Source organism: Azospirillum sp. (assembly GCF_050789165.1).
This window is the reverse complement of record NZ_JBOZRT010000021.1, coordinates 55,722-111,235: the sequence shown is the minus strand read 5'-3', so window position 1 is coordinate 111,235 and position 55,514 is coordinate 55,722. Positions and strand designations below refer to the sequence as shown.

The 55,514-nt window shown below is 70.4% G+C and carries 51 protein-coding genes (2 of these 51 cut by a window edge); 34 read left to right on the top strand and 17 right to left on the bottom strand.

What is annotated here, in order from left to right; translation table 11 throughout:
- Together ACRWK7_RS04330 and ACRWK7_RS04325 are read left to right on the top strand one after the other, a co-directional pair.
- Positions 1-203, top strand: the final stretch of a protein-coding gene (locus ACRWK7_RS04330) for a hypothetical protein (RefSeq protein WP_431854959.1). Its footprint begins 550 nt before the window's first position; 203 of the gene's 753 nt are visible here — the last part of the coding sequence; the start codon falls outside the window, past its left edge; its stop codon occupies positions 201-203.
- 8 nt (positions 204-211) lie between these two features.
- Entirely contained in the window at positions 212-1,378 is a 1,167-nt protein-coding gene (locus ACRWK7_RS04325; protein ID WP_431854958.1) for a porin, read from the top strand.
- A gap of 104 nt (positions 1,379-1,482) precedes the next feature.
- Here the strand turns inward: ACRWK7_RS04325 and ACRWK7_RS04320 are convergent, their stop codons facing one another.
- Both ACRWK7_RS04320 and ACRWK7_RS04315 read right to left on the bottom strand, forming a co-directional pair.
- On the bottom strand, positions 1,483-2,274 hold the full coding sequence (locus ACRWK7_RS04320) for a crotonase/enoyl-CoA hydratase family protein (protein ID WP_431854956.1): 792 nt from the start codon (positions 2,272-2,274) through the stop codon (positions 1,483-1,485).
- 21 nt (positions 2,275-2,295) lie between these two features.
- Positions 2,296-3,798 carry an aldehyde dehydrogenase family protein gene (locus ACRWK7_RS04315; RefSeq protein ID WP_431854955.1) on the bottom strand — a complete coding sequence of 501 codons (1,503 nt, stop codon included), beginning with the start codon at positions 3,796-3,798 and terminating at the stop codon, positions 2,296-2,298.
- Between the two features lie 228 nt (positions 3,799-4,026).
- Between ACRWK7_RS04315 and ACRWK7_RS04310 the strand changes: the two genes are divergently transcribed.
- A complete protein-coding gene (locus ACRWK7_RS04310; RefSeq protein ID WP_431854954.1) occupies positions 4,027-4,491 on the top strand; it encodes a hypothetical protein in 465 nt (154 codons plus the stop codon).
- A gap of 50 nt (positions 4,492-4,541) precedes the next feature.
- Here ACRWK7_RS04310 and ACRWK7_RS04305 read toward each other — a convergent pair whose 3' ends face one another.
- The 3 genes from ACRWK7_RS04305 to ACRWK7_RS04295 all read right to left on the bottom strand — a co-directional run bounded on the left by ACRWK7_RS04305 (position 4,542) and on the right by ACRWK7_RS04295 (position 6,589).
- Positions 4,542-5,837, bottom strand: a complete 1,296-nt coding sequence (locus ACRWK7_RS04305) for an NAD(P)/FAD-dependent oxidoreductase (protein WP_431854953.1) — start codon at positions 5,835-5,837, stop codon at positions 4,542-4,544.
- A 207-nt stretch (positions 5,838-6,044) separates the two neighbouring features.
- A complete protein-coding gene (locus ACRWK7_RS04300) occupies positions 6,045-6,248 on the bottom strand; it encodes a YgaP family membrane protein (RefSeq protein ID WP_431854952.1) in 204 nt (67 codons plus the stop codon).
- Positions 6,245-6,589: an ArsR/SmtB family transcription factor gene (locus tag ACRWK7_RS04295; RefSeq protein ID WP_431854951.1), complete on the bottom strand. Its 345-nt coding sequence runs from the start codon at positions 6,587-6,589 to the stop codon at positions 6,245-6,247. The genes ACRWK7_RS04300 and ACRWK7_RS04295 overlap by 4 nt, the downstream gene beginning before the upstream one ends.
- A gap of 72 nt (positions 6,590-6,661) precedes the next feature.
- Between ACRWK7_RS04295 and ACRWK7_RS04290 the strand changes: the two genes are divergently transcribed.
- From ACRWK7_RS04290 to ACRWK7_RS04280, 3 genes are read left to right on the top strand one after another with little or no spacing between them, the layout of a single operon-like run.
- Positions 6,662-7,732 carry an efflux RND transporter periplasmic adaptor subunit gene (locus ACRWK7_RS04290; protein WP_431854950.1) on the top strand — a complete coding sequence of 357 codons (1,071 nt, stop codon included), beginning with the start codon at positions 6,662-6,664 and terminating at the stop codon, positions 7,730-7,732.
- The gene (locus tag ACRWK7_RS04285; RefSeq protein ID WP_431854949.1) at positions 7,732-11,013 is read left to right on the top strand and encodes an efflux RND transporter permease subunit; all 3,282 of its coding nucleotides are present in this window, start codon (positions 7,732-7,734) and stop codon (positions 11,011-11,013) included. Before ACRWK7_RS04290 ends, ACRWK7_RS04285 begins: the two co-directional genes overlap by 1 nt.
- Positions 11,014-11,023: 10 nt before the next feature.
- Positions 11,024-11,395 carry a rhodanese-like domain-containing protein gene (locus ACRWK7_RS04280; protein ID WP_431854948.1) on the top strand — a complete coding sequence of 124 codons (372 nt, stop codon included), beginning with the start codon at positions 11,024-11,026 and terminating at the stop codon, positions 11,393-11,395.
- A 47-nt stretch (positions 11,396-11,442) separates the two neighbouring features.
- On the opposite strand, the gene ACRWK7_RS04275 is transcribed toward ACRWK7_RS04280, so the two are convergent.
- Positions 11,443-12,240 carry a substrate-binding domain-containing protein gene (locus ACRWK7_RS04275; protein WP_431854947.1) on the bottom strand — a complete coding sequence of 266 codons (798 nt, stop codon included), beginning with the start codon at positions 12,238-12,240 and terminating at the stop codon, positions 11,443-11,445.
- Positions 12,241-12,476: 236 nt separating this feature from the next.
- Between ACRWK7_RS04275 and ACRWK7_RS04270 the strand changes: the two genes are divergently transcribed.
- A complete protein-coding gene (locus ACRWK7_RS04270) occupies positions 12,477-12,866 on the top strand; it encodes a hypothetical protein (RefSeq protein ID WP_431854946.1) in 390 nt (129 codons plus the stop codon).
- Between the two features lie 68 nt (positions 12,867-12,934).
- Here ACRWK7_RS04270 and btsR read toward each other — a convergent pair whose 3' ends face one another.
- The 7 genes from btsR to ACRWK7_RS04235 form a co-directional block, all read right to left on the bottom strand.
- The gene (gene btsR, locus ACRWK7_RS04265; protein ID WP_431854945.1) at positions 12,935-13,654 is read right to left on the bottom strand and encodes a two-component system response regulator BtsR; all 720 of its coding nucleotides are present in this window, start codon (positions 13,652-13,654) and stop codon (positions 12,935-12,937) included.
- Positions 13,651-15,345 (bottom strand): LytS/YhcK type 5TM receptor domain-containing protein, encoded by a 1,695-nt coding sequence (locus tag ACRWK7_RS04260; protein WP_431854944.1) that lies wholly within the window; start codon positions 15,343-15,345, stop codon positions 13,651-13,653. Before ACRWK7_RS04260 ends, btsR begins: the two co-directional genes overlap by 4 nt.
- Positions 15,346-15,469: 124 nt before the next feature.
- Positions 15,470-16,876, bottom strand: a complete 1,407-nt coding sequence (locus ACRWK7_RS04255; protein WP_431854943.1) for an L-serine ammonia-lyase — start codon at positions 16,874-16,876, stop codon at positions 15,470-15,472.
- Between the two features lie 82 nt (positions 16,877-16,958).
- Positions 16,959-18,233: a serine/threonine transporter gene (locus tag ACRWK7_RS04250; RefSeq protein WP_431854942.1), complete on the bottom strand. Its 1,275-nt coding sequence runs from the start codon at positions 18,231-18,233 to the stop codon at positions 16,959-16,961.
- A 275-nt stretch (positions 18,234-18,508) separates the two neighbouring features.
- On the bottom strand, positions 18,509-18,886 hold the full coding sequence (locus ACRWK7_RS04245; RefSeq protein WP_431854941.1) for a sensory rhodopsin transducer: 378 nt from the start codon (positions 18,884-18,886) through the stop codon (positions 18,509-18,511).
- A gap of 20 nt (positions 18,887-18,906) precedes the next feature.
- Positions 18,907-21,822, bottom strand: coding sequence for an FAD-binding and (Fe-S)-binding domain-containing protein (locus ACRWK7_RS04240; protein WP_431854940.1), 2,916 nt, complete (start codon positions 21,820-21,822; stop codon positions 18,907-18,909).
- Positions 21,819-22,913: an enolase C-terminal domain-like protein gene (locus tag ACRWK7_RS04235; RefSeq protein WP_431854939.1), complete on the bottom strand. Its 1,095-nt coding sequence runs from the start codon at positions 22,911-22,913 to the stop codon at positions 21,819-21,821. Before ACRWK7_RS04235 ends, ACRWK7_RS04240 begins: the two co-directional genes overlap by 4 nt.
- Before the next feature lie 155 nt (positions 22,914-23,068).
- On the opposite strand from ACRWK7_RS04235, the gene ACRWK7_RS04230 reads away from it, so the two are divergent.
- The 15 genes from ACRWK7_RS04230 (at position 23,069) to ACRWK7_RS04160 (ending at position 37,727) form a co-directional block, all read left to right on the top strand.
- Positions 23,069-24,871, top strand: coding sequence for a thiamine pyrophosphate-requiring protein (locus ACRWK7_RS04230; RefSeq protein WP_431854938.1), 1,803 nt, complete (start codon positions 23,069-23,071; stop codon positions 24,869-24,871).
- A 194-nt stretch (positions 24,872-25,065) separates the two neighbouring features.
- Entirely contained in the window at positions 25,066-25,608 is a 543-nt protein-coding gene (locus tag ACRWK7_RS04225; protein ID WP_431854937.1) for a peptidoglycan-binding domain-containing protein, read from the top strand.
- A 162-nt stretch (positions 25,609-25,770) separates the two neighbouring features.
- On the top strand, positions 25,771-26,427 hold the full coding sequence (locus ACRWK7_RS04220) for a cytochrome c3 family protein (protein ID WP_431854936.1): 657 nt from the start codon (positions 25,771-25,773) through the stop codon (positions 26,425-26,427).
- A gap of 7 nt (positions 26,428-26,434) precedes the next feature.
- Entirely contained in the window at positions 26,435-29,353 is a 2,919-nt protein-coding gene (locus ACRWK7_RS04215; protein ID WP_431854935.1) for a 4Fe-4S dicluster domain-containing protein, read from the top strand.
- A 3-nt stretch (positions 29,354-29,356) separates the two neighbouring features.
- Positions 29,357-30,700 (top strand): NrfD/PsrC family molybdoenzyme membrane anchor subunit, encoded by a 1,344-nt coding sequence (nrfD, locus tag ACRWK7_RS04210; protein WP_431854934.1) that lies wholly within the window; start codon positions 29,357-29,359, stop codon positions 30,698-30,700.
- Positions 30,701-31,240: a DUF3341 domain-containing protein gene (locus ACRWK7_RS04205; protein WP_431854933.1), complete on the top strand. Its 540-nt coding sequence runs from the start codon at positions 30,701-30,703 to the stop codon at positions 31,238-31,240. It begins immediately after the preceding gene.
- Positions 31,237-31,764 (top strand): c-type cytochrome, encoded by a 528-nt coding sequence (locus tag ACRWK7_RS04200; RefSeq protein ID WP_431854932.1) that lies wholly within the window; start codon positions 31,237-31,239, stop codon positions 31,762-31,764. The genes ACRWK7_RS04205 and ACRWK7_RS04200 overlap by 4 nt, the downstream gene beginning before the upstream one ends.
- Entirely contained in the window at positions 31,761-32,723 is a 963-nt protein-coding gene (locus ACRWK7_RS04195; protein ID WP_431854931.1) for a hypothetical protein, read from the top strand. Before ACRWK7_RS04200 ends, ACRWK7_RS04195 begins: the two co-directional genes overlap by 4 nt.
- Positions 32,716-33,093 (top strand): hypothetical protein, encoded by a 378-nt coding sequence (locus ACRWK7_RS04190; RefSeq protein ID WP_431854930.1) that lies wholly within the window; start codon positions 32,716-32,718, stop codon positions 33,091-33,093. The genes ACRWK7_RS04195 and ACRWK7_RS04190 overlap by 8 nt, the downstream gene beginning before the upstream one ends.
- Entirely contained in the window at positions 33,093-33,839 is a 747-nt protein-coding gene (locus ACRWK7_RS04185; RefSeq protein WP_431854928.1) for an SCO family protein, read from the top strand. Before ACRWK7_RS04190 ends, ACRWK7_RS04185 begins: the two co-directional genes overlap by 1 nt.
- Positions 33,836-34,783 carry a cytochrome c oxidase subunit II gene (coxB, locus tag ACRWK7_RS04180; protein ID WP_431854927.1) on the top strand — a complete coding sequence of 316 codons (948 nt, stop codon included), beginning with the start codon at positions 33,836-33,838 and terminating at the stop codon, positions 34,781-34,783. The genes ACRWK7_RS04185 and coxB overlap by 4 nt, the downstream gene beginning before the upstream one ends.
- Positions 34,780-36,429, top strand: a complete 1,650-nt coding sequence (ctaD, locus tag ACRWK7_RS04175) for a cytochrome c oxidase subunit I (protein WP_431854926.1) — start codon at positions 34,780-34,782, stop codon at positions 36,427-36,429. The genes coxB and ctaD overlap by 4 nt, the downstream gene beginning before the upstream one ends.
- Entirely contained in the window at positions 36,426-37,046 is a 621-nt protein-coding gene (locus ACRWK7_RS04170) for a cytochrome c oxidase subunit 3 (RefSeq protein WP_431854925.1), read from the top strand. Before ctaD ends, ACRWK7_RS04170 begins: the two co-directional genes overlap by 4 nt.
- Positions 37,047-37,050: 4 nt before the next feature.
- On the top strand, positions 37,051-37,320 hold the full coding sequence (locus tag ACRWK7_RS04165; RefSeq protein WP_431854924.1) for a cytochrome C oxidase subunit IV family protein: 270 nt from the start codon (positions 37,051-37,053) through the stop codon (positions 37,318-37,320).
- Positions 37,321-37,331: 11 nt separating this feature from the next.
- Positions 37,332-37,727: a hypothetical protein gene (locus ACRWK7_RS04160; protein ID WP_431854923.1), complete on the top strand. Its 396-nt coding sequence runs from the start codon at positions 37,332-37,334 to the stop codon at positions 37,725-37,727.
- 92 nt (positions 37,728-37,819) lie between these two features.
- On the opposite strand, the gene ACRWK7_RS04155 is transcribed toward ACRWK7_RS04160, so the two are convergent.
- On the bottom strand, positions 37,820-39,328 hold the full coding sequence (locus tag ACRWK7_RS04155) for a DegQ family serine endoprotease (protein WP_431854922.1): 1,509 nt from the start codon (positions 39,326-39,328) through the stop codon (positions 37,820-37,822).
- A 146-nt stretch (positions 39,329-39,474) separates the two neighbouring features.
- Between ACRWK7_RS04155 and petA the strand changes: the two genes are divergently transcribed.
- The 5 genes from petA to ACRWK7_RS04130 all read left to right on the top strand — a co-directional run bounded on the left by petA (position 39,475) and on the right by ACRWK7_RS04130 (position 43,162).
- Positions 39,475-40,032, top strand: coding sequence for a ubiquinol-cytochrome c reductase iron-sulfur subunit (petA, locus tag ACRWK7_RS04150; protein ID WP_431854921.1), 558 nt, complete (start codon positions 39,475-39,477; stop codon positions 40,030-40,032).
- Between the two features lie 95 nt (positions 40,033-40,127).
- A complete protein-coding gene (locus tag ACRWK7_RS04145) occupies positions 40,128-40,388 on the top strand; it encodes a hypothetical protein (protein WP_431854920.1) in 261 nt (86 codons plus the stop codon).
- A gap of 51 nt (positions 40,389-40,439) precedes the next feature.
- Positions 40,440-41,222 carry a Crp/Fnr family transcriptional regulator gene (locus tag ACRWK7_RS04140; protein ID WP_431854919.1) on the top strand — a complete coding sequence of 261 codons (783 nt, stop codon included), beginning with the start codon at positions 40,440-40,442 and terminating at the stop codon, positions 41,220-41,222.
- Between the two features lie 132 nt (positions 41,223-41,354).
- Complete coding sequence (locus ACRWK7_RS04135) at positions 41,355-42,248, top strand: RNA polymerase sigma factor (RefSeq protein ID WP_431854918.1); 894 nt, start codon at positions 41,355-41,357, stop codon at positions 42,246-42,248.
- A 110-nt stretch (positions 42,249-42,358) separates the two neighbouring features.
- The gene (locus ACRWK7_RS04130; protein WP_431854917.1) at positions 42,359-43,162 is read left to right on the top strand and encodes an alpha/beta fold hydrolase; all 804 of its coding nucleotides are present in this window, start codon (positions 42,359-42,361) and stop codon (positions 43,160-43,162) included.
- Positions 43,163-43,220: 58 nt separating this feature from the next.
- Here the strand turns inward: ACRWK7_RS04130 and ACRWK7_RS04125 are convergent, their stop codons facing one another.
- Complete coding sequence (locus tag ACRWK7_RS04125) at positions 43,221-44,927, bottom strand: VTT domain-containing protein (protein ID WP_431854916.1); 1,707 nt, start codon at positions 44,925-44,927, stop codon at positions 43,221-43,223.
- Between the two features lie 327 nt (positions 44,928-45,254).
- On the opposite strand from ACRWK7_RS04125, the gene ACRWK7_RS04120 reads away from it, so the two are divergent.
- The 4 genes from ACRWK7_RS04120 to ACRWK7_RS04105 all read left to right on the top strand — a co-directional run bounded on the left by ACRWK7_RS04120 (position 45,255) and on the right by ACRWK7_RS04105 (position 49,989).
- Complete coding sequence (locus ACRWK7_RS04120) at positions 45,255-46,709, top strand: L-lactate permease (RefSeq protein ID WP_431854915.1); 1,455 nt, start codon at positions 45,255-45,257, stop codon at positions 46,707-46,709.
- 145 nt (positions 46,710-46,854) lie between these two features.
- Positions 46,855-47,538: a GntR family transcriptional regulator gene (locus tag ACRWK7_RS04115; RefSeq protein ID WP_431854914.1), complete on the top strand. Its 684-nt coding sequence runs from the start codon at positions 46,855-46,857 to the stop codon at positions 47,536-47,538.
- Positions 47,539-47,628: 90 nt separating this feature from the next.
- Positions 47,629-48,666, top strand: coding sequence for a phosphotransferase (locus ACRWK7_RS04110; protein WP_431854913.1), 1,038 nt, complete (start codon positions 47,629-47,631; stop codon positions 48,664-48,666).
- Between the two features lie 6 nt (positions 48,667-48,672).
- Entirely contained in the window at positions 48,673-49,989 is a 1,317-nt protein-coding gene (locus tag ACRWK7_RS04105) for an aspartate aminotransferase family protein (RefSeq protein ID WP_431854912.1), read from the top strand.
- Positions 49,990-50,292: 303 nt separating this feature from the next.
- Here the strand turns inward: ACRWK7_RS04105 and ACRWK7_RS04100 are convergent, their stop codons facing one another.
- Positions 50,293-51,549, bottom strand: a complete 1,257-nt coding sequence (locus tag ACRWK7_RS04100) for an acyl-CoA reductase (protein WP_431854911.1) — start codon at positions 51,547-51,549, stop codon at positions 50,293-50,295.
- A complete protein-coding gene (locus ACRWK7_RS04095) occupies positions 51,530-52,606 on the bottom strand; it encodes a hypothetical protein (protein ID WP_431854910.1) in 1,077 nt (358 codons plus the stop codon). Before ACRWK7_RS04095 ends, ACRWK7_RS04100 begins: the two co-directional genes overlap by 20 nt.
- Positions 52,607-52,780: 174 nt before the next feature.
- Here ACRWK7_RS04095 and ACRWK7_RS04090 point away from each other — a divergent pair, with 174 nt between their 5' ends.
- The 3 genes in view from ACRWK7_RS04090 to ACRWK7_RS04080 are tightly spaced (each overlapping or abutting the next) and all read left to right on the top strand, a layout consistent with a single transcriptional unit that may run on beyond the window.
- Positions 52,781-53,539 (top strand): SDR family NAD(P)-dependent oxidoreductase, encoded by a 759-nt coding sequence (locus tag ACRWK7_RS04090; RefSeq protein ID WP_431854909.1) that lies wholly within the window; start codon positions 52,781-52,783, stop codon positions 53,537-53,539.
- Positions 53,536-54,969, top strand: coding sequence for an AMP-binding protein (locus ACRWK7_RS04085; protein ID WP_431854908.1), 1,434 nt, complete (start codon positions 53,536-53,538; stop codon positions 54,967-54,969). Before ACRWK7_RS04090 ends, ACRWK7_RS04085 begins: the two co-directional genes overlap by 4 nt.
- On the top strand, positions 54,969-55,514 hold the 5' portion of the coding sequence (locus ACRWK7_RS04080; protein ID WP_431854907.1) for an acetyltransferase. It continues 93 nt past the right edge of the window; 546 of the gene's 639 nt are visible here — the first part of the coding sequence; the start codon lies at positions 54,969-54,971; the stop codon falls past the right edge of the window. The genes ACRWK7_RS04085 and ACRWK7_RS04080 overlap by 1 nt, the downstream gene beginning before the upstream one ends.

Below are 55,514 nucleotides of genomic sequence, written 5' to 3'. Positions count from 1 at the left end.
GTTACGGCCTGACCGAGGCGGCCCGCGCCATCAGCGAGGCCAAGCTGGACAGCCCCGGCGTCTCCTTGTTCCGCGCCGTCAACCCGCGCTGGGCCGACAGCGTGGAAGTCCTCTGCCAGGCCCGGCTGTCAGACGACAACCTGACCGATTTCGCCCGCCGCTGGTTTCCCCCCTCCCCCGTCTCCACCCCTGTTTCTGGATGAGCCTCTTCATGCGTCTTGCCTCCACCCTCCGCATCGCGGCGGCCGTCGCCGCCTGCGCCACGCCGGCCGCCGCCGAGTCCAACGTCGACCTCATCTTCGGCGGCGACGCCTATTTCCAGGGCGCCCACGTCAAGCAGCGCCAGGACGCCGGGCTGCGCTCGACCGAGTTCGCCAACCGCCTGCGCGTGACGATGACGCCGACCGCCAAGGCGGACAACGGGCTGGAGTACGGCGCCCGCCTGCGCATGGTCACCGACACCGGCGACCCGTCCATCTCGAGCCGCAACATGTTCAACGACCGGGCCTTCCTCTTTGCGAACGGCGCCTTCGGCACGGTGCAGGCCGGCACCATCAACGGGCTGTCCGACGAGTACGGCATCATTGGCCCCAACGTGGAGGGCGTCGCCGGCAGCCCGGACAGCAACGGGCTGCTGTTCCTGAACGGGTCGTCCACGCTCGGCGCGCTGCCGCTGACCGCGACCAGCCTGCGCACGCTGCTGGCCTACGACGTCGGCACCAAGCTGATCTACATTACCCCGTCCTTCGGCGGCCTCCAGGGGGCGGTGTCCTACACGCCGCGCACCAACGATTCCAACAACTCGGTCAACCGCCGCAAGACCGACCCGCTCGGCGTCGCGCCCACCTTCCACGACGTCGTCGAGGCCGGCGCGGTGTACCAGGACACGTTCGGAGAGGTCGGGCTGAGCGCCAGCGCCTTCTACCAGACCGGCCGCGCCAACCGGCAGGCCGACGGCGTCCTGATGCAGTCCTTCGAGGACCTGCGGTCGTTCCACGTCGGCGCCAACCTGAGCTACGGCGACGTCAAGATCGGCGCCAGCTTCGCCAACAGCGGCAAGAGCGGCTACGCCACCGACGCCACGGAGAAGCGCACGCAGACCACGCTCATCTTCGGGGCGCAGTACACGATGGGGCCATTCCTCCTCGCCGCCAACTACGTGCGCGCGCAGGGCAACGACTCGGCGACGATGTCGACGCCGTCCAAGGCCGACATCTGGCAGGGCGGCATCACCTGGACGGTCGCTCCCGGCATGACCACCGGGCTGGAGTACGACTATGTCCGCTCCACCCTGTCCTCCGGTCCGCTGACGGCCGGCGGCGCCAACCTGAACGACCGCTCGCACATCCTGATGCTGGACACGCGACTGGCGTTTTAGGGCAGATCGCGGACGGACCCAGGGTCCGGGAGCGAATGCCGGTTCACGCTGAACCGGCATTCGCTCTGTGGGCGTGGCCGGCTCCCTTCCCGGCGGCGCGCCGGTCAGCGGCCGGCAAAGGCGGCCGGGCGCTTCTCGATGAAGGCGGTGATGCCCTCGCGGATGTCCTGTGTGGCGGCCATGCGGGCGAACTGGCCGGCCTCCACCGCCAGCCCCTCGTCGATGGACAGGTTCAGGCCGCGCGTGGTGGCCGCCAGGCAGGCGGCGACCGCCAGCGGCGATTTGTCGACGATGCGTGCCGCCAGGGCGTGCGCCGCGTCCATCAGATCCTCGTGCGGAACGACCAGGTTGACGAGGCCGGCCGCCTGCGCGTCGTGCGCCCTGATCGGGTCGCCGGTCAGCAGCATGGCCAGCGCCCGCTTGCGGCCGATCAGGCGGGGCAGCCGCTGCGTGCCGCCATAGGGCGGCGGGAAGCCCAGCTTGATCTCCGACTTGGCGAACTGCGCGCGATCGCTGGCGACGGCGAGCGGCACCGCCTCCGTCACCTCGCAGCCGCCGCCGAAGGCGATGCCGTTCACCGCAGCGATGATCGGCTTGGAAAAGCTCTCCAGGCGGCTGGTCAGCCGCTGGCCGCGCCGTACGAACTCCCGCAGCGCCGTCTCGGGGCCGGCGAAGACCGGGCCGGAGAACTCGACGATGTCCGCGCCGGCGGAGAAGGCGCGTTCCCCCGCCCCGGTGAGGATGACGGCGCGCACCGACCCGTCCGCTTCGATGGCGTCGAGGCGCTCGTGCAGGCGGGCAATGGTGGCGAAGTCGATGGCGTTCAGCTTGTGCGGCCGGTTCAGCGTCAGCGTGGCGATAGCGCCCTCGACGCTCAGAAGCACGATGTCGTTCATGGGGTGATCCCTCCTTTGTCGTCAGACGGTCTGGGTCCAGACCGTCTTCAGTCCCGTGTACTTGTCGAGCGCGTGCAGCGACCGGTCGCGGCCGAAGCCGGACTGGCGGAAGCCGCCGAACGGCGTCGTCATGGCGTGCCGGTCGTAGGTGTTGATCCACACCGTGCCGGCGCGCAGCGCCGCCGCCAGCCGGTTCGCGCGGGCCGGGTCCGCCGTCCACACGCCGGCGGCCATGGCGTAGACGCTGCCGTTGGCAAGCCGCACCGCCTCCGCCTCGTCCTGGAAGGAAGCCACCGCCAGGACGGGGCCGAATACCTCCTCGCGCCAGATCCCCATGCCCGGCGTGACGCCGTCCAAGATGGTCGGCGCTACGAAGTTGCCGGCGCCGTTCAGCCGCACGCGCACGCCGCCGGCGATCAACTCGGCCCCTTCGCCCATGGCCTCCTCCACCGCCGCCAGGATGCCGTCGCCGTGGGCGGCGTCCACCACCGCGCCGTAGCGCGTGCCGGGGTCGAGCGGGTCGCCGGGCTGGAGGCGCTCGGCGTGGGCGACCAGCCGCCGCAGCAGTTCCTCCCGGATGTCCGCGTGCACCAGCAGCCGGGAGCCGGCGTTGCACACCTGCCCCTGGTTGTAGAAGATGCCGCCGGCGATGCCGCGCACGGCCTGATCCGGGTCGCAGTCGGGGAACACGATCTGGGCCGACTTGCCGCCGCATTCCGGCCACACCGCCTTCAGGTTCGATGCCGCGGAGTAGGCCAGGAAGCGCTTGCCGACGACGGTCGAGCCGGTGAAGGCAACGCAGTCCACGTCCATGTGCTGGCCGAGCGCCCGTCCAGCCGTCTCGCCGCGGCCCGGCACCACGTTCAGCACGCCGGGCGGCAGGCCGGCCTTGGCGGCGAGCGCGGCCAGCCGGATGGCGCTCAGCGGAGCCCGCTCCGACGGCTTGAGCACCACGGAATTGCCGGCGGCCAGCGCCGGAGCGATCTTCCAGCAGGCCATCAGCAGCGGGAAGTTCCAGGGCACCACGGCCGCCACCACGCCGAGCGGCTCGCGCCGGACGAGCACCGTCGCCGGGGCGTCGACCGGCACCGCCTCGTCGTGGATCTTGTCGATGGCCTCGGCGTACCACGCGACGCAGTCGGCCGCGGACGGAACGTCGATAGCGTGGGCGTCGCGCACCGGCTTGCCCATGTCGATGCTCTCCAGAACGGCCAGTTCGCGGCGTTCGGCGAGCATCAGGTCGGCCAGCGTCCGCAGGATGCGTTTGCGATCGCGCAGCGGCAGCGTGCGCCAGCGGCCGTCCTCGAACGACCGCCGCGCCGCGGCCACGGCGGCGTCGACATCCTCGGCGTCGCAATCGGCAATCTGCGCGATCACCTGGTCGGTCGCCGGGTTCACGCAGGGAAATACCCCACCGCTTCGCGCCGCACGGTATTCGCCGTCAATGAAGGCCCGGCCGTCCAGCAACAATTCCGCTTTTGTCCGCTGCCATTCACTGTCCTTTTCAACAAGACCCACAGTCATTCCTCCTCAATTTCTGAGTTGCACTGTGGATCACACAGGAATATGCGGCAAACGACTAAACATCATCCTCGGTTGAGGAAAAGTGGGGCGACCGCCACGGCGACGGTTGCCTGGGAGTGGTGGAGCCCGGGAGCGGCCGGGAACGCATCAGCCCCTCCTAATGTTGCAGGCGGGGCGGCGCCACCCTGGAACGGTGGCGCTCGCCGGCAACATCGACAGGAGTCAATCATGCTGCCCGCCACCGCGTCGCGCGTGGAGAACGCCACGTCCGCAGACATCAACCAGCGCTTCGCCGTCGAGATCGAGGCGAGCATCCGTCATCACGCCGAGCATCCGGAGGAGATCGACCGGCGCCTCGACGAGCTCGATTACGAGTGGGACATCGAGCGCACGCTGGAGGCGAACGCGGCGACGCTCGCGCTGAGCGGCACGCTGTTGGGGGCCTTCGTGGACCGCCGCTTTCTGATCCTGCCTGCGGTCGTGACCGGGTTCCTGCTCCAGCACGCGCTTCAGGGCTGGTGCCCTCCGGTTCCGGTCTTCCGCCGACTGGGCGTCCGCACCACCGCCGAGATCGACCGTGAGCGGTACGCGCTCAAGGCCCTGCGCGGCGACTTCACAGGGCTGGAGCGCACCGCGCCGGACGAGGCGCCGGCACGCCGCGCCCACCGTGCCGTCGAGGCAGCCGGCGCCTGATCGAAACCCCGGCAACCACCAGCCTGCCCCGATTGCCGCGTCGCGCGCCGTCACACGTCGGTGGTTGCCGGGGTCCGGTTCTGGACGCGCTTGAGGCCGAGCAGCTTGAGCGCATAGCGCTCGTACCCCGGCTCGCTGACGCCCTTGCGGACCTTGCGCAGGAAATAGCGCTCGAAACCCACCTTGGCGAGGTGGACCCAGCGGCCGTGCGACGACCAGTTGACGTTGCGCGGCGGGATCTGCGGCATGGCGACGAACGCCACGCCGGTGTCGCCGAAGTCGGCTAGGCACAGCGCGTTCCAGGTCGGTTCCTCGGTCGCCTCCTTCCCGTCGAGCAGGGCGCGGATGTTGTGGGCGGTCGCCGTGACCATGGTCTCGATCATGTAACCGGTCTTCGGCACACCGACCGGCACGGGAGTCTTCTCAACCGGCGGGATGGCGATGCACACGCCGATGCCGAAGACGTTGCGGTACGTCGGGTTGCGCTGGTGCTTGTCGGTCAGCACGAAGCCGCGCGGGTTGACCAGCCCTTCCACCCCCTGCAGCGCCTTGATGCCACGGAAGGCCGGCAGCATCATGGTGAGGCGGCTCGCGAGAACGTGCGTGGCCTTCTCCTGGCCGTCCTCGCCGAATTCGGTGACGTGCACGGCGTCCGGCGTGAAGCGGTCGGCGCGGGCGTTCACGATCCACTTGATGTGCCGTTCACGCAACGCCGATTCGAGCAGCCCCTTGGTGTCGCCCACCCCGCCAAGCCCGAGATGCCCGATGTAGGGCTCCGGTGTGACGAAGGTGATGGGCACCCTGTGCCGGAGCTGGCGGCGACGCAGGTCGGCATCGGCGATCATCGCGAACTCGTACGCCGGGCCGAAGCAGGAGGCACCCTGCACGGCGCCGATCACCAGCGGACCGGGGTTGCGGCAGAACGCCTCCCAGCGCTTGGCCGCCTCCACGGCGTGATCGACGTGGCAGATGGAGATGGTGTTGGCCTGTGGGCCGAACCCCTCGATCTCATCGAAGGCCAGGTCGGGTCCGGTGGCGATCACCAACTGGTCGTATTCGAGGCGTGAGCCGTCGTCCAGGTCCAGCGCGTTCTCCTCCGGCCGGACACGGCGACACCCGACCGTCTTGAAGGCAATGCCCTTGCGGGCGAAGGGTTCGGCAAGCGGGACCGTGATGTCGTCGCGCGTGCGCCACCCCACGGCCACCCAGGGGTTGGACGGCACGAAATGGAAACGATCGGTGTTCGACACGACGGTGATGCGATCCTCCGGCCGCGCCAGATCCTTCATCTCGTAGGCCATCGGGATACCGCCGATGCCCGCCCCAAGGACGACGATGTGCGCCATGGTGGTTTCCTCTCCTCGGCAGGGCCTTGTTGTCGGTCACCAGCCTCGGCCACCCGGCGGCCCCAACGTCAACGGGTGATGCGCGAGGGGACTGTCGCGTCCCGGCCGCTCCGGCGCGGAGGCACTGCCCCCGCGTCAACCGGCATCCTATTACATTAGATAAAACTAATAAATAGCGCAAAGGAGGTGGCGACCGTTGTCGCGTCCTCAGTCGAAGGCGACGCCCGGCCGAGCCCCCAACCGCTTCAAGATCATGGCCAGGGGGCAGAAGCCGGTGAAGGCCGCCTGCAGCATGTTGGCGCCGACGAAGGCGGCCAGCCACAGCCACTGCACGCTGTGCAACTGGGACAGGACCAGACTCAGCAGAATCATGGTCCCGGCGAAGGCCATCACGATGCGGTCGATGCTCATGGCGTCGTCTCCCGATGGGTTGGTTGGTTCGATGACGAAGACCCCGGCGGCGTGCCGCAGTACAGCTCTGCCAACACGCCGATCACCGCAGACACGTCCGCGCTGGCCAGCGCGTAGACGATCGTCTGGCCCTCACGGCGCGTGCGAACGAGGCCGTCGGCGCGCAGCTTGGCCAAGTGCTGCGACAGGGCCGATTGGCTGAGGCCGACCGCGTCCGCAAGGACGCCGACGCGCATCTCCCCGCGCCCCAGATGGCAGAGGATGGCAAGACGCCGTTCGTTGGCCAGCGCCTTCAGCAGGCGTGCCGCCGAACGGATATGGCGGCCCTCCAATTCATTCATTGACACTAAATTAGAATGTTCTAAATTGTCCGTCAAGACACGATCTGCTTACCCTCGTCCAAGGTGGCCGCCATGCTCCGTCCTACCGCCCGCCTCGCACTGGCCGCGACGCTCCTGCTCGCCACCACGTCGCTGTCCGGCGCACAGGAGGCCGGTCGGGCGAACGCGCAGGCCGACCGGCTTACCGTCCAGCCCCGCCCGGTCGAGGACCTCAAGGCCGTCTTCGCCACCGTGGAAAGCGTTCATGAGACGCTCGCGCGCGCCCGCATCGGCGGCACCATCGCCGACCTGAAGGTCAAGGAGGGGGACAAGGTCGCCACGGGCCAGGTCGTCGCCGTCGTGCGGGATCCCAAACTGCCGCTGCAGCTTGCGGCGCTGGACGCCCGCATCCAGGCTCAGCAGGCGCAGCAGCACCAGGCCGAACTCGAGCTGGACCGCGCGCGCCAGCTGCGGGCCAGCGGCACCGGCACGCAGCAGCGCCTCGACGACGCGCAGGCGGCGGTGGACGTCGCACGGGCCCAGATCGCCGCCATGAGGGCGGAACGCGCGGTGGTGGACCAGCAGCTGCGCGAGGGCGAGGTGTTCGCTCCCGCCAACGGCCGCATCCTCCAGGTCAAGGTGATCGACGGCGCGGTGGTGATGCCCGGCGAGCCGGTGGCGAGCATCGCCACCGAGACCTACGTGCTCCGCCTGCACCTGCCCGAGCGGCACGCCCGCTTCATGCACGAGGGCGACCCGGTGCTGGTCGGCGACCGCGGGCTTGCCCCGGTCACGCCACCGGGCGGAGAGGCGGCCCAGGAAGCGAAAGCGCTGGACCTGAAGCGCGGCACCGTCCGGCAGGTCTACCCGGAGATGGCCGGCGGCCAGGTGGTCGCCGACGCCACCGTCACCGGGCTCGGCGACTTCTTCGTCGGCGAGCGTGTGCGCGTCTACGTCGCCACCGGCACGCGCGATACCATTGTTATTCCCCCCGACTTCGTCGTCCGCCGCTTCGGCACCGACTTCGTGCGGCTGGCCGATGGGACGGAAGCGCCGGTGCAGGTCGGCGGCCCCATCCCCAAGGTCGGCGACCAGCCCGGCGGGATCGAGGTGCTGTCGGGCCTGAAGCCCGGCGACGTGATCGTCCGGCCGGAGGGCGCGTGATGACGCTCGGCCTGTCCGGGGTGCTGACGCGGACCTTCATCCGCTCCCCCCTCACCCCGTTGCTGCTGCTGGCCTCGCTGGTGGTCGGCACGGTCGCCCTGGTCTCCCTGCCGCGCGAGGAGGAGCCGCAGATCAGCGTGCCCATGGTGGACATCCTGGTCCGCGCCGACGGGCTGAAGGCCGACGACGCCGTCGAACTCGTCACCAAGCCGCTGGAAGAGATCGTCAAGGGCATCGACGGGGTCGAGCACACCTATTCGCAGACCATGGACGACCGCGTGGTCGTCACCGCCCGCTTCCTGGTCGGCACCTCGTCCGACGAGGCGATCCTGCGCGTGCATGAGAAGGTGCGCGCCAACATGAACCGCATCCCGCTGGGCATCCCGGAGCCGCTGATCGTCGGGCGCGGCATCAACGACGTGCCGATCCTGACGCTCACGCTGGCCCCGAAGCCGGAGACCGCCGGGCGCTGGACCGACACCGCGCTCTACGGCGTGGCGGACGAGCTTCTGGCGCATCTGGTTCAGGTGGAGGACGTCGGGCGCAGCTTCATCGTCGGCGGGCGCCCCGACCAGATCCGCGTGGAGCCCGACCCGGAGCGGCTGGCGCTCTTCGGGGTGACGCTGAACCAGCTCGTGGACAAGGTGAAGAACGCCAACCGCTCCTTCATCGTGGGGCAGGTGCGGGCGCAGGGCGGCAGCCTGCCGGTGGTGGCGGGCCAGACGCTCCAGGGTACGGCGGACATCGGCCTGCTGCTGGTGACCACCCGCGACGGCCGTCCGGTCTACGTCAAGGACGTGGCCGACATCGTGATGGGGTCCCGGCCGGACGAGAGCACGGCCTGGAACCTGATGCCGGACGGCAAGGGGGGGCTGGTCCGCACGCCCGCGGTCACCGTCGCCATCGCCAAGCGCGCCGGGGCCAACGCCGTCACCATCGCCGAACGCGTGCTCGAGCGCGTGCACGCCATCCAGGGGGGGGCCCTGCCCAAGGACCTGACGCTGACCGTCACCCGCAACTACGGCGAGACGGCGAACGAAAAGGTCAACGAGCTGCTGTTCCACCTGGCGCTCGCCACCGCGACCATCGTCGCGCTGATCGTGCTGGCCATCGGCTGGCGCGAGGGCATCGTGACCCTGATCGTCATCCCGACGACGATCCTGCTGACCATGTTCGCGTCCTGGTTGATGGGCTACACCATCAACCGAGTCAGCCTGTTCGCGTTGATCTTCTCGATCGGCATCCTGGTGGACGACGCCATCGTGGTGGTCGAGAACATCGACCGCCACTGGTCGATGCGCGACGGCCGCAGCAAGGTCCAGGCGGCCATCGAGGCGGTGGCCGAGGTCGGCAACCCGACCATCGTGGCGACGCTGACGGTGATCGCGGCGCTGCTGCCGATGATGTTCGTGTCCGGCCTGATGGGCCCGTACATGAGCCCGATCCCGGCCAACGCCTCCGCCGCCATGCTGTTCAGCTTCTTCGTCGCCATGGTGCTGACGCCCTGGCTGATGGTGAAGCTGCGCCCCGGCGAGGCGCCGGCCGGCCACGGGCCTGGCGCCCACGAAGGGGGCGGCGTCCTGGGACGGCTGTACCTGTCGGTGGCGCGCCCGATCATCCGCAGCAAGCGGCGGGCCTGGATCTTCCTTGCGGTGGTCGGCGTGGCGACGCTGGCCTCCACCACGCTGTTCTACACCAAGGACGTGGCGGTCAAGCTGCTGCCCTTCGACAACAAGTCGGAACTGCAGGTCGTCGTCGACCTGCCGCGCGGCGCGGCGCCGGAAGACACCGAGCGCCTCCTGCTGGCCGCCGCGCGGACCATCGCCGATCTGCCGGAACTGGAAAGCATCCAGGCCTACAGCGGCACTGCCTCACCCTTCAACTTCAACGGGCTCGTCCGGCACTATTACCTGCGCGATCAGCCGGAGCAGGGCGACCTCCAGGTGAACCTCGCCCCCAAGGGCGAACGGAGCCGGAGCAGCCACGACATCGCGCTCGACATCCGCGCGCGGCTGAAGACCCTGCCGGTCCCCGACGGCACCGCGATCAAGGTGGTCGAGGTGCCGCCCGGCCCGCCGGTGCTCTCCACCCTGCTGGTCGAGGTCTATGGCCCCGACGCCGAGACGCGGCGCACAGCGACCCGCATCGTCCAGGACGCCTTCCGCCAGGTGGACTTCATCGTCGATGTGGACGACACCGTCCGCCCGCCCGGCGAGCGGCTGCGCTTCGCGCTCGACCACGAGAGCCTGGAGTTCCACGGCGTGGAGGAGCAGGCGGTCTACGACACGCTGCAGGCGCTGGTCGGCGGCGTGCCGGTCGGCTACTCGCACCGCGGCGCCGGGCGCAACCCCATCGAGATCGCGGTCCGGCTGCCGAAGTCCGGCCTGTTCCTGTCCGAGCGCATCCTCGCCACACCGGTGCCCGGCGCCCGCGGCACGGTGGAACTGGGCGACCTCGTCACCATGACGCGGGAGCCGGCCTCCTACCCGCTGTTCCGCCGCAACGGCCGCTTCGCCGAGATGGTCATGGCCGACCTCGCCGGGCGGTTCGAGGCTCCCGTCTACGGCATGCTGGCGGTTCAGGACCGGCTGGACCGGATCGACTGGAAGGCCGCTGGCTTGGCCGAGGCGCCGACGATCCTGTTGCACGGCCAGCCGGACGACCAGAGCAAACCCACGCTGCTGTGGGAGGGCGAGTGGGAGATCACCTACGTCACCTTCCGCGACATGGGCGCAGCCTTCGCGGTGGCGATCCTCGGCATCTACCTGCTGGTGGTCGGCCAGTTCGGCAGCTTCAAGCTGCCGCTGGTGATCCTGGTGCCGGTGCCGCTGACGCTGATCGGCATCGTGCTCGGGCACTGGCTGTTCGGGGCGGCGTTCACGGCGACCTCGATGATCGGCTTCATCGCGCTCGCCGGCATCATCGTGCGCAACTCCATCCTGCTGGTGGACTTCATCCGCCATCTGCGGGACCGCGGGCTGGCCGTGCGCGACGCGGTGCTGGAGGCCGGCGCCATCCGCTTCAAGCCGATCCTGCTGACGGCCGTCGCCGCGATGATCGGCGCCGCCTTCATCCTGACCGACCCGATCTTCCAGGGGCTGGCGATCTCGCTGCTGTTCGGCCTGCTCAGTTCCACGCTGCTGACCGTCCTGGTGATCCCGGCCATCTACTTCGTGCTGCGCGGCGACGCCCCCGTCCCGCCGGCACAGCGCGCGGGGGCGGCGGAGCCCCACCGCCCACCGGCCTCAACCGCGCATTCCGGCCAACTCGTCGAAACGTGAGGACCCCACCGTGAAGAGTCTCTTGAGCCTGTTCGGCCTGAAACGAGGGCAGAGCGCCCTGAACACCCAGGTCAGGACCGTCGATCCGGCCACCGTCATGGGCTGGCTGAAGGAGGGCACGGCGACCATCGTCGATGTCCGCGAGCCGCACGAGCACCGCGCCGCCCACATTCCCGGCGCCATCCTCGTACCGCTGTCGCAGTTCGATCCGCGCCGCGTGCCGGTCGAGCCCGGCAAGCATCTGGTCTTCCATTGTCAGAGTGGGCGGCGCTGCGGCCCGGCCTCGGCCAGGCTGGCGGAGAGCGGCTACACCGGCGAGATCAACCGCCTGAACGGCGGCATGAACGGCTGGCTGGCCGCGTCCGGTCCTGTCGAACGGTAAGCGCCCAAGGGGGTGCCCCGATGCGGCGTTCAGCCCTGACCGGCCGGTCAGGGCGCCGTCGCCATCCAGCCGTACGTCTCGAAGATCCGCTGTCCCTCCGGAGATTTCAGAAAGGCGACGAACTCCCGCGCGGATGCCTTCTGAGCCCCCTCCCTGGTGAGCGCCACGCCGGTGTCCCGGTAGATGCGAAGGTCCGGCTCGATCTCCACCACGTCGGTGCGCGTGCGTTCCTTGGCGCTCCAGATGTTCCAGATGATCCACGCATCGATGCCGGGCGTGGTGTCCCACACCGCCTGCGCTTCCGCGCTGTTTGCGGCATAGCCGACGATGTTCTTGCGGAAGGCGCGGACCATGGCGATATCGCCGGTCCGGCCGACGATGTCCTCCCACAAGCCGGTCTGCCCGGCCCCTTGCACCACCAGCACCTTCATGTCCGCCTTGAGCAGGTCGCGGATTCCTGTGATGCCCTTGGGATTGCCCGGCCGAACGAGGATCACCGAGGGCCGCAGGGTGAGCGGCTCGACGGTGTCCTCGAGGATGCGCCCCTCCATGAGGCGAATGAAGTCGGTCATCATGTTCTCCGCGCCACTGAAGATGACGTCGGCGTCCTGCTTGGCCTTGTCGAGCCATTGTGGCGTCGGTCCGGCGGTGACGGTGACGGCAGCGCCGTGCGCCTTTCCAAAAACAGCCGCGGCTTCCTTCATCGCGGGCAGCGGCCCGCCGGGTCCGTAGACGTTCACGGCCTCCTGCGCCACCGCGGGCACCGTCAGGCCCGCCATCAGGAGGGCGACGATCAGGCTTTTCAAGCGGGACTGACGGGACATGGCGTCCATCTCCGGGTTCATACACTTTTCATTAGACAATTCTGATTAAAAGCAATTCCGGACGCACGATGCGTGCGGGGAAGCCGTCATGGGGATGGCGGTGGCCGGAGCCGTTGCCGTGCCGCCCGTCACGCCGGCGGACACGATGCCCACACGGCCGACGGAATGGCCTTGATGGAGGTTAATGCCCGGTGCGGGCGCCCATGGATGCTTGGCGGGAGGTTCGTTCGACACCGTTTCGGGAAGGAGACAAAGCCATGCGCATTCTCACGACGTCGATGATGGTTCTCGCCTTGTCGGTCACCGCTCTCTCGGGGGCCCTCGCCCAGGCGCCGGCGAAGGACAAGGCCCCTCCGATCTACGGCAGCCAGCTGATGACACAGCAGGAGCGCACGGACTACCGGAACCGGATGAGGCAGGCGAAAACGGCGGAGGAGCGGGAGCGCGTGCGCCAGGAGCATCACAGCCAGATGCAGGCCCGCGCGCAGGAACGCGGCGTCACCCTGCCCGACGAGCCCCCGGCTCGGCCGCGCGGCGGCATGGGCAAGGGCCCCGGGCCGGCCGGCGGTCCCGGTGGCGCCGGGCCGATGGGACCGGGCGCCGGGCGGGGGCCAGCGGCGCCCGGCCCCGGGACAAACCCACAGTAAACACCGCGTGCGCCTGTCCCCCGGGAGGATGCGTCCGTCCTCCCGGGCGGTTCCAGGCACCACTGGTATCAGACGATGCCGAGGCGTTCCTTGATGGGGGCCAGGAACCGGCGGCTGATTGGAATCGTGTGGCCGCCATAGGTGTTGATCTCCGCCAGGCCGTTCTCCACGAAGTGGATTTTCTTGATGCGCTCGACGTTCACCAGATACTGCCGGTGACAGCGCAGCAGAGGCGTCCGCTCCTGAAGGATGTGCAGGGGGAGCGCGGTCGGGAACTCCTCCCCGTTGACCGAGATGACGGACACGCCCGCGGTTTTCGACGCCACATACTCCACCTCCTCCATCTTCAGCAGAAGGACGTGGTGCTGTCCGAAGCAGGGGATCTGGCGCAGCTGGTTCGCGCCGGCAAGGACACCGACGTTCTGCGGCGCCCGCTCCCGGCGCAGGCGCTGCAGGGTCTTGTCGAAGCGGGCCTGGTTGATCGGCTTGAGCAGATAGTCGAACGCGTGCTGCTCGAACGCCTGGACCGCGTACTCGTCGTACGCCGTCAGGAAGACGATCCGCGGCATCGTGTCGTGATCGAGCATACTCAGCATCTCGATGCCGCTGATCCTCGGCATCTGGATGTCGAGGAACACCACATCCGGCTTGTCGCGGTTGATCGCACCCACCGCCTCGATGGCGTTGGTGCACTCGCCGATGATCTGGAAGTCGGCTGCGGTCTCGAGAATGCGGCGCAGCTCTTTCCGCGCCAGCGGTTCATCGTCAACGACGAGCACCCTGATCATGCCGGGATGACCTCCAAAGGAACGCGGATCGTAACCCTGGTGAACACGTCGCGGCTGTGCGCCACGCTGACGCCGTAGGCGTTGCCGTTGCGGTTCTTGATGCGGCGGTCGACGAGAGCCATGCCCAGCCCGTTCCCCGCCGGCCGCTGTTCGTACAGGCCGGCGTTGTCCTCGACGTCGAGCACGAGGTCGTGCCCGTCGCGGTGGGCCGATATCCGCACCCGGCCCGGCCGGAGAAGCTGGGAGGTTCCGTGCTTGATGGCGTTCTCGACGACGGGCTGGAGCGAGAACGCCGGCAGGCACACCGACCGCAGTTCGTCCGGGACGTCGATCTCCACCGACAGCTGGTCGCAGAAGCGCGCGAGTTCGATCTCCAGGTAGGCGGTGACGTGCTCGATCTCGTCGGCGAGGGTCGCCTGCTCGCTGGCCCGCTTGAGGTTCTTGCGGAAGAAGGTGGAGAGGTGGCCGATCAGGTCGCGGGCCTTTTCCGGGTCGTCGCACGTCACCGCGGATATGGTGTTCAGCGCGTTGAACAGGAAGTGCGGGTTGACCTGCGCGTGCAGCAGCTTGATCTCCGACTGCGCCAGCAGGGCCTTCTGCTGTTCGTAGCGGCCGGCGAGGATCTGGCTGGACAGCAGCTTGGCGATGCCCTCGCCCATGGTCCGGTTGATGGTGGAGAACAGCCTGGTCTTCGGCTCGTACAGCTTGATCGCGCCGATCACGCTGTTGTCCTCGCCGGCGAGGGGGATCACCAGCGACGACCCGAGCGGGCAGTGCGGGTCGATGGAGCACTGGTAGCTCTCTTCGTTGCCGTCGGCGTACAGCACCTGGTTGTTGGCGATCGCCTGGATGGTCTGCGCCGAGGTGATCGGCCGGCCGGGCAGATGATGGTCGCTGCCGATGCCGATGAAGGCCAGGATCCTCTCCCGGTCGGTGATCGCCACCGCGCCGACGCCGGTCTCCTCGTAAAGGATGCGGGCAACGCGCATGCTGTTTTCCTGGTTGAAGCCCGTGCGCAGAACGCCGTCGGCACGCGCCGCGATCTTCAGCGCCTTGGCGGAAAACACGCTCGACTGCCGCTCGATCAGGGCCCGCCGGTCGAGCAGGATCACCATGAACATGGCGGCGCCGACGGAATTGGCGATCAGCTCCGGCACCGCGATCAGGCTTACGGTGTGCAGCGTGTCCCAGAACGGCTTCGCGACGATCAGGTCGATGCCCAGCTCTATGATGACGCCGAAAAAGGTCAGCATCCCGGCCTTCACGGGCTCGATCAAGGTCCTGATCCTCCCCTTGCGGATCAGATACCGGTGCGCCGCCCCGCCGAGCATGCCCTGCGCGACGATCCCCAGCGCCGCCGCCAGCGCGAACGAGCCGCCCAGCGAATAGCGGTGCAGGCCACCCGTCACGCCGACCGCCAGCCCCACCAGCGGCCCGCCCAGCAGACCGCCGAGCACCGCGCCGATGGCCGGGGTGTTGGCGATGGCGTGGACCACCGGCATGCCGAGGATGGTCCCCATGACGCAGAACAGTGAGAAGATCACATAGCAGGCCACCCTGTGCGGCAGGCGGATCGTCACGTGCGTCAGCGGGGTGAACACCGGCGTCCGGCTCAGCAGGTAGGCCACCACCAGGTAGACGCACATCTGCTGGAGGAGGACGATTGAGATGCTGATCGGGTCGATGTTCATGCGACGCCCTATGCGTGATCCGGGCGCAGGATGCGCCCGCCCCGCTCCCTAAACAACATTGCGGCCGCGGTGACGCTGAAGCCCCTCTCCGTCGGCCGCATGCGGGGGAAAGGGGCTTCGCACCTCACGCCGCCCAGTGGATGCTGTCGGTGTCCGACGCCGCCGGCGGCGCGGCCGGCAGGATCCTGGTGGCGAGGCCGCCGCAGGATGTCTCGCGGTACTTCGGGTCCATGTCCTTGCCGGTGTCGAACATCGTCTCGATCACCTTGTCGAGCGACACCAGGGGCTGGCTGATCCGGTGCATCGCCATGCGCGTCGCGTTGATCGCCTTCATGGCGCCCATGGCGTTGCGCTCGATGCAGGGAATCTGCACCTGGCCGCCGACCGGATCGCAGGTCAGGCCCAGGTTGTGCTCCATGGCGATCTCCGCGGCCATGCAGACCTGTTCCGGGCCGCCGCCGAGCAGGTCGGCCAGCCCGCCGGCCGCCATCGAGCAGGCGACGCCCACTTCGCCCTGGCAGCCCACCTCGGCGCCGGAGATGGAGGCGTTCCTCTTGTACAGCGCACCAATGGCCGCCGAGGCCAGGAAGAAGCGGGTGCAGGCTTCCTCATCCAGCGGCTTGATGAAGTTGTGGTAGTAGGCGAGCACCGCCGGCACGATGCCGCAGGCCCCGTTGGTCGGCGCCGTCACCACGCGCCCGCCGGAGGCGTTCTCCTCGTTCACCGCGAAGGCGTACATGTTGACCCAGTCGACCACGTTCATCGGATCGCGGGACAGCGTCTCCGAGGACGCCAGCTGGCGGCGCAGCGCGGCGGCGCGGCGCGGCACCCGCAGCGGGCCGGGCAGCACGCCCTCCGTGTTCATGCCGCGCTCCATGCACGCGCGCATGGTCTGCCAGATCTTGGCGAAATAGTCGCGGATCTCGTCCCGTCCGTGCAGGCGCAGCTCGTTCTCCAGGATCAGGCCGGAGAAGGACAGCCCGGACGCGCGGCAATGCCGCAGCAGGTCGGCCGCCGAGGCGTAGGGATAGGGCAGTTCGACGGCATCGTCCGGCGCCTGCCCGAAATGCTCGTCATCGACGATGAAGCCGCCGCCGATGGAGTAGAAGGTCTTGCGCAGCAGCGACCGCTCGCCCGCGAAGGCCTCGATGGTCAGGCCGTTCTCGTGCCTGGGCAGGTTGGAGCGGTGGAAGACCAGGGCGGTGGCCGGGAAATCGACCGGGTGCCCTTCGGCTCCCAGCGGCAGGCATTGGCTGGCCCGCACCCGGGCGACGAAGCCGGGGATGGCGTCGATGTCCACGGTGTCCGGAAGGTTGCCCGCAAGGCCGAGGATGAGCGCCACGTCGGTGTGGTGGCCTTTGCCCGTCAGCGCCAGCGAGCCGTAGACGTCGACCTGCACGCGCGTCGCGTCCGCGAGCCGGGTAGCGTCGCGCAGTTCGTCCACGAACTGCTTGCCGGCCTTCATGGGGCCCACGGTGTGCGAGCTGGAGGGGCCGATGCCGATCTTGTAGAGGTCGAACATGCTGATCATGGCGGAGGTCCTCGACTGTAGGGCGCTCTCGGAAAGGAAATCCCGTGCCGGCGCCGGGAGGCGGCGGCACGGGATGCGGAGGTCAGAGGCTGAGCAGGGAGTAGAGGATCGCGGAGATGGCGACCGAGCCGATGAACAGCACCACCACATTGCCCGGCTGGCCGGCGTACCTGCGCATGGCCGGAACCTTGCGGATGGCGTACATCGGCATGATGAAGAGCAGAGCCGCGATGATCGGGCCGCAGAGGGATTCGATCATGCCGAGGATGCTCGGGTTCAGCGTGGCGGCGATCCACACGGCGGCGACCATGAACAGCGCGCTGAAGCCGTTGATGGCCTTCATGTCCACGGCCTTGCCCTGGCCGCGCAGGTGCTGGGAGATCAGGCCGTTCAGACCCTCGCGGGCGCCGAGGTAGTGGCCGAAGAACGACTTGGTGATGGCGACGAAGGCGACGGCCGGCGTCAGGTAGGCCATGACCGGATTATCGACCTTGTTGGCGAGGTACGACAGGATCGAGATGTTCTGCTGCTTGGCGGCGGCGAGGTCGGCCGGGGTCAGGCTGAACACGCAGCTGAAGACGAAGAACATGACGACCAGGACCATCATGACGGCCGCATACTTCTCGATGCGCTCGGTCTGGCCCTCGGCCTCGACGCCGTACTTCTGCTGCTGGGCGACGACGAAGCGGGAGATCGCCGGCGAGTGGTTGAAGGAGAACACCAGGGCCGGGATGCTCAGCCACAGGGTCAGGCTGAAGCCGCCGACGGTCGGCACCTCGTTCATCACGGCGGTGTTCCAGCCCGGCAGCAGGTAGAGCGCGATGCCCAGCAGCACCAGCACGAACGGGTAGACGAGCCAGCTCATGACCCGCACGACCATCTGCTCGCCGAGCTTGATGACCGCCATCAGGCCGAGGATCAGGCCCAGCGACAGCAGGATGCGCGGCGGCGGCGTCATGCCCAGCTGGTTGAGCATGAAGCTCTGCACGGTGTTGGTCAGGCCGACGCCGTAGATCAGCAGGATCGGCAGGATCGTGAAGAAGTACAGCAGCGTGATCAGCTTGCCCGCCGTCGCGCCGAAATGCTCTTCGACCACTTCGGTGATGTCGCTTCCCGGCTTCGAGGAGGACAGGATGAAGCGGCAGAGACCGCGGTGGGCCAGGTAGGTCATGGGGAAGGCGAGAACCGCCATCACCGCCAGCGGCCAGAAGCCGCCGAGCCCCGCGTTGATCGGCAGGAACAGGACGCCGGCGCCGATCGCCGTGCCGAACAGGCCAAGCATCCAGATGGTGTCGTGCTTGCTCCAGGGGATGGGCGGATTGCCGAGCCTGGTGGTCTCCGTTGAAATGCTGACCATGGATTTAACCTCCTGCAGGCCCGGATCGGTGGATGGCAGGGCCATCGCGGCAGGTCTGCGTTGCGTTGATCTGGAGGCACGGTAACGACGCCCGTCCGCCCCTTGTGGGGGTATCTCCGGAACGGTCGAATAGCGGAATGAACGGTGGGATGGAGAAACGAATGGCGCCGCCGATGATCCATCGGCGCCCGCAACCGGCACGAGCCGCCAGCACCGTCACCGCGATGGGAGCGGGGGTGACGGCCGGCCATGGAAGCATCCATGCGCCGGCGGGATCAGCCGGCGAAGGCGATGGTGGTGAGCAGCGCGTTCTCCGCCTGCCGGCTGTCGAGGCGGGTGAGTTGCACCACCACCGGCCCGTCCGCCTCGACGACGCTGGAATAGGGCGTCCCCAACGGAACCGGCTCCGGGTCCTTGAGGAGGTTCATGCGGACGTGGTTGGTGCGCCGGGCGCCGACCCGGACCATGTAGGGGCCGGCCGGCTCGCGGTCGGTGAAGTACAGCGTGATCCGCACCTCGACGTCGCGGTCGCCGGCGTTCAGGATACACAATCCCTCGTGGCTGGTCATCTCGGGCTCGGGGCCATGGCTCCAGGCCGGGATGTAGCCGTCGGCGATGGCCCAGCGGGTGTGCCCGATCGGCGCGTTGCCCATGCACTCCTCCTGACTGCGGATCATTCCGCGGCGTGCGGCGCCCGCTCCTGGTTGGCGGGGCGGTGCGCCGTGCGGCGGCGCAGGCCGTCGCGCCAGACTTCGGCCAGCGTCACAACACGACGGCCGGTCAGCTGTTCCACCTGCTGGCGGCAGGAGAAGCCGTCGGCGATCAGCATCGCGTCGGGCGGCGCAGCGTGCAGCGTGGCGCCCAGCCCCTGGTCGAAGATGGCACGCGACACCTCGTACTTGTCCGCCTCGTAGCCGAAGGCCCCGGCCATGCCGCAACAGCCGTCGTCGAGGATGCGGGCCTCCAGTCCGCTCTTGCGGATCTGCGCGGCGTCGCAGCCCATGCCGAACACCGCCTTGTGGTGGCAGTGCCCGTGCACCAGCGCCCGGCCGGACAGCCGGGGCGGGTCGAAGCGGGCGACCTTCTCCAGGAACTCCGCCAGCAGCATGGTGCGCTTGGCGAGGCGCTTGGCTTCCGGGTCGTCGGGGAAGAGGTTCGGCAGCTCGTCGCGGAACACCGACAGGCAGCTCGGCTCGACGCCCACCACGTAGGCGCCGGCGTCCAGTTCGCGCCGCAGGCCGGTCATGGTGCGCTTCAGCGTGCGCCGGGCGGCGTCCAGCCAGCCGAAATCGTAGTAGGGACGGCCGCAGCACAGGTTCGCGCGCGGGATGGTGACCGCGAAGCCGGCCGCCTCCAGCACCTCGGCCGCGGCGAAGAGCGGTTCCGGCGTGAAATGGTTGTTGAAGCTGTCCGTCCACAGCACCACCGGCGGGCGCCCGCGGCCCGGCTCCGGCGTCCAGGAGCGGCGGAAGGTGCGGGGCGCGAAGGCCGGCACCGGGCGCTGCGGGGCGATGCCCGCCGCCGCCCGCGAGAGCCGTCCGAACACCGGCGTCCGGGTGGCGAGGTTGGGCGCCCACCACACCGGCGCCAGCCAGCGCGCCCAGCGGTGGATCAGCCCCATGCTGTAGGCCGCGCGCGGACGGATGCGGCCCTGGTAGTGGTGGTGCAGGAACTCCGCCCTGTAGGTCGCCATGTCGACGTTGACCGGGCAGTCGGCCTTGCAGCCCTTGCAGCCGAGGCAGAGGTGCAGCGCGTCGTGGATCACCTCGTCCCGCCAGCCGTCCCGGATGGGGCCGCCCTGCAGCATCTCCTGCAGCAGCCGGGCGCGGCCGCGGGTCGAGTGCTTTTCCTCCCGCGTCGCGCGGAAGCTCGGGCACATGGTGCCGCCCTCGTGCCGCCGGCACTTGCCCACGCCGACGCAGCGCAGAGCCGCGTGCACGAAGGAGCCGCCGTCGTCCGGGTAGGCGAAGATGCTGTCGACGTGCGGCGGATGGAACCGCGGCCCGAGCCGCAGGTCCTGGTCCATGCGGTGCGGGTGCACGACCTTGTGCGGGTTCATGCGGTTCTTGGGGTCCCAGACCGCCTTGAACGCGGCGAAGGAGCGGACAAGGTCGTCGCCGAACATGATGGGCAGCAGTTCCGCCCGCGCCTGCCCGTCGCCGTGCTCGCCGGACAGCGTGCCGCCGTGCCGCACCACCAGACGGGCGGCGTCCTCCATGAAGGCGCGGTATTGGCGCACCTCCGCATCGGTGTGCAGGCCGAAGCCGATGCGGCAGTGGATCAGCCCGTCTCCGAAATGGCCGTAGATGGAGGGGTGATAGCCGTAGCGGTCGAACAGCGTCAGCAGGTCGCGCATGTAGGCGCCGAGGTTTTCCGGGGCGACGGCGGAGTCCTCCCAGCCCGGCCACGTGTCGTGCTGCTGCCCCGGCACCCAGGCGGTGGCCCCCAGGCCGGACTCGCGCACCGCCCACAGCCGCGTCTGCTCGCCGTCGTCGGTCACCAGCTTGAGGTCGGTGACGTGCGCCTCGCCGCGCAGGTGGTCGGCGAGGCGGTGCGCCTTGGCCGAGGCCTCCTCCGGCGTGTCGCCGCCGAACTCGACGAACAGCCAGGACGGCCCCTCGGGCAGCAGCGTCAGGTCATCCAGGTGCAGGTGCTTGCGGCGCATGAAGCCGGCGAGGCGTTCGTCCACCCCCTCGATGGCGTCCGGGCCGAAGCCGCGGATCTCGCAGATGCGGTCGGCGGCGTGCACCACCTCGTCGAAGCCGACCACCAGCAGCGCCTTGGCCGGCGGGTCGGGGATGAGGTTCAGCGTGGCGCGCAGCACGGTCACGCAGGTGCCCTCCGTTCCCACCAGCGCGCGGGCGAGGTGGAAGCCGTTCTCCGGCAGCAGCGAATCCAGGTTGAAGCCGGAGACGCGGCGCGGGATCCTCGGGTAGATCCGGCGGATCTCCCCGGCGGTGCGATCGCGGAGGGCGAGCAAGCCGGCGTAGATTTCGCCCCTCCGGCCGCCCTCGGCGATGATCCGCGCCAACTCCTCCTCCCCGGTGGCGCCGACCGTCAGGCGCAGGCCGTCATAGGTCAGGACATCGAGGCTCTCGACGTTGTGGCTGGTGACGCCGGCGATCACCGAGTGCGGCCCGGCGGAGTTGTTGCCGATCATGCCGCCCAACGAGTTGTGGTTGTGCGTCGCCGGGTCGGGACCGAAGCGCAGCCCATGCGGCTTGCAGCGCTTCTGCAATTCGTCCAGCGTGATCCCCGGCTCGACGGTGGCGAGGCGACGGTCCACGTCGATGGTCAGGAAGGCGTTGCAGTACTTCGAGCTGTCGATGACCACCGCGTGGTTGGTGGTCTGCCCCGCCAGCGCGGTGCCGCCGCCGCGATGGGTGATCGGCACGTCGAACGCCGCGCAGACCCGCACCGCCTCGGCCAAGGCGTCCACGTCGCGGGGCACGACGACCCCCAGAGGCACCTCGCGGTAGTTCGAGGCGTCCGTGGCGTAGAGCGCCCGATCGCCGTCGCCGAAGCGGATCTCGCCGTCCACGCGGCTCCGCAGCGCGGCCACCAGGGCTGGCACGTCGATGTCGGTCATATCCGGAACCTCTCGGCGTCGGCCCGCTTCAACTCGATGCCGAGGCCGGGACGCGTCCGGTCGGGCGCCAGCGCGCCGTTGACCGGAGCCGGAGCCCCGTCGAACAGCATCGCCTCGATGCGGGCATGGTCGTGGAAATACTCGATGTTCTTCAGCGGGCGGCAGGCGCAGCCGATCTGGGCGTGCAGAGTCGGCGCGGTGTGCGCCGACAGGGGCACGGTGAACGCCTCGGCGAGCGCCGCGGCGCCCAGGAAGCCGGTGATGCCGCCGCAGCGCGTCGCGTCGGCCTGGAGAACGTCCACCGCGCCGGCCTCCAGCATGCGGCGGAAATCGGCGGGGGTGTAGCCGTACTCGCCGGCGGCGATCATCATCCCGCCGGGGCCGCGGTCGCGCAGCAGGCGCAGTCCCTCCAGGTCGTCCGACGAGACCGGCTCCTCGAACCATGCGACCCCCTGCCCGGCGAAGCGCTCGGCCTGCGCCAGCGCCAGCTTGCGGTCGTAGGCGCCGTTGGCGTCGACGTAGAGGTCGGTCCCGGGGCCGATGGCGGTGCGCACCAGCGCGACGCGCCGGAGGTCGGCCGCCGCGTCGCGGCCGATCTTCATCTTGACCGCGGGCAGCCCGTCGCGCGCCCACCCGGCGAGCTGCTCGACCAGCGCTCCCTCCGAATAGGAGGTGAAGCCGCCGCTGCCGTAGGCCGGCGTGCCGTCGTGGGCTCGCCCCAGCAGGTCGGCGATGGACAAGTCCAGCAGCTTGCCCTTGAGATCCCACAGCGCCGCGTCCACCGCCGAGACCGCCATGGCGGCGATGCCCGGCCGGCCGAGATTGCGCACCGCCTCGGTCAGGACGATCCAGGCGCGGTTGGTGTCCAGGGCGTCGATGCCGCACACCCGCGGCGCCAGGGCGTCGACGATCAGGCGCGCAGTCGCCGTGTCCGCGTAGCCGTAGCCCAGCCCGTTCCGGCCGCCTGCGGCGGCGGTGACCACGACGAGGGTCGTGCGGTCCCAATCCAGGGTGCCATCGGCCTCGGGCCGGTCGGTGGGGATCGTGAACGCCTCGACGCCGAGCCGCTCGATGGGCGCATCCGGGCGCATGGCTCTTCCTTCAGAACGCGTGTGGGCCGCCAACTCGCCGGCTGGAACGCGGTTCCGATGAAAAATTTTTCACCCTTCCGGCGCGAACCCCGGGCATCGGCCGCAGTTGAAGCGGCAGCGACAGAGATTCCCGACATCGAGACGAGGGTGCGACCATGGCGGCGAACGTCAGCGACTTCTTCTGGCAGCGGCTTTCCGACTGGGGCGTGCGGCGGGTCTTCGGCTATCCCGGCGACGGCATCAACGGCCTGATCGGCGCACTGGCCCGCGCCGGAGACCGGTTCGACTTCGTGCAGGTCCGCCACGAGGAGATGGCCGCCTTCATGGCGACCGCGCACGCCAAGTACACGGGCGACCTGGGCGTCTGCCTCGCCACCTCCGGCCCCGGCGCCATCCACCTGCTGAACGGCCTGTACGACGCCAAGCTCGACCACCAGCCGGTGCTCGCCATCGTCGGCCAGCAGGCGCTGGCAGCGCTCGGCGGCCACTACCAGCAGGAGGTGGACCTGCTCTCGCTGTTCAAGGACGTGGCGGGCGAGTACGTCCACATGGCCTCCACCCCCGCCCAGGTGCGCCACCTGATCGACCGGGCGGTGCGCATCGCCAAGGCGGAGCGCACGGTCACCTGCATCATCCTGCCCAACGACCTGCAGGAGATGGACGCGGTGGAGACGCCGCCGCGCGCCCACGGCACCATCCACTCCGGCGTCGGCTACTCGGCCCCGGTGGTGCGCCCGACCGACGACGACCTGCGGCGCGCCGCCGACGCGCTGAACGCCGGTTCCAAGGTGGCGATCCTGGTCGGCGCCGGCGCGCTGCACGCCACCGACGAGGTGCTCGAGGTGGCTGACATCCTCGGCGCCGGGGTGGCCAAGGCGCTCCTCGGCAAGGCGGCGCTGCCCGACGACCTGCCCTTCGTCACCGGTTCCATCGGCCTGCTCGGCACCCGGCCGAGCTATGAGATGATGGTCGGCTGCGACACGCTGCTGATGGTGGGCTCCGGCTTCCCCTATTCGGAATTCCTGCCCAAGGAGGGGCAGGCGCGCGGCGTGCAGATCGACATCGACCCGAAGATGCTCAGCATCCGCTACCCCATGGAGGTCAGCCTCGTCGGTGACAGCGCCGGCACGCTGCGCGCCCTCGCCCCGCTGCTGAAGCGCAAGCAGGACCGCGCGTGGCGCCAGCAGATCGAAGCGGCCGTGGCGGAATGGTGGAAAACGCTGGAAGCGCGCGCCATGACCGACGCCACCCCGCTCAACCCGCAGCGCGTCTTCTGGGAGCTGTCGCCGAAGCTGCCGGACGACGTGGTCATCGCCTGCGACACCGGCTCCGCCACCACGTGGTACGCGCGCGACCTGAAGATCCGCCGCGGCATGAAGGCCAGCCTGTGCGGCGGCCTCGCCACCATGGGGCCGGGCATGCCCTACGCGCTGGCCGCCAAGTTCGCGTACCCCGACCGCCCGGTGCTCGCCATCGTCGGCGACGGCGCCATGCAGATGAACGGCATGAACGCCCTGATCACCGCGGCGCACTACTGGAAGCAGTGGGCCGATCCGCGCTTCATCGTGCTGGTGCTGAACAACCGCGACCTGAACATGGTGAGCTGGGAGATGCGCGCGCAGGCCGGCGAGCCGAAGTTCGAGGCGTCGCAGGAGCTGCCGAACGTGCCCTACGCCCGCTACGCCGAGCTGCTGGGCTTCAAGGGCCTGTTCGTGGACAAGCCCGAGGACGTGGCGCACGTCTGGGACGAGGCGCTGGCGACGCGCGGCCCGGTGGTGGTGGAGGCGTTCACCGACCCGAACGTGCCGCCGCTGCCGCCGCACCTCACGCTGAAGAACGCCGCCGCGATGATGGCGACGCTCGCCAAGGGCGACCCGGAGATGTGGGACATGCTGAAGGACACCGCGAAGGACATGCTGGCCGGCGTGCTGCCGGGCGGTGACGGCAAGAAGGGGTGAGGGGCGCCGATGCTCCCTCACCCGCCCAGCGTGGATTTCCTGCCTACACCGGCCGACAATCGCGCCGGAGCACCTCGGTTCCTCACATTCTTCCGCCCAATCGGGGAAGTTTGCCCACGCCGCGGAACAACAGTCTGCGATCGGGACTTGTATGTACGTTTGGTCAATCACTGTTACGAAACGGGAAGGGAACCATGCTCAGAGTGAAGGAAGCCGCCCTTTCGGCCACTATGCTCCTGGCGCTTGCCGCCTGCGGCAGCACCGACACCCAGCGCACCACCACCGGCGCCGCCGGCGGCGCCGTGGCCGGGGCGGTGGTCGGCGGGCCGGTCGGCGCGGTGGTCGGTGGTGTGGGCGGCGCCGCGGCCGGCCACACCATGGACGAAAGCCTCGGCACCAAGACCGACCGCTGGACCAACGAGGCGGCCGAGTCCGTCGACCGCGACACCAATCGCCGAACCACCTCGGGCCGCACCTCGGCGATGAGCCACGACAACGTGCGCAGTGTCCAGCAGGCCCTGAACGACAACGGCAGCCACCTCGACGTGGACGGCCGCTGGGGTCCGGCGACGCGCGCGGCGCTGGAGGACTTCCAGCGCGCGCACGACCTGAAGCCGACCGGCCGTATGGACTCGGCCACCCGGCAGGCGCTCAACCTGGATCAGCCCCGGACCGGCGCCGGCACCTCCGGCCGCGCCCGCACGGACCAGGGCACCGGGCAGTCCGGCAACCAATAGCCTCCTCCGAGGCCACGGACGGAACGGTGGGCGTGCGGCCGGGCGATCCTCGTCCGGCCGCACGCTTGTTCTGCTCCTGCCCATAAGAACTGGAACCGCTTCACCGTCTGTTCGTTGGGCCCCGGGAGTCCACACCAGCGCCACGGGAAGCGACGGCACGCCATGGCCCAGATCTTCCGGCCTTCCGCCGACACCTGGCTGCGTCTGTTCATGGTGCTCGCGGTGCTGGGGGTGTTCGCCGCCTTCCTGGTGGTCGGCGGGTTGGTGACCTCGGACTGGGTCACCACGACCGGAATCTTCATGGAGCAGCCGGTGCCGTTCAGCCACGAACACCACGTCTCCGGCCTCGGGATCGATTGCCGCTACTGCCACACCGGCGTGGAGACCGCGGCCAGCGCCGGCCTGCCGCCGACGCACACCTGCATGACCTGCCATTCGCAGATCTGGACTGGGGCGCCGATGCTGGCGCCGGTGCGCCAAAGCCTTGCCAACGATACCGCCATCCGCTGGAAGCGGGTCAACGACCTGCCGGACTTCGTCTATTTCAACCATTCCGTCCACGTGGCGCGCGGCGTCGGCTGCTCGACCTGCCACGGGCCGGTGCACCGCATGCCGCTGACCTATCAGGCGCACACGCTGCAGATGAGTTGGTGCCTGGAGTGCCACCGCGATCCCGCCCCCAACCTGCGCGATCCCTCGGAGGTGTTCGACATGGACTGGCAGCCGCCTCCCGACCAGCGCCGGCGCGGCGAGGAGCGCATGGCCAAGCTCGGCATCCATCCCGAGCACCTCGACGACTGCACCGTCTGCCACCGGTGAGGCCGGCATGAGCAGACACCCCCTTCCGCCCGACCTCGCCGCGTTGGCCGACACGCTCCGCTCCGCCGGCGGCCGGCGTTTCTGGCAGACGCTGGAGCAGGCCGCCGGAGCCGAGCCGTTCCGCCACTACCTGGCAGAGGAGTTCCCCGGTCTGGCGCTGCCGGAGACCGGGCGGCGCGAGGTGCTGCGCGCCATGGCGGCGTCCATCCTGCTGGCCGGCCTGACCGGCTGCGGCAAGGAGGAGGCGGTCCCTTACGTCGTCCAGCCGGAACTGGCGGTGCCCGGCCGGCCGCGATTCTACGCCACCGCGGTGCCGTTCGAGGGCTTCGCCCAGCCGGTGCTGGCCGAGACGCACGAGGGCCGCCCCACCCGGCTGGACGGCAACCCCGACCACCCGCTGGCGCGCGGCTCCGTCAACCCCACGGCCCTGGACGCCTTCAGCCAAGCGGCGGTGCTGGAACTCTACGATCCGGACCGTTCGCAAACGCCACGCCACCTCGACCGCCCGGCCACCTGGGACGCCGTCATCGCCGCCGTGACGGCGCAACGGATCGAATGGCAGGCCGACGGCGGACGCGGTGTGCGGCTGCTGACCGGCGCCGTCACCTCCGCAACCCTTCTGCGCCAGATCGACGACCTGCGCCACCAGTTTCCGGAGCTGCGCTGGCACGTCCACGAGCCGGTCGGGGCCGAGCGGGGCGAGGACGGCACGCATCTCGCCTTCGGCCGGCCACTCGCCGTCCATCCGCGCCTCGACCAGGCCGACGTGATCGTCAGCCTGGGCGACGACCTGTTCGGCACCCGCCCGGCGCAGCTGCGCAACGCCTCGGGCTGGGCGGCGCGGCGCCTGTCGGGCCGCCTGCCCGGCAACCTGCCACGCCTGCTGGTGGCCGAGGCGTCGCCGACGCCGACCGGCGCCATGGCGGCCGACCGGCTGCCGGTTGAGGCCGCGCGCCTCCCGCTGCTGGCGCACGCCCTGGCGCGCGCGCTGTCTGTGCCCAGGGCCGAGGGCGACGTGAAACTGACAGAGCCGGAATGGCGCTGGATGGACGCGGCGGCCGGGCTGCTGCGCGAGCACGCCGGGCGCGCGCTGGTCACCGCCGGACCCGACCAGCCTCCGGAGGCGCAGGCCACCGTCCACCGCATCAATGCGGCGCTGCGAACGGGCGCCGTCGCCTACACCGCGCCCGTCGCGGCGATGGCCGAGCCCTTCGCCAACCTCATCCACGCCATGGCCGACGGGGACGTGCGTGCGCTGCTCATGCTGGAGGTCAACCCGGCCTACGATGCACCGCCCGACCTGCGGTTCGCCGCCGCCTGCGAGCGCGTGCCCTTCCGCCTGCACGCCGGGCTGCACGCCGACGAGACGGCGGCGCTGTGCCACTGGCACGCGCCGGTGGCGCACGCGCTGGAGAGCTGGAGCGACGGGCGCTCGGTGGACGGCACCGCGACCATCATCCAGCCCACCATCCGCCCGATCTTCGGCGGGCGCGCGCTGGTGGAGATGGCCGCCGCGCTGGCCGGCGATCCCTTCGCCGAAGCGCAGGCCCTGGTCCGCGCCACCTGGCGCGACCGGCTGGGCGACGATGCGGCGTGGCGGCAGGCGCTGCACCGGGGCTTCGTCGAGGGCACGGCGGAAGCGCCGGTCGAGGTGTCGCCGGCCGCGGGCCCAATCACCCCGCCGCAGCCACCGGCCGGCGGCCTCGAACTCACGCTGCGCCCCGATCCCTGCCTGTGGGATGGCCGGCGCAGCAACGTCGCGTGGCTCCAGGAGCTGCCCAAGCCCGTCTCCAAGATCAGCTGGGACAGCTACGCGGCGGTCAGCCCGCAGCTGTCCCGCGCGCATGACCTGAAGAATGGCGATGTCGTGGAGCTGACGGTCGGCGGCCGGTCGCTGCGCGCCCCGGTGCTGGTGCAGCCCGGGCAGGCGGCCCGCTCCGTCACGCTGTTCCTCGGCACCGGGCGTCGGCGGGCCGGTCGCGTGGGCGACGGGGCGGGGATCGACGCCTACGCGGTGCGGGCTTCGGAGGCTCCCTGGATCGCGGCCGGCCTGACGCTGACCCGGACCGGCGAGAACCGCCCGCTGGTCACCACCCAGCCGCACCACGAGATCGCCGAGGCCGAGCCGATCCGCGTCGTCACGGCGGACCACCCCGCGCTGAAACCCATCGAGGAGAAGCCGCCCAGCCTCTATCCGGACTGGCCCTATCCGCAGAACGCCTGGGCGATGGCGATCGACACCGACCTGTGCGTCGGCTGCAACGCCTGCGTCGTCGCCTGCCAAGCCGAGAACAACGTGCCCCCGGTCGGGCGCGAGCAGGTCTCCATGGGGCGCGAGATGCTGTGGCTGCGCGTCGATTCCTATTACGAGGGCACGCCGGAGGACCCGCGCATCCACTTCCTGCCGGTGCCCTGCATGCACTGCGAGGTGGCCCCGTGCGAGGTGGGCTGTCCGGTGAACGCCACGGTGCACAGCCCGGACGGCATCAACGAGCAGGTCTACAACCGCTGCATCGGCACGCGCACCTGCTCCAGCTACTGCCCCTACAAGGTGCGGCGCTTCAACTTCTTCGAATACGGCCAGATCGCCGCCGACCGGCAGAGCCTGCAGTACAACCCCGACGTCACCGTGCGCGCCCGCGGCGTCATGGAGAAGTGCACCTACTGCATCCAGCGCATCGCCCGCGCCCGCCAGGACGCCAAGCGCGACGGCCAGGATCCCGCGGCCATCGAGGTGCGCACCGCTTGTCAGGCCGCCTGCCCGACCGGCGCCATCGCCTTCGGCGACAAGAACCGCGCCGACAGCGCGGTGGCGAAGGCCCGCAAGGACGGCCGCGCCTACGCGCTGCTGGAGGAGATCGGCACCCGCCCGCGCACCACCTACCTCGCCCGCATCGGCGAGCACCGCCGCACCAGGGAGGCGTGAGGCATGGCCGAAGGCGAGACCTTTTCCACCGCCCTCACCGACCGCGGCGTCACCCGGCAGATCGGCGGCGCGGTGCTGCACCCGCCGGGCAAGGGGTGGGCGTGGCTGGCCGTGCTGGGCGTGAGCGGCCTGATGGTCGTGATGATGCTGGTGTCGGTGTTCTGGCTGTTCTTCAAGGGCGTCGGCATCTGGGGCATCAACATCCCGGTCAACTGGGGCATCGCCATCTCCAACACCGTCTGGTGGATCGGCATCGGGCACGCCGGCACCTTCATCTCGGCCGTGCTGCTGGTGACCGGGCAGCACTGGCGCAACTCGCTGAACCGCTTCGCCGAGGCGATGACGCTGCTGGCGGCGAGCTGCGCGGCCATGTACCCGGTGCTGCACCTGGGACGGCCCTTCTACTTCTACTGGGTCATCCCCTACCCCAACGTCATGCACCTGTGGCCCCAGTTCCGCAGCCCGCTGGAATGGGACATGTTCGCCTTCTTCACCTACCTGACGGTGTCGCTGGTCTTCTGGTACGTCGGCATGATCCCCGACATGGCGACGCTGCGCGACACCGCCACCAGCCGGCGGCGGCAGGTGGTGTACGGGCTGATGGCGCTGGGCTGGCGCGGCTCGGCGGCGCACTGGGCGCGCTGGCGGCGCGCTTACGTCATCATTGCGGCCATCGCCGTGCCGCTGGTGGTGTCGGTGCATTCGGGTGTGGCGATGCTGTTCGCCGTGGGCCCCATCCCCGGCTGGCACAGCACCATCTTCCCGCCCTACTTCGTGCTGGGCGCGGTGTTCTCCGGCTTCGCCGTGGTGATCATGCTGGCCATCGTGCTGCGCGCGGCGTTCGGCTTCCGCGACCTGATCACCGACCGGCACATGGACCTGCTCGGCCAGTGGCTGCTGGCGACCGGGCTGATGACCTCCTACGGCTACGTCATGGACGCCTTCACCGCGTGGTACGGCGCCGAGCCGTTCGAGCGCGGCACGCTGCTCGACCGCGTGGCCGGGCCGTACGCGGTGTCCTACTGGTCGGCGGTGGTGCTGAACTTCGTGCCGCTGCAACTGCTGTGGCTGCCGCGGCTGCGGCGCCGCATCCCGGTGCTGTTCGCCGTCGCGCTGGCGGTGACGCTCGGCATGTGGTTCGAGCGCTACATGCTGGTGGAGAGCGCGCTGTCGCGCGACTTCCTGCCCTCCTCCTGGGGGCCTTACCAGCCGAGCGTGTGGGAGTGGACCCTGTTCTTCGGCCTGATCGGCTTCTTCCTCTTCGCCTTCACCCTGTTCGTGCGCTTCCTGCCCGCGGTGCCCATCGCCGAGGTCAAGGAGGTGCTGCACGAGGAACGGGAGGGATAGATGGCGCAACCGCTCCCCCTCTACGGCCTGATGGCCGAGTTCGACGACGCCGGGCGGCTGCTGGAGGCCGTGAAACGGGCGCGTGCCGACGGGTACCGGCGGCTCGACGCCTACACGCCGATGCCGGTCCGCGGCCTGGGCGAAGCGCTGGGCGTGCGGACCTCCCCGGTCGCCTGGGCGTCGCTGGCCGGCGGCGTGTTCGGCGGGGCCGGCGGCCTGTTCATGGAGTGGTACGCCAACGTCGTCAGCTATCCCCTGAACATCGGCGGCCGGCCGGAGGCGGCATGGCCGGCCTTCGTGCTGCCGGCGTTCGAGCTGACGGTGCTGGGCGCCACGCTCTGCGTCGTGCTCGCCATGCTGGTGCTGAACCGCCTGCCGCGCCTCAACCACCCGGTGTTCGAGGCGCCGCGCTTCTCGGCGGCAGAGGTGGACCGCTTCTTCCTGTGCATCGAGGCCGCCGATCCGCGCTTCCTGCCGGAGCGGACCCGCGCCTTCCTGGAGGCGTGCGGCGCCGTCTCCGTGTCGGAGGTGCCGGGATGAGGCCAGTCCTTCTTCTCCTGCTGGCGCTGCTGGCCGCCTGCGACCAGCGCATGGTCGAGCAGCCGAACCGCCGGGCGTTCGGGACAGCCGAGCGGCTGCCCGACCGCCGGGTCAACCAGCCGCCTCCGCCCGGAACCGTGGCGCGCGACGAACTGGCGGCGGAGCAGGCGTTGGCCTCCCGTCCGCCGATGGGCGCCGCCCTGCTGGCGCGCGGACGCGAGCGCTTCGAGATCGACTGCGCCCCCTGCCACGCCCGCACCGGCGAGGGCGACGGCATGGTCGTTCAACGCGGATTCCCGCAGCCGCCCAGCTACTTCGAGCAACGGCTGGTGGACGCGCCGGACCGGCATTTCCTCGACGTGATGACCAACGGCTACGGCGCCATGTATTCCTATGCCGACCGCGTGGCGCCGGCCGACCGCTGGGCGATCCTCGCCTACGTCCGCGCCCTGCAACTCAGCCGGCACGTCGCCGCGGCCGACCTGCCGGACGATCTGCGGGCCAGGCTGGGGGCGCGGCCATGACGATCCTGCGCCTGTTGCTGGAGAGCTGGCTGGCCGCCGCGATGGTGGTGCTGTGGCTGCCGGTCGGCGCGCTGGCGATGCTGCTGATGGACCGCCTGTTCGCCACGGGGTGGAGCCGGCCGCTGGTCGCCGAGTTGCGGGCGGTGTCCGCCACGCTGCCCGGCGCGGCGCTGGCCTTCCTGCCGGTGCTGCTGGGCGCGGGCCTCGTGTACCCGTGGACGCATGAGGTGAAGCCGGAACAGGCGTTCTGGCTGTCGTCCTGGTTCTTCGCCGGGAGGGCGGTGGTCTGCCTGCTGGTGTGGGGACTGCTGGGCCGGCTGGCGGCGCGGCCGGACATGGGACGCGGGGCCGCGGCGGCCGGGCTGATGGTGCTGGGTCTGACCGTCACGGTCGCCGGCATTGATTGGATGATGTCGCTGGAGCCGGCGTTCGCCTCCTCCGCCTACGGCCTGCTGGTGCTCACCGCGGCGGCCCAGGCCGGCTTCGCGGCGGCGCTGTGGCTGCGCCTGCGCGAGGGGCCGCCGCCGGACCCGGAACAGCTGGGGCACATGGGCTCGCTGCTGCTGACGCTGGTGCTGAGCTGGGGCTACATCGCCTTCATGCAGTACCTCGTGGTGTGGTCGGGCAACAAGCCGCACCTCGCCGCCTGGTATCTGGCGCGCGGCGAGGCGCCGTGGGGATGGCTCGCCTGGGCGCTGGTGATCCTGAAGGGCGTCCTGCCCTTCCTGGCGCTGCTGTTCCCGCCGGCCCGGCGCAGCCCGCGCGTGCTGGGCGCGCTGTGCCTGCTGATCCTCGCCGGACACGCGCTGGACATGCTGTGGCTGGTGCTGCCGGCCTTCCGCGAACACGCGGCCGGACGCCTGCTGCTGGCGCTGGCGTTCAGCGGCGGGCTGGCGCTGATCGGGCGGAACCGCGTGCGGCAGACGCATCGCCTGAGGGAGGTGCCGGGCCATGGCTGACGTGGATCGCACCTCGATCGAACGCGGCCACGAGGTCGCCGACGCGCCGCCGCTCAAGCTGTTCCTGGCGGGCGTGCTGGCGCTGGTCTGCATCGGAGTGATCCTGCTGCTGGTCTGGGGGGTGAAGGCGTGGATCACCGATGCGCGGGACCGTCCGCCGGCGTCCGCGATCGCCCGCATGCCCATCGAGGCACCGGCCCCGCGGCTGCAACGGTCGCCGGCCCGCGACCTCCAGACATTCCGCGCGGCCGAGGACAAGGAGCTGCACGCGCTCGGGTGGGTCGACCGCGGCGCCGGCATCGCCCGCATCCCCATCGAGGACGCCATGGCGCTGCTGGCGACGCGCGGCTGGACGGAGGAGGGGAAGTGATGCGCCGGCTGTCCCTGCTCGCTTTCCTGATCACCGCCGCCCCTGCCCTGGCGGCCCCTGCCCCGGACCTCTCCGACATCATGGCCGCGCCCCCGCCGGGAGCGCGCCTCCCCGCCGACGCCGTCGCCGGCCTGGCCGACGCCCTCGGCGGGCCGCCGGTGGTCCTGGCGCTGGCCTACTACACCTGCCCGAACCTATGCGGCGTGACCCTGGGCGGCATCGCGTCGGCGCTGAGGGAAACCGGCCTGCGCGCCGGCGCCGACTTCCGCCTGACCGCGCTCAGCATCAACCCGGCCGAGGGGCCGGCCGAAGCGATGGCGGCCGAGGCGCAGGCGGCGGGCCGCCTCGGCAGCAGTGAGGGGCTGCGTTTCCTCACTGGCGGCGAAGCGGACGTCCGCCGCGTCGCCGACGCGGTCGGCTTCCGCTTCCGCTGGGATGCGGATCTCGAGCAATTCCTCCACCCGGTGGGCGTCTTCGTGCTGACGCCGGACGGCCGGGTGTCGCGCTGGATCTCCGGCGCGGGGTTCGACGGCGCCGACCTGCGCCTCGCCCTGACCGAGGCCGGCGGCGGCACGATCGGCAGCCTGACCGACCGGCTGCGGCTGCTCTGCTACCACTATGACCCGGTGCGCGGGGCCTACGACGCCACCGTGCTGAACGCCCTGCGCGTCGCCGGAACGCTGACCGCGCTGGGCGTGGGCGGCGGCATCGCCTGGGCGCTGCGGCGGGAGCGGAGGCGCCCATGACCTCCGGACTTCCGCTGTGGCCCGCCGCCGCGTCCGCCTACGCCGACCGCATCGACCTGCTGGTCTGGACCTTCAGCGCGCTGATCATCGCGCTGGCGGCGCCGGTCATCCTCGGCATGATGTGGTTCGCCGCGAAGTACCACCGCGGCTCGTCGGCCGACCGCCGCCACGCGCCGAGGAAGGGGTTCTGGATCGAGACCGGCTGGGCGGTCATCCCCTTCCTGCTGGCGATGGTCTTCTACGTCTGGGCGGCGCGCCTCTACGCCCTGGAGCGCACGCCGCCGGACGGCGCGCTGGAGGTCGCCGTGGTCGCCAAGCAGTGGATGTGGAAGTTCCAGCACCCCGGCGGCCAGCGCGAGATCAACGAGCTGCACGTGCCCACCGGCCAGCCGGTCACGCTCACCATGACCTCGCAGGACGTGATCCACAGCCTGTTCCTGCCCGAGCTGCGCCTCAAGATGGACGTGCTGCCCGACCGGTACACGACGATCTGGTTCCAGGCCGACCGGCCGGGCACCTACGCGCTGCGCTGCACGCAGTTCTGCGGCACCGACCACGCGCTGATGGGCGGCCGCTTCATCGTCCAGGAACCGAAGGCCTACGAGGCGTGGCTGCACGCCTCGGCGGTGGACGGCACCCTGGCGCAGGAGGGCGAGCGGCTGTTCCGGCGCCTGGGATGCTCCGGCTGCCATGGCGCGAACGCCGCCGTGCACGCGCCGGCCCTCGCCGGGATCTACGGCACGCAGCAGCCGCTCTCCGACGGCAGCTTCGCGCTGGTCGACGACCGCTACATCCGCGACAGCATCCTGTTGCCGGCGCGGCAGGTGGTCGCCGGCTACCAGCCGATCATGCCCTCCTTCGCCGGCAAGGTGTCGGAGGAGGAGATCCTGCGCCTGATCGCCTACGTCAAATCCCTGCCGCGGGAGGGGAGCACGCCGCCATGACCGTCTTCGCCCCCGATGCCGACACCCCGAATAGCGACACTGCCGCCGCCCAGCCCCGCACCTACATCGAGGCGGGCTACACGCTGCGCTCCTGGCTGCTGACCACCGACCACAAGCGCATCGCCATCCTCTACATGGTCTCCATCACCGGGTTCTTCTTCCTGGGCGCCCTGGGAGCGGCGGCGGTGCGGCTGGAGCTGCTGACGCCGAAGCTCGACCTGCTGAGCGCGGACGGCTACAACCGGGCCTTCACGCTGCACGGCGTGGTGATGGTGTGGTTCTTCCTGATCCCGTCGATCCCCGCGGTGTTCGGCAACTTCCTCATCCCGCTGATGATCGGCGCGCGCGATCTCGCCTTCCCGCGCCTCAACCTGCTGTCGTGGTACATCTACGTGCTGGGCGGGCTGTTCACCGCGTACGTGCTGGTGGCCGGCGGGGTGGAGACGGGATGGACGCTCTACACGCCGCTCAGCACCAAGTACGCGCCCGGCCACACGGTGATGGCGGCGGCGGCGATCTTCGTGGTGGGGTTCTCCTCGATCCTCACCGGGCTGAACTTCATCGTCACCATCCACACGCTGCGCGCCCCCGGCATGACGTGGTTCCGGCTGCCGATCTTCGTGTGGTCGCATTACGCCACCAGCGTGATCCTGGTGCTCGCCACGCCGGTGCTGGCGATGGCGCTGATCCTGCTGGCGCTGGAGCGGTCGCTGGGCATCGGCGTCTTCGATCCGGACCTGGGCGGCGATCCTCTCCTGTGGCAGCACCTCTTCTGGTTCTACAGCCACCCCGCCGTCTACATCATGATCCTGCCGTCCATGGGCGTGGTCACCGAGCTGGTGACGACCTTTTCGAGGAAGCGGGTGTTCGGCTACGCCTTCGTGGCCTTCGCCTCCATCGCCATCGCCATCATCGGCTTCCTGGTCTGGGGCCACCACATGTTCGTGGCCGGGCAGTCCATGTACGCCAGCATGGTCTTCTCGTTCCTCAGCTTCCTGGTCGCCGTACCGTCTGCCATCAAGGTCTACAACTGGACGGCGACGCTCTACAAAGGCCAGCTCGACCTGCGCGCCCCGTTGCTCTACGCCATGGGCTTCATCGGGCTGTTCGTCTTCGGCGGGCTGACCGGGCTGATCCTGGCGAGCCTGGCGCTCGACGTGCACGCGCACGACACCGCCTTCGTGGTGGCGCACTTCCACTACATCATGGTCGGCGGTGCGGTGTCGGCCTACCTCGGCGCGCTGCATTGCTGGTGGCCGAAGATGACCGGACGGATGTATTCCGAGTTCTGGGGCCGCCTTTCGGCGCTGCTGATCTTCTTCGGCTTCAACGTCACCTTCTTCCCGCAGTACATCCTCGGCTGGCTGGGCATGCCGCGCCGCTATCACTCCTACCCGCCGGAGTTCCAGAGCTGGGAGGTGCTGTCCACCGCCGGCGCGGCGATGCTGGGGGTCGGCTACCTGCTGCCGCTGGTCTACCTGCTGTGGTCGCTGTTCTACGGGCCGCGCGCGCCGGCCAACCCGTGGGGTGCGAGCGGGCTGGAGTGGCGCGTGCCCTCCCCGCCGCCCGAGCACAATTTCGACGCCGTCCCGGTGGTGACCTGGGAGGCCTACGACTACCCGCCCCCCGAGGAGCAACGGGGATGAGCACGGAGCCCTTCACCGGCACCGATCAGCGCGAGGAGGCCGACCGGCTCGGCATGTGGCTGTTCCTCGCCACCGAAGCGATGATGTTCGGTGCGCTGTTCTTCGCGCTGACGGTGGTGCGCCTGCGCGTGCCGGACGGCGTGCGGCTGGCGAGCGGGCACCTGGACAAGCTGCTGGGGACGGTCAACACCGGAGTGCTGCTGACCAGTTCGCTGCTGGTGGCGCTGGCGGTCGCCGCGGCGCGGCAGGGACGGCAGGAGCGCACCGCCGGCCTGCTGGCCGGTGCCGCCGGGCTGGGCGTCGTCTTCCTGGCGATCAAGGCGACCGAGTACGCCAGGGAGTTCCGCGAGGGGCTGATGCCCGGCCCGGGCTTCCGCCTGCACGACCAGCCGGGCGCCGAGCTGTTCTTCAACCTCTACTACGCCGCCACCGGCCTGCACGCGGTGCACCTGACCATCGGCGTGCTGCTGATGCTGGGCCTGTCGGCGCGGGTGCTGGGCGGCTGGGTGCGACTGCCGGAGCACGCGACCACGGTGGAACTGCCGGGCCTCTACTGGCACATCGTCGATATCGTCTGGGTGTTCCTCTACCCCGCCCTCTATCTGGTCGCACGGTGACGCCATGCCAAGGAGCGAGACGGCGACCTTCGTGCTGGTGTGGGCGGCGCTGATGGCGCTGCTGGCGGCAACCCTGGGTGTGTCCTTCCTGCACTGGGGGACCTGGAACGGTGTGCTGAACCTCGGCATCGCCGTCGCCAAGACCGCGCTGATCCTGTGGTTCTACATGCATCTCCGACGGACCCGGCCCCTGGTGCGGCTGGCCGGCGCGACGGCCCCGCTGTGGCTGGCGATCCTGTTCGGTCTGGCGCTCAGCGACTACGTCACCCGGTGAAGGGGGCGTGCATGCACCGCGTCCCGCTCCTGCTCCTCGTCTCGCTGCTGGTCGCCGGATGCGGGGATCCCCTGCACGAGGAGGCAATCGCGCGGAGCGACTGGGAAGGCGATTGGCCCTTCACGGTCCCGCATGGCACGCTGCGCTGTTCCCTGGACGGACGATCCCACACCGGCGTCCCGATCGTGACCTTCACCGCCGGGGATATCGAGTTCGGCCTGGACGACATGGCGGAGGCCGACGGCTATCCCTCGGTCAAGGCGATCCGGCGCCGGGACCGGCAGGGCCATTTCATCGATGGCGATCTGGACGCCGTCGTCCAACTCGGGCGGATGCTCTGCGACGACGATCTGGCGCGCGTGCGCAAACGGCAGAAGGCCGCCCGGCGACCATATGCCGAGCGTTGAGCCCTGGCCCCTCCCGCCGCGATCGCGGGAGGAGACCTTCCACATCACCTCCTTTGCGCCCTCTCCGGAAACGCCGGCGTCGCGCGTCGTCCTCAGCCGTGCCCCTTTTCCGTGGAGACGGCGACGAAGCGCCGCTGGCCGGCGCGGTCGATCAGCAGCAGGGCGCGCTTGTCGTGCTCCAGCGCCGCCGTCAGGCGCTTGGCCGCCGCGGTCGCATCGCGCACCGGCTCCTGGTCGATCTGCTCGATGACGTCTCCCGGGCGTATGCCGGCCGCCGCGGCAACGCCGTCCCGCTCGACCGCAACCACCAGCGCTCCTTTCGTGCCGTCGGCCAGATGGAGCTGCTGCGCCAGCGGCGGCGTCAGGTCGCTGAGCGCGAGGCCAAGCGCCGCGCCGCCCGGTTCGGCACCGGAGCTGCCGCTCGCGGTACGGTCGATCGGCATCTCGGCGATGCTCACGGTGAGCGTCTCGTCCTTGCCGCCGCGGCGGACGGTAAGGCGCGCCGGCTTGCCGACGCCGGTGTCGGCGACCAGCTTCGGCAGGTCGTGCGATTGCCGGATGGGCTGCCCGTCGTAGGCCTCGATCAGGTCGCCGGGCTTCACGCCCGCCCTGGCCGCCGGCCCGCCCTCGGTGACGTCGGTGACCAGCGCGCCCTGCGGCTCCTTCAGCCCCAGCGCGGTGGCGATGTCGGGCGTCACCTCCTGGATCGCCACGCCGAGCCAGCCGCGCGTCACCTTGCCGTGCGCCTGGAGCTGGGCCACCACCGACTTGGCGAGGTTGGACGGGATGGCGAAGCCGATGCCGACGCTGCCGCCGCTCGGCGACAGGATGGCGGTGTTGATGCCGATCACCTCGCCACGGGTGTTGAAGGTCGGCCCGCCCGAATTGCCACGGTTGATCGGCGCGTCGAGCTGCAGGAAGTCATCGTACGGCCCCGAGTGCAGGTCGCGCCCGCGCGCGGATATGATTCCGGCGCTCACCGACCCGCCGAGGCCGAACGGGTTGCCGACGGCCACAACCCAGTCGCCGGGCTTGGCGTCGTCGCTGTCGCCGAACGTCAGGTACGGCAGCGGGCTCGCGGCGTCGATCTTCAGCAGCGCCAGATCGGTCTTGTCGTCGGTTCCGATCACCTTGCCCGGGTGCCGGGAGCCGTCCTGGAAGATGATCGTGACCTTCTCGGCATCCCCGGCCACGTGGTTGTTGGTGACCACGTAGCCGTCGGCGCTGATGATGAACCCGGAGCCCAGCGCCATCCGCGGGCCCAGGTCGGGCGGCGACTGGTCGGGGCCTCCGAAGAAGCGGCGCAGCATCTCGTCGTAGGGCATGCCTTCGGGCACGCCGGGGCCGGCCTGGGCGGTCTGTTCGGTGTCGGCACGCTCGATCACCGAGATGTTGACCACCGCCGGCATGACCTTCTCGACCATCGGGCGGAAGCTGGGCAGGCGGTCGATGGCCGTCTCGGCAGCCGGCCCCTGGTTGAGCGACGGCGCCTGGGCGTGCGCCGGCGGAGCGAGGACCGCACAGGCCGCAATCCCCGCCGCCAGCAGGATCCGGTGGACGGCGCCCGGCGCGCGGATGCCCGGTTCAGGTTGGTTGGACATGGTTCGTTTCCCTCAGAGTGCCGGCCGCTTGCCGGCTTCGCCGCGCCAACGACTGGCGCGCCAACTCGTCCCGCGCTCCGGGGAACCGCCTCCTGCGGCCATCGTTGGCGGCAGGCGCGGAAGGCCGCGCGCCAGGGAGAGCCGCCATGGACGAACCGATGCCGACGACCAGCCCGACCGATGCGGACGCGCACGGCACCCGGCGGGATTTCCTTCAGCTCACCACCATCGCGGTCGGAGCCGTGGGTACCGCCGCGGCGCTGTGGCCGATGATCGACAGCATGAACCCGGCCGCCGACACGTTGGCGCTCGCCTCCATCGAGGTCGACCTCGCGTCGGTCGCGGTCGGGCAGGCCATCACCGTGACGTGGCGCGGCAAGCCGGTGTTCGTCCGCCACCGCACGCCCGAGGAGATCGCGGCCGCCCGCTCGGTCAAGACCGGCGACCTTCCCGACCCGCAGCCCGACGACAAGCGCGTCATCAAGCCGGAATGGCTGGTGGTCGTCGGGGTCTGCACGCACCTGGGCTGCGTGCCGCTGGGCCAGAAGTCGACCGACCCGCGCGGCGACTACGGCGGCTGGTTCTGCCCGTGCCACGGGTCGCAATACGACACCTCGGGCCGTATCCGCAAAGGTCCGGCCCCGGCCAACCTGGTCGTGCCGCAGTACGCGTTCATCAGCGACACCCGCATCCGGCTCGGCTGACCCGCCCGGACCGTGTGTGGAACGCGCGCCGCGCGGCGTCGTTGGCGAACCGACCTCATTTTGCGGCCGGCAGGGGACCGACCGGGGAGACGCACATGGGTAGGAAACTCTTCGATCGTCATCCGGGTCCGGCGGAAGCCCGCGGAGCGAGCCCGGACGAGGACTGGGTCGGCGCGTACGGGTTCGGCGGCCACCACGGTCCGGGCTACGAGCCGCAGCCCGGCGAGGAGCGCGACGCCTGGGACCGGGCCGCCGATTCCTTCCTCGCCTTCATCGGCGACGAGGACGCTGCACGGCGCTTGCGCAGGGACCATATGGAGGCCGGAAGGCGGCACGGGCCGGACCGGGATCACTGAGGCCCCGGTCCGTCCGGGCCGTGGGGGCTTCCTTTCTCGCGTGAGCGGTCCATGGAGCAGACGTCCGAAGGCAGCGAGGCCACCACAGCGCGTCGGCGCACGCCCGATGTGGCCTGCCAGGACTGCATCCTGCGGCGGTCGCGGATCTTCAAGCCGCTCGACGACGCCGAGTTGAGCTACGTCGCCAAGCTCAAGGACCGCCAGATTCTCCGTCCGGCGGGAGCCCGGCTGCTCGGCGCCGGGCCGGCCGGCGGCTTCATCTACACGCTCCACGCGGGCTGGGCCTTCCGCTCGATCCGGCTGAACGACGGCTCGCGGCAGATCGTCGAGTTCCTGCTGCCCGGCGACGTCTTCGGCCTGCACGTGGCGATGCTCGGCAACTGGGACTACGACGTCACCGCCCTGACCCCGGTCGTCCTGTGCCGGCTGAAGGCTCCCTCGCTCGACGAGCTGTGCACCCGCTTCCCATCCCTCAACCGGGCGCTGATCCACACCCTGGCGGAGGACAAGCGTCGCGCCGACAGCCGCCTCGCCGTGCTGGGGCGCACCCTTGGGCCCCAGCGCATCGCCTACCTGATGCTCGAACTGGCCGAGCGGCTGGAGGAGGCGGGCGAGCTTCAGGAGGATTGCTGCGACTTTCCGCTGCGCCGCCGCCATCTCGCCGACGCCACCGGCCTGTCCGGCACGCACGTGAACCGCTCCCTGGCGGAACTGCGCGAGCGGCGGCTGGCCCATGTCGAGGGCGGGCGGCTCACCATCCTCGATCGCGACCAGCTGATCGGCTTCGCGGGCTACTCGTCGCTGGCGCAGCGGATCCAGCGCCTGATCCTCTGAGCGGCCGAACATTAAATCGGCACATATGTTCCGAAAGACCGGAACCCCGCCGGTGGTGACGAGTTGGATTCGATGATCGGGGGCCATCGCGCCCGCCGCTCGCCATCCACCCTCGGACACGCAGGATCTGGCATGCCCACGCCTTTCGACGAGGAACTGGTGACGTGCATTCCCGCGTTGCAACGCTACGCCCACAAGCTCACGGGGGGGCACGCCGCCGCGGAGGACCTGGTCCAGGACTGCCTGGAACGGGCGCTGAAGAATGCGGACAAGTTCCAGCCGGGCACAAACCTGGAGGCTTGGCTGACGACGATCCTCAAGAACCTGTTCTACACCGAGCGGCGGCGCCTTCAGCGTTGCCCGCAGGTGGCGCTGGAAGAGCACGACGTCGTCGTGCCGCCGCCGCAGACGGCGCGGATCGCCCTCGATGAAGCGGAGGAGGCCGTCCGCGCCTTGCCGCCGCCGCAACGGGCCCTGGTCACGCTGGTGGCCATCGACGGCCTGTCCTACCAGGACGCCGCCCGACACCTCGGCGTGCCGGTCGGAACCATCCGCTCGCGGCTTTCCCGCGTGCGCGACCAGATCCGCTACACGATGGAGCATCGCCGGCGCGCACCACGCACCGTGCCGGCCCGTCCGGCGCCCAGGCCGGTCCAGGGCGGGGGCGAGCCACGTGCCGCCGCACCGCTCCCCTCGCCCGCTCCCGCGCCGGCCGCGCGTCGTCAGCGTCCATCCGCGCTGCCGGCCTGCGTGGCGCGCCTCCGTCGCCCGCCCCCGCCGGGTGACATCCCCGCCCCCGATGCGCCCCCCGTTCTCACATGGGGATGGCCGTTCCGGGTGCCGGCGCGGGAGACCACCTTCGGCCGCGGCCCGCCGTTCGGACACCGCCAACGTCAGCGTCGATATCCGCAACGGCGTCGCCGCCGCCAGATCAAGGAGGCACTCGCCCGGATCGAGCGCAACGCGGACTTCCCTTCGGTGCGGGAGGAGCCCATCGTCATTGCGGCCCTGCAGCGCCACCCCTGACGCTCGCGCGAGCCGAACGTGACGGAGTCGAACGGGCAGACGCCATGGCCGGACATCGATCGGAAGCCCTCCGGTTCGACCGGAGATGGATCAGGGACGCGGCACGAACGGTGAGCTGGGCCCTCCTGCATCGCCGTCCGAAGCTGGCGCCCGGGGACGTCCGCGCCGGCATCGCGCGCCACTCCATCCGCGAGACCCCGCCGCTCGCGACCGAACTCAGCTATCTCGCGGCCGGCGATCCGTCGGGGCGCCGCGTGGTGCTGATCCACGGCAGCCCCAGCCAGGCGGAAGACTGGCTGCCGTTCCTGCGGTCCGTCCCGGCGGGTCAGCAATGGCTGGCGCCCGACCGCCCGGGATTCGGCTGCAGCGGACCGAGCGACGTTCCGATCGACCTGGGCGTGCAGGCCGCGGCGTTGCATCCCCTGCTGTCGGCGACCGCCGCCGGCAAGGCGATCCTGGTTGGACGTTCGATGGGAGCGCCGATCGCCGTGCGCGCCGCTCTGGACTTCCCCGACCTGACGGGCGGCGTGCTTCTCATCGGCGGCGCGTTGTCCGCGGAGTTGGAGCGGGTCCACTGGCTGCAGCGGGTCGCCGCCCGGCCGATGATCGCCGGGCTGCTGCCGCGCGCCATCCGCAATTCGAACCGCGAGCTGCTGGCCCTCAAAGGCCAGCTGGCCGATCTCGCCCCACGCCTGGGGTCGTTGCGCACCAGGGTGACGGTGGTGCATGGAACGGCGGATCCTCTGGTGCCCTACGCCAACGTCGCGTTCCTGGAACGGGCCCTGGCCGGAAGCGGCACACTGACCGTCGTCACGGTCCCCGGGGGCGATCACTTCCTGGACGACCGGCACGACGCGGTGATCCGAGACGCCCTCCAGGCGCTCGTCGCCGCTGCTGATCGGGACGGGGGCTGAGCGGCACGGCCACGGGGCGCCACGCGCGATCGCGTGTTCCCCGTCGGGCCATCCCCCCTCAGTTCGATGGCGGGTAGGCGCGCAGGAGGCGCTGCTGGCGCTGCTGGTACCCGATCAAGCCGCGCAGGGACAAAGGTCGCACACCCCGGTCGCGGTTGGCGGCGGCGATCTCGAACATCAGCGCCTGCTGGCGGAACAGGTCGGCGTAGACCTCCATCAGGCGCTTGTCCGGATCCCAGACGTGGATCATCTCCGCCCCGGCTCCGTTGACTTCGATGATCCGGAAATCCTCACCCGCCGCCAACGCCTCCGCCGAGGCGAAGCGGACGTCGAACCGGCCGAAGTGGAAGCCGGGCATCGCGTCGGCGATCGTGTCGAAGCGCCGGCAGAGCGCCGGCGTGATCAGCGACCGGCCATCCTTGTACAGCCCGCCGACCCGGCTGCTGCCGACCAGCGCCAGCCGCACCACCTCGCCTTGCGCCGGAACTTCGGTCAACCGGCGGCCCAGGGCGGCGCGGTGCAGCCTTCCCTTCCACGCGGCGCGGGGATCGCGCTCGATGAGCTGGTCCAGGGTCGAAGCGCCATCGCCGACCACATGCGGGAAATAGCGCAGGGTCAGCGAGACGATGGCGCCGCGTGCGCGGCCCGGATGGCGGACATAGAAGATGCCGGCCTCCCCCGCGTGCGGAACGTAGGCCTGCAGGATGACGCGGCACCCCCGCGGCATCGCCGCCAGATAGGCCTGCAGTTCCGCCGCACCGCGCACCAGCCGCACGCCGAAGCCGCGCCAGCCGATGTCCGGTTTGGCGACCAGCGGAAAGGTCAGTCCCGCCTCGGCAACCAGCGCCTCCGCCGCCCCGGCCGGCCAGGGGACGGTGTTGACGATGGCGGTGCTGGCCGCGACCCAGGGCCGGCCGCCGGGGCCGATCAGCTCGATGCAGCGGTGCTTCGACTCGCCGAGCAAGCCGCCGGCCTCGATCGAAGGGTTGGCCGCGGTGGGCAGGGTCACACTGCGGTGGCGCAGGCCGAGCGCCAGCCACTGCACCGCCAGCGGCACATAGAACAGAAGCGGCGGAATACGCTCGGCGAGGCCGATGGGGCGGTACCCGGCGGAAATCGGCGGCATCCCCGGCAGGCGCACCGCTCCGGTCGCGCGCGGTCCGGCCAACCAGCCCGACAACGCGTCCTTCAACGGGATCCCGACCCGGGCCGCCGCCTTTCCCGCCAGCGCCTGCCCGAACCGCGTTCGCAAAGCGATCAGCAGCGCAGCGACGGCCACTCCGCCCACGCGTACGCTCTGCGCCGACACGGCGGCCGACGAATTGAGAAGCGTAAGAAGGAGGCAGACGTGGAACACCGCCGTCGCGAGCGTCATCAACAGGAACCGGATAAACGGGATCCGGATGGCGCCGCAGGCGAAGTACATGGGGAACAGGATTCCCGGCATCAGGCGCGCCGTGATGATGGTGGCCAGCAGATTCCGTTCCAGCGCCGCATGGAGGCGGGCGAAAGCCGAGCGCTCCGTGGCACGCCGCAACCAGACGACGCGCCTGGACAGCAGTCCGAGCGCATAGATGACGCAATCCCCGCTGACGATGCCGGCCAGCAGGATCAACGTGGCCGCGGCGAACGTCATGGTGCCGACACCGATCAGCCCGGCGGCGGTGGCAATGGCCACGTCCTCGTGGAGGAAGGTCAAGGCGGCCAACGCCAGAGGAAGAGCGAAGGGTATGCGGTGGATCAGGGAAAGCAGGTCGGCGGCCACGGCGTCGTTCCTGAAGCAATCGGGCGGCTAGCGCCCGGTCGTGCGTCCTTCGGGGTCAACGCAGAGCGACGCCGCAAAGTTCAACAGAGAGCATGTCTGCGGTCGGACCGGGCGACCCGGTGCCGGTCGCCGTGCCGCTTTGAACTGAACCGCGGAGCGACGTGGCGCAGGACGACGACCGCCCGCGGGCCCCTTGTCCCGGTCCGACCGGCGGCGGCTTCGAGGCAAATCCCTGGCAAGACATTGCCGGCGTCGGTATACTAGTATGCCAACGCCCCCGCCTCGCTGCGGGCTGGCCGGCATCCTCCGTGGCTACCTTTCCCGATCATGACGCTCGCTTTTCACATGATGCCGCTTGTCGGCACCGTCCTTCTTCTTGTCTCCCGACGCGTCAGCCTCCTGCACGCGGGGGTGGCCGGAATGGCGATGGCGCTCGCCATGCTGATCTCAGTACAGCCCTCATTCGATGCGGCGTTGGGAACGGTGGCCGTCAAGGCGGCCGAAGGCGCGTGGCTTGCGTGGCACGCCATGTCGATCATCGCCGCCGGCCTGCTGTTCCACCGCGCCTTCGAGGCGAGGCCCCGGCAAGCGGAGGCCATGGCGCAGGAGAACCGCCGCCGGGCCGTGTTCGTCGCCTGCTTCCTCGTCGGCCCCTTTGCCGAATCCGTCACGGGCTTCGGTGTCGGTCTGGTCGTCGCTCTTGCCATGCTGCGCCACATGGGGCTGCCCGCGATCCAGGCGGCGGCCCTCGGCCTGTTCAGCCAGGTGCTGGCGCCGTGGGGGGCCATGGGTGTCGGGACACGCGTGGGCGCCGAACTGATCGGCGTTTCCTTCGCGGAGCTTGGGACGGCGAGCGCGCTGCTGATGGCGGCCGTTCTGCCATGCCTCCTGCCGGTGTTCTGGAGCCTCATCCATCGGGCGGGCCTGCGCTCGACGCTGGCCGACCGGGCGACCGACCTTGCCCTCCTCGTGTGCCTTGCCGCGCTGATCTGGGCGACCAATCGCTTCATCGCGCCGGAGCTGGGAGGCGGATTGGCGACGGGGTTCATGCTCCTGCTGGTGGAAGGGCCGCGCCTTCTTCGCGGTGGCGCGGACATCCGGCGCCTCCTTGGACGGCTGTGGCCCTACGTCCTGCTGGTCTCTGGTTTGATGGCGACGCGGCTCGTGCCACCGTTCTCGAACTGGACCGGGAGCTGGTTGGTGCTCGACCCGTTCGGCGGCCTTGCACCGCTCGCGCTGCTGCGCCATCCGTCGACGTGGCTGGTGCTGGTGGCCGCCATACTGCTCGCCGGATTGCCCGGACGCCGGGCGGGAGAGGTTGCCCGCGGCGCCCTCCGCGCGGCCGTGGTCCCCATGGCCGCGACCCTGGTCTTCGTCGAGCTGGCTGGCTTCATGTCCGCCTCGGGCGGGGCTGCAATGTTCGGCCAGGCGTGGCAGAACGTCGCCGGACACCTGGCGGTGCTGGCCACGCCGGTTTTCGGCGCGGCCGCCGGGGCGCTGACCGGCTCCAACACCGCCTCCAATGCGCTGATGATGCATATCCAGCTGAGCCTTGCGGCCGAGAGCTGCCTGCCGCCGATGCTCATCGCCGCGGTGCAGACGGTGTCGGGCAGCATCTGCACGATGCTGACCCCCGGCCGCATCGTCCTGGCCGCCGGCCTCCTCGGACTGGTGAAGGCCGAGGGGGATATCTATCGTCTGGCGTTGCCCATCGGGGTGGCGTCCGTCCTGTCCCTGCTCGCCGTCATCGTCGTGGCGGTTGGAGTGAGCGCCTGTTCGTAGATATCGCGACGCCGGCGGCCCGAGCTTGGTCGCAGTGGGCGCGCAGCACAATCCGCCTCACCGTCGAATTGGCGCCTTGATCTCTTATGCACGGAACTTTATGATGCATCATGCAACAAGTTCCGGATCGGGCAAAGGGTGGGCAATGACGGCGTACGATCTGGCCCTGCTTGAGCACGACAATCTCGGCAGCACAATTTACCAGAAGTTGTGCGAGGCCTTGATGAAGGGCGTGTTCAAACCAGGCGATCGCCTCAAAATCCGCGATCTGGCCGAACGACTGGGAACGAGCGTCACGCCGGTGCGCGATGCCATCCTCCGCTTGGTGCAGGATCAGGCTCTGGTGCTGCGCTCACCGCGCGACATTCGCGTTCCGATGCTGACCAGAGCGCTCTACCTGGAGATCCGTGACATCCGCGTCAATCTCGAAGGACTGACCGCCGAGCGCGCGGCCCAGAGGGCCACTCCGGCCCAGGTCCAGGCCCTGGAAGCGCTTCTGAGACGCAATGAAGCGGCGATCGCCGCCGGGAGCATTCCGCTGGCCACCGAACTCAATCAGGCATTCCATTTCGAGCTGGCGGAAATTGCGGACATGCCTGTGCTTCGCGATATTCTGCGGCGACTCTGGCTCCAGATGGGGCCGCTGATCGCCGACGTTTACGCCGGCGCCGGGCGCACGATGATCGACCACCATTATCCTCTGATGGAGGCCATTCGTCGTCACGATGGGCCAGCCGCCGCTCGCGCGATCCAAACAGACATTCTGCTGGCCAGCGGACCGATTCTGGAGCGGATCGACGCAGCCAGCCCCACGGCTCTCGCTTCTTGATGCCCCAAATCCGGCAAGTTCTCAGGCTGTTCCCACCTCAAGATGATGCATCAAATATCAAGACCCACCAGCAATGAGGAGGCATCGGTTATGGCGCCGCGGGATGTACTGACCACCGTCGTGCCGCCGATCTCTCCGGAGGACGCCGGCGCAGCGGGGCTGCGGCATTTCGGCGTAACCGGGATCGTGCGCGAACTCTCCAGCGAGCGGGATCGCAACTTCCACGTTGTGGCCCCCGACGGGCAAGGGTACGTGCTGAAATTCACCAACCCGGCAGAGCCGCAGGTCGTCACCAGCTTCCAGACCGAGGCGATGCTGCACCTGGCTGAACGTGATGCCACACTGCCGGTGCCCCGCGTCGTGCGGACCCTGGAGGGGGAGGCGCAGGCGACTGTCCAGGTCGATGGCTGCGCCATGGTGCTGCGGCTGCTGACCTATCTCGAGGGCACGCCGCTCCACGCCGCTCCGGCGTCGCCGGGGCAAATGCGGGCGCTGGGGACGACCCTAGCCCGGCTCGATGTCGCCCTGGCCGATTTCGAACACCCCGGCTCGCGGCGCGATCTGCTGTGGGACATCACGCGCACCCCCAGCATCCGCGACCGGCTGCACTATGTGGAGGCCGGGCCGCGCCGGCGCATGGTCGAGCGGTTCGTGGCCCGCTTCGCCGAAGAGGTGGCCCCCCGCCTGCCCGCGCTGCGGCAGCAGGTCATTCACAACGACCTCAACCCCCACAACGCCGTCGTCGATCCCGTCGGCCATGAGGTGGTTACCGGAATCATCGACTTCGGCGACGCGCTGAGGGCGCCGTTGGTCAACGATCTGGCGACGGCGCTCGCCTACCACGTGGCCAGCGGCGAGACTCCCTTCGGCTCCATGGTCGCCATGACCCGCGCTTACAACGCCGTGCTTCCGTTGACGCCAGAGGAGGTGAACCTGCTGCCCGAGCTGGTGGCGGCCCGCCTTGCCCTGACCATCGGCATCACGAACTGGCGGGCGGCCGAGTACCCAGAGAACCGCGCCTACATTCTGCGCAACGCTGAACGTGCCTTTGTCGGCCTCGACCGGCTGACCGGCGAAGAGGCGGCCACCGCGCACCGCTTGCTCCATCATGCCTGCCAGGAAGGGTGACACCCCATGACCATGGTCAACGCCTACGCGCCCGATGCCGCCGGTTCCCTGCCGGAGCGCGAGCGCGCCCTGATCGCCCGCCGCGAGCGGCTGCTCGGCCCGGCATACCGACTGTTCTACGCCGATCCGGTTCACATCGTGCGGGGTGAGGGATCCTACCTCTATGATCCCGACGGCAACCGCTATCTGGACGCCTACAACAACGTCGCCTCGGTCGGGCACAGCCGGCCGGAGGTGGTGGAGGCGATGGCGAAGCAGGCGGCCGTGCTGAACACCCACACGCGCTACCTGACCGAGGGCATTCTCGACTTTGCCGAGGCCTTCCTGGCGGAGTTCCCGCCCGAACTGTCGCAGCTGATGATGACCTGCACCGGCAGCGAAGCCAACGACCTGGCGTTGCGCGTCGCCCGCGTCCACACGGGGGGAACGGGCGTCGTCATCGCCCACAACGCCTATCACGGGGTGACCTCGGCGCTCGCGGAAATGTCGCCCTCGCTCGGCCCGGCGGCGAAGCTGGGGGATCACGTCCGGGTGGTGCGGTCTCCGGACAGCTATCGCATCCCGGAGGCCGAGGTGGGCACCGCCTTCGCCCGCTCCGTGGAGGCGGCCATCGCCGACATGAGGGAAAAGGGCATCAGGCCGGCGGCGCTGCTGGTCGATACCATCTTCTCCAGCAGCGGCGTCTTCACCGATCCGGCCGGCTTCCTCGCTCCGGCGGTGGAGGCGATGCGCAAGGCCGGGGGCATCTTCATCGCCGATGAGGTGCAGCCTGGCTTCGGGCGGCTGGGGACGCACATGTGGGGCTTCGCCCGCCATGACGTGGTGGCCGACATCGTGACGATCGGCAAGCCCATGGGCAACGGCCATCCGGTGGCCGGTGCGGTGTTCCGACCGGAGGTGATCGAGGCGTTCGGCAAAAGCCAGCGCTATTTCAACACCTTCGGCGGCAACCCGGTGTCCTGTGCCGTGGCCCATGCCGTTCTGAAGGTCATCAAGGCGGACCGGCTGCAGGAGAACGCCCTGACCGTCGGTGCCGAGATGATTGAGGGCTTGCGCGCTCTGGCCGGCAAACACGACCTGATCGGCGACGTGCGGGGGACCGGCCTGTTCATTGGCGTCGAGATGGTCCGTGATCGAGCGCTCAAGACGCCCGCGTCCGACGAGACCGCCCGCGTGGTCAACGGCATGCGCAAACGCCGGGTGCTGATCAGCGCGACCGGGCAGGAAGGCCACATTCTGAAAATTCGCCCGCCGCTGGTGTTCTCATCGGACGACGCCAAGCTGTTCCTTGCCACGCTGGACGAGGTGCTGACGGCGCTTTAGTTCCTATTTCGATAGGGATTGTGCTGGATCTGATCCGTGGACCTCCGGCGCCATGCGGCACGGAGGTTCCCATGGACCAGTGGGTCCAGGACGACGGCTGACGGTTGCCGAGTGGGTTGTGGACACACACCCGCTGGTGTCCTGCAGGCCAGCAGCCAACGGCGGCCCTGTGGGCGACCGGGATCCGTTCGCCCTCTTCCGCCCGCCGGTGCTTTCGCACGTGGATCGAGCGCGAGCCTTGGGAATCACCGTCGGTGAGTCAGCGCTTCCGCGCGCCGATATCAAACGCTACCGAGCCATCGTTCAAGTCGGCGTGGCGATGCCCAGCTGCACGATGCGGGTCAGACGCTCCAGTAGGTCCTGTCCATCCCAATCGGTGGAGAAGGCGAGCGCCCGACCCAACGGAACGATGCGGTCCACCCGCGCCCCCGCGCGCGCCGTGGCCACCGTGTCGGACGGCAAGCCGAAGCAGGCCAGCGTCTGCACGTCGGCGGGAAGCCGGGCGCAGGCTTCCTCCAGGCTCGCCCCCCAGCCCTCCAGCAGCAGGCCCAGGCCGGGGTGCCCGGCGAGGCCTATGGCGCCGTCCGCCGCCTCGCCACGCAGCACGATCCGGCCGTCGGCGGCCATCGTCCAGCGCCGGACGCGGCCGTCCGCCGCCAACTCGGCCGCCGCCGCCAGCCGGGCCTGCGTGCGGGCACCGTCCAGGCTCCAGCCGGTATCGGCCAGCCAGCGGTCGAAGAGTGGCCAGAAGCGGGCGCGCGCCGACTCGACCTCGGCCGGCGCCCCGACCCAGAGCACCAGCCGGGGCGAGGAGCACGCGTTCTGGTCGAACCAGACGACGTCGGTGACCAACCCTTCCGTCGCCCGCGCCAGCGCGTCGCCGTCGGCTGCCATCACCGCCCCGGCCCCGATCAACGCGGCGGACACGCGGTCGGGGAACGACAGCTCCTGCGCTCCAGCCGGCAGCGGCACCCGACGCACCGCGGCGATGCTGGCGTCGCCGCCCCACACCACGCGCAGGTCGCACGCCGACGACAGCGCCGCGGTGACCGCCTCGTCATGGCCGTACCGGAGAACCAGCGTGCGCACCCGCAGCGCCGCCCAGCCGGGTTCGGCGAGCAGACGGCCGGCCGCCTCCAGCAGCGCCGCCTGCGCCGGGCCGCCGCGCCGCGACAGCCGTACGACGTTGGCGTTGCCGCACAGAAGCGACAGCAGCCACGACCACGCGAACAGCGTGTCGACGTTGGCCGGCGCGACGTGGAAGACGAGGCCGCGGGCATGGCGCAGTCGGCCGCTCCCGGTGCGCGCCGCCAGATCGCCGGCAAGGCGCCGCAGCTCGGCCGGCCGGAGCGCGTGGGCCAGCGCCATCACCTCCGGCATCCGCCGCATGGCGCGGTCGGCCAGCAGCGCCTGCGACAACGCCGTAACGAAGCCGACCGCCGGCTCGGCGAAGGGGGCCATCGGCGTGGCCGCGCGCACCCGCGCCAAGGCATCCTGCCACGCCAGCGCGGGGTCGGGCGCGATGTGCAGCACGGCGGCGTCAGGCGGCGGGGCGGACATCGCTGCACCCCCTCATCTCGACCTGCGGCAAGCGGCCGTGCACGACGAAATGCCGGCCCCGCCAGCCGCAGGGGCAGCCGTCGGCGCCCAGAACCGTGCCCATGTCCCCGGTCAGCAGACTGTGGCCGGGATAGCTGACGGGCAGCGCGCTGAACAGCTGGAGCAGGCCCGGCCGGCCGGCCGGCAGCGGCGCCAGCGTCACCGGGTCGCGCACCAGCACGTCGGCGAGCGCCGGCGCGTGCAGCCGGCCCGCCGGGCATTCCAGAAAGATGGTGCCCACCTGCTCCACCAGCCCGTAGTAGTTCCGCACCTCGGTCAGGTTCAGCCGCTCGGCGAGACCGGCGCGGAAGGTCGCGGCATCGACCGCGCGGTCGGCCAGCCGCTTCCAGCCGCCGCCATGCAGGAGCAGCGCCGGCGAAAGGTCGAGCACGACGCCGTCGCGCCGGGCGCTCTCGACCAGGGATTCCCAGACCATGGACGTGAAGCCGAAGATGAACAGGCGTTCGCCGGCATGGCGGGCGCGGTAAGCAGCCAACGCGCCCCAGTCCGGCCGACCCTCCCCGTCCAGCAGGAACAGCGGGTCCCGCCCCATCATCCCGAAGCCGGCGATGGCGGCGGCGCGCGCCGCCACCAACCCGCCCCGCTTCAGCGTCGTCGCCGTGTCCACCACCACCAGCGGCGCGCGTCCGCGCCCCAGCAACGGCCGCATCAACGCCGCCAGCGCACGGGCCTGGAGCTGCGCGGTGCCTCGATCGAGCGGAACACGCGACGGCACGCCGTCCGTGCCACTGGACGACAGCCAGGCGACGATGCGGTCGGCCGGCACGCTGACCAGCGCCCGCCGCTTGAACAGCGACACCGGCAGCCAGGGCACCGCCTCCAGCCCGTCGGCCGGTGCGTCCCCCCAGCCGAACGCCTCCAGGATGCGGGCATAGCCTTGGCAGGCGGCGCGGTGATGGCGGGTCAGCGCGTTCAGCCGCGCCAGCAGGCGGGCACGGGCCTCGTCCGGCGGGGTGTCGAAGGGGGCTAGCCACGCCGTGTCGGGCAGAGCGTCCACGGACGAAGCAGGATCATCGGTCACGGGAGGTGGCCATCGGCGCTGGAAATCCTTGCGCCCGACGTTAAGCGCATCGCGACGCCACGTCCACGCCGCTTCATACCCGGCGGTGCTTGAACCGCGATCCCGGCCGTATACACTGCCGCGAAGGTGCCCCGCACGGATCGTCCGGTCATGACCCATTCAGCCCTTTCGCTCGCCGGCCGCGTGGCCCTCGTGACCGGGTCCAGCCGCGGCATCGGGCTCGCCGTGGCGGCGCTGCTGGCCCGGCATGGGGCGTCGGTGGCGCTGAACGGCCATGGCGATGCCGCGGCGCTGGAACGGCTGACCGACGAGCTGGCGACGCGCCACGGCACGGCGTGTCTGGCGCTCCCCGCCGACGTGGCCGACCCGGCCGCCGTCACCGGAATGTTCAAGGCGGTGCAGCGCCGCTTCGGCCGCCTCGACATCCTGGTCAACAACGCCGGCGTCCTGGGCGACGGGGTGCTGGGCATGCTGGGGGCGGATGCGGTGGACCGGGTGCTGGCCGTCAACGTCGCCGGCCCGCTGCACGCCACGCAAATGGCCGCGCGGATGATGCGCAAGGACGGCGGCGCCATCGTCAACGTCGGCTCCATCGTCGGAACACGCGGCAACGCCGGGCAGGCGCTCTATGCCGCGTCCAAGGCCGCGCTGGTGGGGCTAACGTTGTCGGCGGCGAAGGAGCTGGGGCCGTTCGGCATCCGGGTCAACGCGGTGGCACCGGGCTTCATCGACACCGCCATGACCGGAAGCCTGCCGCCCGAAGCCGCCGCCCGCCACCGGGCGCACATCACCATGAACCGCGACGGCACCCCCGACGACGTGGCGCGCGCCGTGCTGTTCCTGGTGTCCGATCTGGCGAGCTACGTCACCGGGCAGGTGCTGGGCGTCGATGGCGGGATGGTCCTGTGAGGGCGTTCGATCTGTTGCCGGCGGCGGGCCGCGTCGATCCCGACTCTCCGGCGCTGCTGACCGGGGATATGGTGGTCAGCCACGGTGCCCTGCGCGCGGCGGTCGGTGCGGCGGCCGCCGCCCTTGCCGCGCCGCGCAAGGGGCTGGTCCTGATCGGCATGGCGCCCGATCCGGCCCCGGTGACCGCGTGGCTCGGCGCCCTGGCGGCGGGGGAGGCGGCGCTGCTGCTCGACGTGGGGCTGGCCCGGATGCTGCCGGACTTTGCCGCCGCCTGGACGCCGCGCCTTGTCCTGTGGCCGACGGCACTGCCGGTGCCGACGCTGCCCGGAGGCTGGCGCACGGTGCCCTCGCCGATCGCCGGCATGGCCGCCTGGACGCGCCTGGCCGGCGAGGAGACGGAGATCCACCCCGAACTGGCGCTGCTCCTGCCCACCTCGGGAAGCACCGGCGGCGTCAAGCTGGTGCGGCTGTCCTATGCTGCGCTGGCGGCCAACACCACCGCCATCGTCGCCGCCCTCGGCATCCGGACGGAGGACCGGGCGGTCGGGCACCTGCCACTGGGATTCGCCTTCGGCCTGTCGGTACTGGACAGCCAGCTCGCGGCCGGGGGCAGCGTGCTGCTGGCGCGCGACGGGTTCCTGACCTCCGGATTCTGGCAGGCGGTGCGGGCGGCGCGCTGCACCGGTCTGCCCGGTGTACCGTATCACGCGGAGACGCTGCTGCGCCTCGGCATCGACCGGCTGGCGGTGCCCGAGCTGACCACCATCCTCCAGGCCGGCGGGCGCTGTGCGCCCGAGGTGCTGCTGCGCCTGCACGCGGCCATGGCGCCGCGCGGCGGCCGGGTCCACGCCATGTACGGCCAGACCGAGGCGGGACCGCGCATGGCGGTGCTGCCGCCGGCGGAGCTGCCGCGGCGGCCGGGCGCGGTGGGGCCGGCGCTGCCCGGCGGGCGCTTCACCATCGTGGGAGAGGACGGCGAGCCGCTGCCGCCGGGTGCCGTGGGGGAGATCATCCATCATGGCCCCGGCGTGATGATGGGATATGCCGACCGCCGCTGCGATCTGGCGCGCGGCGACGGGCTGAAGGGACGGTTGGCGACGGGGGACCTCGGCCGGCTCGACGCTGATGGCTATTTGAGCGTGACCGGGCGGTTGAAACGCATCGCCAAGATCTGCGGGCTGCGCCTGTCGCTCGACGATGTCGAGGCGCTGGCGGCCCCGCTCGCGCCGGTGGCGGCGGTGGAGCACGGCGGCCGGCTGCTGGTGGCCGTGTCCGGAACACCGGCCGAAGCGGTGCGCGTGCGCGCCCACCTGCTGGAGCGGCTGGAGCTGCCGCGCACCGCCCTGGCCTGCGTGGCGCGGGAGGGTCCGCCGCCGCAGCTGCCCAGCGGCAAGACGGACTATGCACGACTGGTCAGGGAGTTGGGCTGATGGAGGAGAGCGTCGTCGTCGTCGGCGCAGGCGGCTTCGGCCGCGAGGTGCTGCAATGGCTGCGCGACGCCGCCGCCGCGGGAGCAGGGCAGCGGGTGCGCGGCTTCCTGGACGACACCGCCCCCGACCTGTCGGCCTTCGGCCTGGATGTGCCGGTGCTGGGGCCCGTCGATCCAGGGAGGCTGGGGGCCGGGGACCGTTGCATCCTGGCGATCGGAGACCCCGCCGTCCGGCTGGCGCTCGCGGCCCGGCTGGAGGCGGCGGGGGTGCGTTTCACCACGCTCGTCCATCCCAGCGCGGTGGTGGCGCCTTCGGCGCGCCTCGGTGCGGGGGCGGTCGTCTGCCCCTTCGGCTTCATCGGGCCGGACGCCATGGTGGGGGCGCATGCGCTTCTCAACGTGCGGGCCAGCGTCGGGCACGACGCACGCATCGGCCGGGCGGCGGTACTGTCTCCGCACACCTGCGTCGGCGGGGCGGCCGAGGTCGCGGACGGTGCGATGCTGGGTTCGGCCGCGGTGGTGCTGCCGCGCCAGCGGGTGGGGGAA

Bases quoted from the DNA above. Each gene is read 5' to 3' on its own strand.
- ACRWK7_RS04105 (WP_431854912.1), top strand. From the start codon at position 48,673: ATGACCATGGTCAACGCCTACGCGCCCGATGCCGCCGGTTCCCTGCCG.
- ACRWK7_RS04145 (WP_431854920.1), top strand. From the start codon at position 40,128: ATGGGTAGGAAACTCTTCGATCGTCATCCGGGTCCGGCGGAAGCCCGC.
- ACRWK7_RS04300 (WP_431854952.1), bottom strand. From the start codon at position 6,248: ATGAGCATCGACCGCATCGTGATGGCCTTCGCCGGGACCATGATTCTG.
- coxB (WP_431854927.1), top strand. From the start codon at position 33,836: ATGACCTCCGGACTTCCGCTGTGGCCCGCCGCCGCGTCCGCCTACGCC.
- ACRWK7_RS04185 (WP_431854928.1), top strand. From the start codon at position 33,093: ATGCGCCGGCTGTCCCTGCTCGCTTTCCTGATCACCGCCGCCCCTGCC.
- ACRWK7_RS04140 (WP_431854919.1), top strand. From the start codon at position 40,440: ATGGAGCAGACGTCCGAAGGCAGCGAGGCCACCACAGCGCGTCGGCGC.
- ACRWK7_RS04290 (WP_431854950.1), top strand. From the start codon at position 6,662: ATGCTCCGTCCTACCGCCCGCCTCGCACTGGCCGCGACGCTCCTGCTC.
- ACRWK7_RS04160 (WP_431854923.1), top strand. From the start codon at position 37,332: ATGCACCGCGTCCCGCTCCTGCTCCTCGTCTCGCTGCTGGTCGCCGGA.
- ACRWK7_RS04275 (WP_431854947.1), bottom strand. From the start codon at position 12,240: ATGAACCCGGAGATGGACGCCATGTCCCGTCAGTCCCGCTTGAAAAGC.
- ACRWK7_RS04090 (WP_431854909.1), top strand. From the start codon at position 52,781: ATGACCCATTCAGCCCTTTCGCTCGCCGGCCGCGTGGCCCTCGTGACC.
- ACRWK7_RS04235 (WP_431854939.1), bottom strand. From the start codon at position 22,913: ATGCGCCCGGATGCGCCCATCGAGCGGCTCGGCGTCGAGGCGTTCACG.
- ACRWK7_RS04225 (WP_431854937.1), top strand. From the start codon at position 25,066: ATGCTCAGAGTGAAGGAAGCCGCCCTTTCGGCCACTATGCTCCTGGCG.
- ACRWK7_RS04310 (WP_431854954.1), top strand. From the start codon at position 4,027: ATGCTGCCCGCCACCGCGTCGCGCGTGGAGAACGCCACGTCCGCAGAC.
- ACRWK7_RS04155 (WP_431854922.1), bottom strand. From the start codon at position 39,328: ATGTCCAACCAACCTGAACCGGGCATCCGCGCGCCGGGCGCCGTCCAC.
- ACRWK7_RS04240 (WP_431854940.1), bottom strand. From the start codon at position 21,822: ATGACCGACATCGACGTGCCAGCCCTGGTGGCCGCGCTGCGGAGCCGC.
- ACRWK7_RS04200 (WP_431854932.1), top strand. From the start codon at position 31,237: ATGAGGCCAGTCCTTCTTCTCCTGCTGGCGCTGCTGGCCGCCTGCGAC.
- btsR (WP_431854945.1), bottom strand. From the start codon at position 13,654: ATGATCAGGGTGCTCGTCGTTGACGATGAACCGCTGGCGCGGAAAGAG.
- ACRWK7_RS04115 (WP_431854914.1), top strand. From the start codon at position 46,855: ATGACGGCGTACGATCTGGCCCTGCTTGAGCACGACAATCTCGGCAGC.
- petA (WP_431854921.1), top strand. From the start codon at position 39,475: ATGGACGAACCGATGCCGACGACCAGCCCGACCGATGCGGACGCGCAC.
- ACRWK7_RS04165 (WP_431854924.1), top strand. From the start codon at position 37,051: ATGCCAAGGAGCGAGACGGCGACCTTCGTGCTGGTGTGGGCGGCGCTG.
- ACRWK7_RS04100 (WP_431854911.1), bottom strand. From the start codon at position 51,549: ATGTCCGCCCCGCCGCCTGACGCCGCCGTGCTGCACATCGCGCCCGAC.
- ACRWK7_RS04250 (WP_431854942.1), bottom strand. From the start codon at position 18,233: ATGGTCAGCATTTCAACGGAGACCACCAGGCTCGGCAATCCGCCCATC.
- ACRWK7_RS04295 (WP_431854951.1), bottom strand. From the start codon at position 6,589: ATGAATGAATTGGAGGGCCGCCATATCCGTTCGGCGGCACGCCTGCTG.
- ACRWK7_RS04230 (WP_431854938.1), top strand. From the start codon at position 23,069: ATGGCGGCGAACGTCAGCGACTTCTTCTGGCAGCGGCTTTCCGACTGG.
- ACRWK7_RS04325 (WP_431854958.1), top strand. From the start codon at position 212: ATGCGTCTTGCCTCCACCCTCCGCATCGCGGCGGCCGTCGCCGCCTGC.
- ACRWK7_RS04305 (WP_431854953.1), bottom strand. From the start codon at position 5,837: ATGGCGCACATCGTCGTCCTTGGGGCGGGCATCGGCGGTATCCCGATG.
- ACRWK7_RS04170 (WP_431854925.1), top strand. From the start codon at position 36,426: ATGAGCACGGAGCCCTTCACCGGCACCGATCAGCGCGAGGAGGCCGAC.
- ACRWK7_RS04195 (WP_431854931.1), top strand. From the start codon at position 31,761: ATGACGATCCTGCGCCTGTTGCTGGAGAGCTGGCTGGCCGCCGCGATG.
- ACRWK7_RS04120 (WP_431854915.1), top strand. From the start codon at position 45,255: ATGACGCTCGCTTTTCACATGATGCCGCTTGTCGGCACCGTCCTTCTT.
- ACRWK7_RS04245 (WP_431854941.1), bottom strand. From the start codon at position 18,886: ATGGGCAACGCGCCGATCGGGCACACCCGCTGGGCCATCGCCGACGGC.
- ACRWK7_RS04270 (WP_431854946.1), top strand. From the start codon at position 12,477: ATGCGCATTCTCACGACGTCGATGATGGTTCTCGCCTTGTCGGTCACC.
- ACRWK7_RS04315 (WP_431854955.1), bottom strand. From the start codon at position 3,798: ATGACTGTGGGTCTTGTTGAAAAGGACAGTGAATGGCAGCGGACAAAA.
- ACRWK7_RS04215 (WP_431854935.1), top strand. From the start codon at position 26,435: ATGAGCAGACACCCCCTTCCGCCCGACCTCGCCGCGTTGGCCGACACG.
- ACRWK7_RS04135 (WP_431854918.1), top strand. From the start codon at position 41,355: ATGCCCACGCCTTTCGACGAGGAACTGGTGACGTGCATTCCCGCGTTG.
- ACRWK7_RS04285 (WP_431854949.1), top strand. From the start codon at position 7,732: ATGACGCTCGGCCTGTCCGGGGTGCTGACGCGGACCTTCATCCGCTCC.
- ACRWK7_RS04205 (WP_431854933.1), top strand. From the start codon at position 30,701: ATGGCGCAACCGCTCCCCCTCTACGGCCTGATGGCCGAGTTCGACGAC.
- nrfD (WP_431854934.1), top strand. From the start codon at position 29,357: ATGGCCGAAGGCGAGACCTTTTCCACCGCCCTCACCGACCGCGGCGTC.
- ACRWK7_RS04320 (WP_431854956.1), bottom strand. From the start codon at position 2,274: ATGAACGACATCGTGCTTCTGAGCGTCGAGGGCGCTATCGCCACGCTG.
- ACRWK7_RS04190 (WP_431854930.1), top strand. From the start codon at position 32,716: ATGGCTGACGTGGATCGCACCTCGATCGAACGCGGCCACGAGGTCGCC.
- ACRWK7_RS04220 (WP_431854936.1), top strand. From the start codon at position 25,771: ATGGCCCAGATCTTCCGGCCTTCCGCCGACACCTGGCTGCGTCTGTTC.
- ACRWK7_RS04255 (WP_431854943.1), bottom strand. From the start codon at position 16,876: ATGATCAGCATGTTCGACCTCTACAAGATCGGCATCGGCCCCTCCAGC.
- ACRWK7_RS04260 (WP_431854944.1), bottom strand. From the start codon at position 15,345: ATGAACATCGACCCGATCAGCATCTCAATCGTCCTCCTCCAGCAGATG.
- ctaD (WP_431854926.1), top strand. From the start codon at position 34,780: ATGACCGTCTTCGCCCCCGATGCCGACACCCCGAATAGCGACACTGCC.
- ACRWK7_RS04110 (WP_431854913.1), top strand. From the start codon at position 47,629: ATGGCGCCGCGGGATGTACTGACCACCGTCGTGCCGCCGATCTCTCCG.